The sequence below is a fragment of the Ruminococcus sp. AF20-12LB genome, assembly GCF_003478985.1.
Classification (GTDB): Bacteria; Bacillota; Clostridia; order Lachnospirales; family Lachnospiraceae; genus Blautia_A.
Map to the genome: position 1 here is coordinate 1 of NZ_QUGH01000019.1, position 57,671 is coordinate 57,671.

The window sequence follows — 57,671 nt, forward strand, 5'->3', positions numbered from 1 at the left end:
GGCAGAGCAGCTGATTTGTAATCAGCAGGTTATCGGTTCGAGTCCGATCATCGGCTTTTAACATTTAATAACGCGGGGTGGAGCAGTCTGGAAGCTCGTCGGGCTCATAACCCGAAGGTCATAGGTTCAAATCCTGTCCCCGCTACTTATGCCCAGATAGCTCAGTTGGTAGAGCAGAGGACTGAAAATCCTCGTGTCGCTGGTTCGATTCCGGCTCTGGGCATGTTTTAATGTAAAACATACGAACGGCTGGTTAGAAAAAGCCTGAGCGTGTTTTAATGCAAAACATACGAATGGCTGGTTAGAAAAAGCCTGAGCGTGTTTTAATGTAAAACACACGAATGGTTGGTTAGAAAAAGCCTGAGCGTGTTTTGATGCAAAACATACGAATGGCTAGTTGGAAAAAGCCTGAGCGTGTTTTAGTATAAAATATGGGGTATTAGCTCAGTCGGTAGAGCACTTGACTTTTAATCAAGTTGTCCGGGGTTCGAATCCCCGATGCCTCACTTTTTAATTGGATCAGATAAATTCCCGTTTGTTGCTCAAGGCAGCAGGCGGGAATTTTGTTTTATATCTGTGCGAATGTAGCATAGAGGATAGTGAGAGTACGGAGAAACTGCCGGTGGAAGATATTTATGAGGGATCAGAGGAATTAGGTCTGGCAGGATAAAAATGTACTGTGATCGAGCAGATCTCACTGTTTGTGGCAGTACGCATATTCGGGCCCCATATGCCGGCGCCGGAAGTAACGATGTTGTGCATAGTCCCTTTTTTCAGGTAACCGCAGGAATTTTCCCAGATCAGGCCGGTGATGATGTTCAGAGGGAACAGCTGACCGTCATGAGTATGACCGCAGAGATCAAGATCTGCGCCTGCGGCTGCCACTTCATCCAGCTGACCGGGCTGATGATCCATAAAAATAATCGGGAGTGTTTTGTCAAGGCAGGCTGTAAGCTCGTCAGGATCCTTACGGGTGTCGGACATTTTTCGGCAGCGTGAAGGATCCTTACGGCCTGTCAGAGAAAACCGTTTATCTATGAGGACGGTTTCGTCATCGAGAAGCCGAATGTTGGCAGATTCCAGAAAATTCCGCATTCTGGGATCATCATAATCTTTTTTTGCATTGCGGAAGGTAAAACCGGCCAGAATCGGTTCGCTGAGATCATGGTTGCCCCAGCAGGCATAAACGCCGTATCTGGATTTCAGTGAACGGAGAATGGCCGCTGTTTTTTTGGGGTTTTTGATCCCCTCATATTCGTTATCAAAAATATCGCCGGCAATACAGATCAGATCCGGATCTTCGGCATTGATCTTTTTTACAAGAAGCCCGGCATGTTTTTCTCCGATGCTGTAACCGAAATGAATGTCTGCGAGCAGGACGATCTTTAGAGAGTCCATTCCCTTCACCTGCTTGTCTATTTTCACATCATAAGTTTTTGTCTTAATATTCCACTGGTTAAAAATCCCATAGAGACTGACACCGATGATCAGAAGGGTGCAGACAGCGCCTGTGACTACGAAGGCTTTCCGGGAATACATCCAGGCCGGATGAAGCGTATGCTTCAGGATCAGTCTGCAGAGATCTGTAGTTACGATTACGATCAGGATGTAAAGAAATGTTCCCTGAAAATAATTTGCCGTATTTTTCAGGAAGCGATGGAGCGCAGGGGGCTTCCGGATGAGAAAACAGGTCAGAAGAGAAGTGGACAGAAAAATATAAACACCTGCAAAGCATGCCCGGAACGCAAAGATCTGGAAAAAATGAGTGCAGGCACCCATCCACAAAATCATCCAACGGACGATATAAATATTAATGAGAATATATAATGGTGCGAGAAAGATGGCAAGCATGGTGTGTGATACCTCCATTCGTGGAAAGCAATAAGCTGTGAGCAGGATTGATCACTGCAGATACTTTTTGAATTGATATATAGTATTTCCATAAATTACTGCAGCATGTTCGGAATAACTTTTTTTGATGCATTGATTCATGGAACTGCTATAGTATACAGCAAATAATAATTTTTGGCAAAAGAACATATATTAGGAAAAAGAACGCTTATGGTGTTTTTATGAAAAAATATGCGCTTCTTCGATATTGTCTGGTGTTTCTGGCAATTGTTCTTCCTTATTTTTCGGCGGCAGCCATTAATGGACCTGAGATGGTTCTGGCAGAGAGAGTGCCGGATATGGAAGAATATCTCCCGGTCATTGTTTTTTCGCAGATTTCCCCGGAAATGAAAAAAGAAACCATAAAAGCGCAGACTGTGATCGCACGGTCGAATATTCAAAGGTGGCTGGGCGAGGGGAAAAATCTCGCAGAGATCCTGAGGGAAAACGGAAATACAGAGGAAGTCTGGAGATATTTTTTTGCAGAAAAAAGGCAGATCTATGAGCAGACAGCAAAAGAGACGGGTGGGCAGGTACTTACATATGAAGGAAAAGTGAGACTGACTCCCTGGCATAAGAGAAGTGCCGGGAAAACCCGCAGCGGGGAAGAAGTTTTTCATGATGAGGCGTATACATATCTGAAATCGGCAGATAGCAGTGAGGACAAAAAATCTCCGGATCATATAAAAATCGTGGAAATTCCTGCGGGGCAGCTTTCCGGGGAGCTGAAGATCAAAAAGCGGGACAGTGCCGGTTATGTGACAGAGCTTACGATTGGGGAAACACTTTTGGAGGGAGAAAGCTTTGCAGCGGGAATGGGACTGGAATCAGCGAATTTCAGTTTGAAGAAAAAGGATGATATTTATTATCTGAGAGTGCGTGGCAGCGGTCATGGTGTGGGATTTTCCCAATTTGGTGGAAATGAGATGGCAAAAAACGGAAGCAGTGCAGAGGAGATCCTGAAAAGATATTTTCCGGAGATGGAGTTGAAAGCTGAGGATTAAAGAAGGTCAGGCATCAGAAGCAACGTCTGATAAAAAAAATATTCAGAAAATGAATAGACAGCCATATTCTGGACACTCTATAGATATAGAAATGGTGACCGAAACGGCAGCAGCGGGAAAAAAAGATGTCCGTTTTACTGTTTTTTCTGTTACTGAAAATGAACATATCAGACAGAGGTGGAAAGAATATGAAAAGTAAAATCGTGAGAGGTATTATCAACGGAGGAGTTTTGGCAGCAGTAGCGGCACTTGGAATTACTGTTTATCAGTTTGGAACAAAGCCCATCGCAGAAAATCCCCAGGAGGAAAATTCTGCACAGGCAGAAGAGACCGGGCTGGAGGAGGAGCTTTCGGACGGAGAAAACGCAGAAGATGCTGCAGCTGCGGGAGATGGCTGGCAGGATGCAGTACAGGATGAGATTTCTGATGGAGAAAACGGAGATGAAGCAGGTTTGTCAGGAGCTTCAGAAGCCGGAGCAGATGCAGACGGAGTGACCGGAAGCATCCGTGAGACTGCAGGAAGTGGTACAGCCGAAAATGCAGCGGCATATGCAGATAATGGAAGTGGTACGGAGGATAGGAGCGTGTCTGCGGCAGCAGGTGCAGAAGGTGCTGGAAATACAGCAGATAATGCCGGAAATGCAGCGGCAGAGGGAGCGGTGAATAACGGAGCTGGAGCTTCCACAGATACCGCGGAGACCTCAGCTGTCGGAATTGCGGCACAGGCCTTGGATTTTACGGAGGATTCCATTATGGAATGGCCGGTCAGAGGAACGGTTCTTGTGGATTACAATATGGATGAAACCGTATATTATCCGACTTTGGATCAGTATCGTGTAAGCCCTGCCATTGCTTTGCAGGCAGTGGAGGATGCGCCGGTGTATGCAGCGGCAGATGGTCAGGTGCTTTCTATTGTACAGGATGCCTGTACGGGAACGACTGTGACTATGGAGCTGGGAAATGGTTATCAGGCAGTATATGGGCAGCTGAAGGACCTTACTGTGGCAGAAGGTGATACAGTAAAGGAGGGTGAAGTGATCGGAAATATCAGTGCACCTACAAAATATTATTCTGTAGAAGGCCCGAATCTTTATTTTGCAATGAAAAAGGATGGCGTACCGGTAGATCCGTTTGAATATCTGGAATGACAGGGAAAACCGAAAAACAGATCTATCGGGGAAATTTCTGGAAACAGAGGATACGGGATGGGAGGTATATGCATCCCGTATCCTCTGCCTTGTGAATCATGCTGCCGGTTACTGAGAACGGAGTGAGCAGTAACCAAAAATTTCCATTTATGTAGGAAAAGAATCTTTTTTACCGGAAAGAAACCGTGTATAATCTATATTATAAATATGCATACAAGGACAGATATAACAGGATAAAAGAAGAGGTACATAAGTTATGAACATTAATGAAATAGCCAGGCTTGCCGGAGTTTCCAGAGCTACGGTATCCAGATATCTGAATAATGGATATGTCAGCAGTGAAAAAAAAGAAGTCATCCGCAGGGTGATCCAGGAGACAGGATATCAGCCATCCTCCCAGGCACAGACACTGCGGACTAAAAAAACCAGTCTCATCGGTGTCATCCTTCCAAAGATCAATTCAGATACTATAAGCCGTGAGGTGGAAGGGATCAGTGATATTCTTACACGGAGAGGATATCAGCTTATCCTTGCTAATACCAATAATGATGTGGAAGAAGAACTGAAATACCTTTCTCTGTTTAAAGAACGCCAGGTGGACGGAGTGGTTCTTATTGCTACCATGTTTACTAGAAAGCATAAACAGATGCTGAAGGATTACAAGGTGCCGATCGTGATCCTGGGACAGCATCTGGACGGATATCCTTGTATTTATCAGGACGATCATAAAGCAGCTTTTCAGGTCACGGAGAAGCTGTCAGAGAAGGGAAAAAAGTTTGCCTATATCGGCGTTACAGATAAGGACGAGGCAGTTGGTGCCTGCCGGAAAAAAGGTTTTATGGATGCTATCCATAAAGCTAAGCTGGAGGTCGTGCCGGAGAGGATGAAGATAGGAAATTTCACCATGGATTCCGGTTATGAGATGGCGAAGGAGCTTTTTGAAGAGGAGCCTTCCATAGATTCTCTTGTGTGTGCTACGGATACTATGGCGGTGGGAGCCATGACTTATTTGAAGGAGATCGGGCTTCGCATTCCCGAGGATGTTCAGATCGCAGGGATTGGGGATGGAGTTCCGGGTAAGATCGTGGAACCGAAGCTGACAACGGTACATTTTTATTATAAGACCAGCGGAATGGAGGCAGCAGCCATGCTGGCTGATCTCATTGAGAACGATACCGGGATCAGCAAGGAAATAAAAATGGGATGTGAGCTTGTGGAACGGGAATCTCACAGGTAACAGAGAATATCCTCGCAGACAGGGGGAAGAAATTATAAGTTATTGTGGAACAGGAGCAGATCTTTTGGGAGAAAAAGACCTGCTTCTTTTTGTGTGCTCATGTGTTATGGCTAGGCAAACACAAAAAAATGCCAGATTTTTTCTGTGATGTCCTGACTGGTTTGTCTGTCTTGCATCTGTTCTTATAGAATATTTACAATTTTGAACGAAGAAATTTGTGAGATGTTGCGGATTTACAAATAAGAATGCAGTGGTTATAATACAAGCAAGATATGAGAACGATTCCATATAAGAACGCAAGCAACAACATAAAACAAACCATTGAAAAGTGTTAAAATCATCAAAAAACTTAAAAAAATGGAAAAATCATCGTTCTTTGTATGAATGTGTATATGAAATCAATCTCATAAATAAATGAAAAATAATGGATCAGAGATAATAGATCCCGGGAAGCTGAAGAAAGAACAGACAGATCTGATCCGAAGAAAGAGATGACTGTCCGGGAACAGTAGCAGAAAAGGAGGAAGGACATGGATTACAGAAAGACAGCACAGGAAATCTATGATCATGTAGGAAAGAAAGAAAACATCATTTCCGCGGCGCACTGTGCAACAAGGCTTCGTCTGGTCATTGCGGATAATGACAAGGCGGATAAGGAATATGTGGAGAATATCGACGGTGTGAAGGGTGTGTTTTTCGCACAGGGACAGATGCAGATCATCCTGGGAACAGGAGTTGTAAACAAGGTTTATGATGAATTTATCCAGATCGCCGGAATATCAGAGAGCAGTAAGGATGAACTTAAGAAGGTGGCAGCATCCAAGGCCAATCCGGTACAGAGGCTGATCAAGACACTGGGAGATATTTTTGTCCCGATCATCCCGGCTATCGTAGCCAGCGGATTCCTGATGGGAATCATGGAAGCCCTGAACTTCATGGTAAACAACGGCTTTCTGAATATTAACACAAATGGTTCCATTTATGTATTTGCACAGCTTTTCAGCAACACAGCGTATACATTTCTGCCGATCCTTATCGCTTACAGTGGTGCGAAGGTATTCGGTGCCAACCCTTATCTGGGTGCGGTTATCGGTATGATCATGATCCATCCAAATCTGCAGAATGCCTGGACTGTTGCAACAGAGGGTGTGCAGGCAACGCAGAAGGTATGGTTTGGACTTTATTCCATTGACATGGTGGGATATCAGGGACATGTGATCCCGGTTATCATTGCAGTATGGGTACTGGCACAGATCGAGAAAAGACTTCATAAGGTCGTACCTGCAATGTTCGATCTTTTTGTAACACCACTTGTCAGTGTTTTTGTAACCGGTTATCTTACACTTTCCATTATCGGACCGATTTTCGTAGCTGTTGAGAACGGACTTCTGGATGGGATTCAGTGGCTGATCGCACTGCCATTTGGAATCGGAAGCTTTATCATGGGTGCCTTTTATGCACCGACTGTTGTTGCTGGTGTTCATCACATGTACACCATCATTGACCTTGGACAGCTGGCCAAATTCGGCGTTACCTACTGGCTGCCACTTGCATCTGCAGCTAACGTTGCACAGGGTGGTGCAGCTCTTGCTGTAGGCCTGAAATCCAGAAATCAGAAGATCAAATCCATGGCTGTTCCTTCTGCTTTAAGCGCATGCATGGGAATCACAGAGCCGGCAATCTTCGGTGTAAACCTCCGCTTCGGAAAGCCGTTTATCATGGGCTGCCTGGGTGGTGCATGCGGAGCACTTTTTGCCTCCATCACCAGTCTTGGTGCCACAGGAACAGGTGTTACCGGTATCTTTGGAATACTGCTGTGCCTGAATAATCCAGTTGGTTATATCCTGATGTTTGTCATCGCATTCGGTGTGGCTTTTGTGCTTACCTGGATGTTCGGATATAAGGATGAGGTACAGGAAACAGCTGAAAAAAATATTGAAGCAGAGAAAAAATCAGATGCTCCGGCAGAAATTGCCCGGAAGGAAACTTCAGAGACAGGCGTACAGACCCTCTACAGCCCGCTTGAGGGAATTGCGATCCCGCTTTCAGAAGTAAAGGATGCAACCTTTGCATCCGAAGTCCTTGGAAAGGGTGTGGCAGTGATTCCGTCCAAAGGTGAAGTAAAAGCACCCTGTGATGCTACGGTTTCTACAATTTTTGACACAAAGCATGCCATCGGGCTTGCAACAGAAAGTGGTCTGGAGCTGCTGATCCATATCGGAGTTGACACCGTTGAGCTTGGCGGTAAATTCTACACCGCTCATGTAAAGGACGGTGACGTGGTCAAAAAAGGCCAGACACTGATCACCTTTGATATGGATGCTATTAAGGCAGCCGGCTATGATGTGACCACACCGCTGATCGTAACTAATACCGATGATTATGAAGAAGTAAAAATGCTTGCAGAAGGAACAGTAAATAATGGTTCTGAAGTACTGGAGGTTAAATAAATGAGTTCTTTGACCAAGGTCCTTGCGGAGGAAGTTCGAAAAACCGAGGAAACGGCAGCAGTTGCCAGGACGATGCAGACAAACCGTCTGACACATCATCTGATGCCGCCTGTGGGATGGCTCAATGACCCGAACGGTTTATGCTGGTACAAGGGAAGATATCACGTGTTTTTCCAGTATTCTCCGTTTGAGGCCAACGGTGGACTGAAATTCTGGGGACATTACTCCAGTGAAGATATGATCAGCTGGAGATATGAAGGGGTTCCGCTTCTGCCGGACAGCATTTATGACTGTCATGGTGTTTACTCAGGCTCTGCCATTGCGGAGAAAGATAAGCTTCATCTTTTCTACACAGGAAATATCAAGATGGATGGAGATTATGATTATATTAATAACGGAAGGCAGTCCAGCACTCTTCATGTGGAGAGTGCGGACGGCCTTCATTTCGGAACAAAGGAAGTTGCGGTTTCCTGTGAGGATTATCCGGAGAATTACACCTGCCATATTCGTGACCCGAAGGTCTGGAAGGAAGGTGAAGAGTACCGGATGATCCTTGGCGGCCGTCAGAAAAGCGACCAGGGTGCCGTACTTTTTTACAACTCCGAAGATCTGAAAAACTGGAAATTTGACTGTGAGCTTACTACGGAGAAGGCATTCGGATACATGTGGGAGTGCCCTGATTTTTTTACTCTTGAGGGACAGGAAGTGCTTTCGGTATCTCCCCAGGGACTGACCAGAGAAGAATTCCGTTTTCAGAACATCTATCAGTCGGGATACTTTATCCTGAAAGATGGAAAGCCGGAGGAAAAAGCTTTCCGGGAATGGGATCACGGCTTTGATTTCTATGCACCCCAGACATTCCAGGATGGAAAGGGCAGACGGATCCTGATCGGCTGGATGGGAATGCCGGATGCAGATGAGGAATATGTGAATCCTACAGCAGAGAGCGAAGGCTGGCAGCATTGCCTGACTGTTCCGCGAGAAGTTACGTATAAAAACGGAATGCTTTATCAGTATCCGGTGGAAGAACTGAACGGGCTGAGAAAGGCTGGCGTTTCTATCAGCGGTTCCGACGTGGAGATTCCGGTAAATGGACCGTTTGATCTGGATGTTCAGGTAAGGGGGGATCAGGGCAAGGTAAGCCTTGGGGAAAACCTCTTCTTGGAGTATCAGGACGGAGATGTGAGCTTAACTCTCTCCGAGAAGGCCGGTGCCGGACGAAAAGTACGTAAGGCGCATGTTCCGTCCGGTAGGCTCGAAAGCATCAGAGCTCTTGTTGATACTACAGCTGTGGAAATCTATGTGAATGGCGGAGAGGTTGTTTTCTCTTCCAGATATTATCCGGAAACGCAGGAGCAGGCTGTGAAGGTGGAGACTGCGGAGGCTGATGGAAGGCTTTATGCGTTGAAGAATTATGTGATGGAGTAGGCTGGGCTCATTGATCGGGAAATACAGCAAAATCAGAATACGGATACCTATAGAGCAGCTATTAAGTGAATTCCATATTCACAGAAATAAGAAATAACCGTATAATAAAGCAGGTGGGAAAATCCGCAGCCGGAATCCCGACCTGCTTTATTTTTTGATGTAAGTGAAATACATGAATTGTGCCGGCTGCTTGAGGATAGAAGGACGGCTGCTGAAGAAATGCCGGTGGCTGTCTTTACATAGAAGGAAGGATATCAGTCTTACAGGACGACAACGATCTGTGTGGATACTGCCGGAAATATACTGGTGTACTGGTATTACATTGCCGAAATTTTTTACAGAAGAGGAAACGGACATGAACTATACATACATCGTACAGTGTGCGGACGGCACGCTCTACACCGGCTGGACAAACTGCCTTGCCAGGCGGATGAAAGCCCATAATGAAGGCAAAGCAGGCGCCAAATATACCCGGGCCAAAAGGCCGGTGAAGCTGGTGTATTACGAAGGCTTTGCCACAAAGGAGGAGGCCATGAGCCGGGAGTACCGGATCAAGCAGCTGACCAGGGAGAAGAAGCTGGAGCTGATGAGGTTTTGAATGACGATAAAGGTCATAACCGGAAACTGATGGAAACCTGCAGGATCCTTGAAGACTATGCGGAATACACCTTCCGTGTGAGAGAATATGCAGCAGAGATGCCACTGGATGAAGCGGTAGAGCGGGCGATCACAGAATGCATCAGCGAAGGAATCCTGGCAGATTTTTTGAGAAAAAACCGAGCGGAGGCGAAGAAAGTGAGTATATATGAGTATGATGAAGAACGGCATATGAGACAGACTCGTGAGGAAGGCATGGAAGAGGGGTATGCCAATGGGCTTAGTCAGGGAATTATCCAAACCGCAGTTAATATGCTGAAGCTCAAAGAATTTACGGATACTCAAATTCGAGAAGTTACAGGACTTGCTCAGGAGCAGTTGGATGAACTGAAGAAAAATATAAATAAAAATCAGATCGGCTAAAAGTTTATAGAGTAGTTCAATAAGAGCGAAAAGTTCTGCACGATACCAATACCAGAGCTTTTTGCTCTTTTTTTGTATATAAGGCAGATGAACAGCTGCAACAGAGGCAGAAAATGACGCTTTATGATAATAAAAATCAAATGTTTGGAATTGTGCGAATATTGTGAATATGGTAGAATGAACACAAAAATCAAAGAACTCAGTCAGCTGAGAAGAGGAAAGGAAAGAGGATGAAAAAGACAAAAGATTTTTGTCTCCGGCTTATGTGCTGTTTTTTGTTTTTGGGGTTATTTTGCGGAACAGATGTTTTTGCAGCAGTTCAGGAGGGGAAGCCAGGAGAAACATTTTCCGGGGAATATGCAGTTATCATTAACACAGATACCACAAATCCCGGAAATACGGGAACCTTGCAGTTTGACGAGACATCGGCACAGGCGGCAGACTCTGAAGCAGAAGATTATGCAGTCGTGCAGAGTGGAAGCGATGCATCGGCGCAGGCGGCAGCTGCAGAGGAAACTGCGGGAGAGGCAGCAGATGTGGGACAGGTACAGATCCTGGAGGATGAGCAGCTGCAGGCATACATGCAGGATGACCAGCCAATGCTGACTGCTGTACAGGCTGCGGCGACCACCTATCAGGTAGGTGAAAAAAAGTACATTTATAGAACTAACGGCCATGATACATATGGAAAAACATATGTCTGCATCGGGGTTGGTGAACACTGCTATGTGTGGATGGATGAGAACATGAAGGCAGATTACGATACTGCAAGGAAAACATCTCTGATCGCCGCGGATATGGCAGCTGTCTACGATGGTCAGCCTTACCGTATCCTTAACCAGCTCTGTGCAGGTGATTTTCCGGCACAGGATGGCTCCGGCAAGCTGTCGATCCTGCTGGAGTCTTTAAGCAGTGCCAGCGGTATGTATATGTATGATGAGGGGATCACAGCGATCCATATCAACACACCGTCAGCATCCTCTTATGTTTCGGGGGAAATGTCAAAGAGAAACGGCCTTCTTGTTCATGAGGGACAGCATGCAATCCTCTGGCTGAAAACCGGATTTATGAGTACCGGCAGATATTCGTGGCTGAATGAGGGTCTTGCAGTGGCTGTCATGGACTATCTCTGGGGAGGAACGGACAGCAGCGGCTGGCTGAATGGTATTGGAAGTAATACGACCATCCGCTCAGGAGCTTCGCTGATCTATGAGAATTACCGGGATGACAATGCACAAGACTATGGAATGCCGTATCTTTTTGTAAGATATGTTATCGACCGGATGGCAGGAAGCTATCAGCCTATGAAGGTGCTTCCAAAGTTTTATACGATCAATGCTTCTTCACTCAGCTGTGAGCAATATCTGGAGAAAGTAACCGGAGTTTCGTTTAAGGAGCTTATGGCGGATTTTTATACGGCAGTTGCAGCCGGTGAGAGTTCCGGTAAATACAGCTTTTACGGGGATACCATTGCTGCAGCAAAGGCTGCGACATTCCCGGTTTATGCAGGAGACAGTAATGAAAATCATACATTGCCGGCAGCATCGGCAATCCTGGTGAAGCTGTCGAATGGCAAGTTTACCGTTCCGACGGATGGCTCAGCAGGGATTGTTTATCGTATCATTGGAAGCAGAAGCTCTTCCCTTGCACCGGCAGAGGGAGATGGTACGTCTGCAAATCCATATAAGATATCTTCAGTCGATGATCTTAATCTGATCCAGGCGAACCAGGGAGCATGCTATCGTCTGACAAAAAATATCAGTACAGACGGAAGGACAAATTTTTCGGCATCGTATTTCAGTGGAACGCTGGACGGAGCAGGTTTCACAATAACCGGTCTCCAAAAGCCTCTGATCCAGCAGAATGCAGGAACGATAAAGGATTTGAATATTGTTGCGGATTTTGATTATGACAGTCATGACATCCATGGTGTTGTGGCACAGTATAATACCGGTAAGATCCAGGATTGCAAGGTGACCGGAACAATAACAGGACATATGGGTTCTACCAGTTCCATGAGCCACCCGGCTTTTGGCGGGATTGTCGGAGAGAACGAGGTGGCCGGTACTATCAGCGGCTGTTCGTCCGGAGTAGATATTTCCATATCCATGACAGCTACAGACAGCTATGTTGGTGGTATCGCAGGAGTAAACATTGGTACTATTGAAAAATGTGTTGCAGGAGGAAATCTTTCTGTCACACAGGCCAATGGAAATTCTTATCAGGTTTACCTTGGCGGCATTGCCGGCCGGATCGAACAGTTTGGAAAAATGGGCGGATATGTGAAACAGTGTGCTTTTACAGGTACGCTTCGCGTGACTGGCGGAACAGCAGTTACAGGTCAGATCTGTGCACAGGTAAATGCAAATGTACTCAATTCTGCTAGCGGTCTGAATGGACATGTTTCTAACTGTTATGGTAAAAACGGCCAGGGAGCGCTTATTGGGACAAACACGGAACAGACACTTACAACAGGCGGTGTTCTTACAGCAGAGCAGATGAAGGATCCGAACTCATATAAAGGCTGGAGCTTCGACGGAGACTGGCAGATTTCCCAGGATGGATTGCCGGAACGTGCAGATGCATCGGCGATCAGATCGCTTTCTGTTTCCGGTGTACCGAAAGAATGTTACGTGGGAGAAGTTCCGGCGTACTGGGGAAAGCTTATTGTTAATAATTCTACATCAGTAACGATCACGAAGGATATGATCACCGGATTTGAAAATTCGGAAACGGGGACAAGGGAACTGACGATCAATTATAAGGGAAAACAGACCGGCTGGTCGATGACAGTCAAAGAACCATCTGCCAGTGATATTACAAAGATTGAGCTTTCCGGGCGTCCGAAGACGACATACAGTGAAAATCAGAAGTTTGATCCTTCAGGCGCCAGCTTTTTTGCCACGATAGGTGGACGTTATGTATATATTTACAGTGGTTTCTCCTATGATAAAACAGGTCCGCTGAAGTCTGAGGATACCTCTGTGATATTCAATTATTTTGGAAAAGAAATTCCGGTAAGTATTACGGTAACAGCCAGAAAAGCAACGAGGCTTTCCGTGCTTACAGCACCGGCAAAAACTCAGTTTACAGTTGGGAATACGCTGGATCTGTCCGGTGTGAAACTGCAGATCACATATAATGATGGGACGCAGACTCCGATATTTAAAGCGAATGAGCTGGAGAAATATGGCGTTCATGTTGCTTTTGGAAAGAATGGATCTTTTACAACGGTTGCAGCAGATAAGGTTCTGGAAAGTGATGACAGCGGAAGTATGATCGTATTTTATGCGACGGATAAACTGCCGTCAGAGTATGGCTCGGTAGTTGCGGCATCATCGATGATCACGGTGCGGAGTCCGCTGACTGTACCGGCGTTGGATTTGTATGTCAGTGCAGGAAAAAGTGCGGCGCAGTATCCGTGCACAGATAATGTGACTGGTGGAAGTGGAACGTATGCGACTACAGTGATTGAGGAAAAGCTGCCGGCAGGATTGAAACGCACGAATCTGCCTGGAGAAAAATATAATGCTTTTGGCTACACAGGTGTTGTTACGGCGTCAGCCGGAGATTACAGTTCGCAGTATAAGATCAGCGACACAGAGACACAGGAGAGTATTCAGGTGACTGTGACGATCCATGTGGTTCCTTCTGATCAGGCAGCATTTTACAGCTTTGTGCTTAAGAAGGTGGAAAATCCTGGACTGAAGCAGGATGTTATCGGTGTGATCGGGGAGGATACGATCGTTCTTCGGGTGCCGAATGGGACGAATGTTACGGCGCTGCAGCCTTCGGTCGAGTTTGGCATGGGCATGGGAACTGAACTTCCCCAAGAATTCTGGAATAATACGAAGCATGATTTTACCAACCCGGTTGTATATACGCTTACAGCACCGGATGGGGTTACAAAGAAGTCTTATACGGTAAGTGTGGAATTTTATGATGATACTTCGGAGGAAGTACAGTCTGGTGATGAGATCCTTTCACCGGCTGATAATACGAAGATCAGCTGTAAGGACAGTGATGCGGTTATCCTTAAAGGATGGGCCGGAGACAGTTCAAAAGAGATTTCACTTTTTAAATATGTGGTAAATGGAATCAGTTATACTACATCCGCGAATGCCACTACACAGACTATCCCGAATGCCAGGGCATATGAAGTGAAGATTTCCGGAAGCAGCTTGAAGGAAGGAAATAATACTCTGGAAATATGGGTGATGTATGCTGATAATTCGGGCACCGGAAGCGGTGGTACTTTAAAGAAACTCGGCACAAGAACCGTTGTTAAGGAAGGCCACAAAGCAGTAAAAGATGCGGCGGTAGCAGCAACTTGCGAAACAGCAGGAAAAACCGAAGGAAGCCACTGCAGCGTCTGCAACACAGTAATAAAAGCCCAGACCATAACAGCAGCACTAGGCCACAGCTGGGATAACGGAAAAGTAACAAAAGCAGCGACCTGCACCACAGCCGGAACGAAGACTTACACCTGTACCCGTTGCAAAAAGACACGAACAGAAACGATCGCAGCCACAGGCCATAAAGCAGTGAAAGACGCAGCAGTAGCAGCTACCTGTGAGACCACCGGAAAGACAGAAGGAAGTCACTGCAGCGTCTGCGGAACCGTACTCAAGGCCCAGACCACAGTGGCGGCATTAGGTCACAGCTGGGATGGCGGAAAAGTAACAAAAGTAGCAACCTGCACCACAGCCGGAACGAAGACTTACACCTGCACCCGCTGCAAGAAAACACGCACAGAAACGATCGCAGCCACAGGCCATAAAGCAGTAAAAGACGCAGCGGTAGCAGCCACCTGTGAAACCGCAGGAAAGACCGAAGGAAGCCATTGTAGCGTCTGCGGAACCGTGATCAAAGCCCAGACCACAACAGCAGCGCTTGGACACAGTTGGGATAACGGAAAAGTAACAAAAGCAGCGACCTGCACCACAGCCGGAACGAAGACCTACACCTGTACCCGCTGCAAGAAAACACGCACAGAAACAATCGCAGCCACAGGCCACAAAGCAGTAAAAGACGCAGCGGTAGCAGCCACCTGTGAGACCGCAGGAAAGACAGAAGGAAGCCATTGCAGCGTCTGCGGAACCGTGCTCAAGGCCCAGACCACAACAGCAGCACTTGGACACAGCTGGGATAACGGAAAAGTAACAAAAGCAGCGACCTGCACCACAGCCGGAACGAAGACCTACACCTGTACCCGCTGCAAGAAAACACGTACAGAGACAATCGCAGCCACAGGCCACAAAGCAGTGAAAGACGCGGCGGTAGCAGCCACCTGTGAGACCGCAGGAAAGACCGAAGGAAGTCACTGCAGCGTCTGCGGAACCGTACTCAAAGCTCAGACCACAACAGCAGCGCTTGGTCACAGCTGGGACGGCGGAAAGGTGACAAAAGCAGCAACCTGCACCACAGCCGGAACGAAGACCTACACCTGCACCCACTGCAAGAAAACACGCACAGAAACGATCGCAGCCACAGGCCATAAAGCAGTAAAAGACGCAGCAGTAGCAGCAACCTGTGAAACCACAGGAAAGACCGAAGGAAGCCACTGCAGTGTCTGCAACACGGTAATTAAGGCCCAGACCACAACAGCAGCACTAGGTCACAATTGGGACGGCGGAAAAGTAACAACAGCAGCGACCTGCACCACAGCCGGAACGAAGACCTACACCTGTACTCGCTGCAAAAAGACACGCACAGAGACAATCGCAGCCACAGGTCACAAGGCAGTAAAAGACGCAGCGGTAGCAGCTACCTGTGAGACTGCAGGAAAGACAGAAGGAAGTCATTGCAGCGTCTGCGGAACCGTACTCAAAGCCCAGACCACAGTGGCAGCATTAGGTCACAGCTGGGATGGCGGAAAAGTAACAAAAGCAACAACCTGCACCACAGCCGGAACGAAGACCTACACCTGTACCCGCTGCAAGAAAACACGCACAGAAACAATCGCAGCCACAGGCCATAAAGCAGTAAAAGACGCGGCGGTAGCAGCCACCTGCGAAACAGCGGGAAAGACAGAAGGAAGCCATTGCAGCGTCTGCGGAACCGTACTCAAAGCCCAGACCACAACAGCAGCGTTAGGTCATGATTACGGAGAGTGGAAAACAATAAAGGCTGCAACTTATACAGAACCGGGACAGGCAGAAAGAGTTTGCAGAAGAAATGCATCACACAAAGAATACCGCCAGCTTCCGATATTGGAAAAAGCGAAGATCGCTCTGTCAGCCTGCAGCATTCAGCTGTCAGAACAGACCTATGTATACGATGGAACTGAAAAAGCACCAACAGTAACCATCACTTACAACGAAAAAACATTGACAGAAGGAAAAGACTATCAGGTATATTTTGCAGATAATGTAAATCCGGGAACAGCAAAGATCACCGTGATCGCCAAAACCGACAGCGATTATACAGGAACAGCAACAAAAACCTTTGAGATCCGAAAAGCACTTCAGGAAAATGCAACGGTGATCGAACCGGGCGCATTCAGCAACTGTACAAACCTGGTGAATCTGAATATCAAAGAAAACGTAACAGAAATAGGCGACAACGCATTTGCAGACAGCAAAAATCTGCAGAATATCTATTTCTACGGCAACAGCCCGAAACTCGGAAATAACATCTTCAAAAATGTAACTGCAACCGTATACTATCCATACACAGACAAAACCTGGTCCCTGGATATCCTCCGGGATTACGGTGGAAATATTACCTGGGTACCATGGGATCCAAAAACAGGCAGTCCGGCAAAACGAAGCCTTGCATTGTGTGATATCAGGATCGCAGAGCAGAAATACACCTATGACGGAACCGAAAAAACACCGGAAATGATCATCATGGATGGAAACCATACACTGCGGAAAAACACAGATTACACTGTAAAATGCAGCAATAACATCAATGCGGGAAATGCAGAGCTGGAGATCACAGGAGCCGGAAATTACAGCGGAACCTACAAAGCAGGATTTCTTATCGAACAGACAGAGCCGAGCCTGAAATTTGACAGAAAAACAATAACTGTAAAATACGGCACAAAACCATTCCTCTGTGCACTGTCTGAAAAAACAACAGACGGAACCATAACCTACAGCTCCAGTAACCCCAAAGCTGCCGTTGTAGATCCAGCCACCGGTAAAGTAACCATCAAAGGCGGAGGAACCGCGGCGATCATGGCATACGCTGCAAAGGGAACCAATTATACCTCCGGCTCCACCTTCTGCACCATCAAAGTAACAAAACGCAGCAATACCATCAAAGCCTCCAATATCCGGCGGACCTGGTATGTAAAAGCCCGGAATATCAGCATCAATGCAAAAGTTTATGGGAAAGCTCCGCTGAAATATTCTTCCAGCAGTAAATCTGTAAAGGTAGACAAACAAGGAAGGATCACGATTGCGGCAAAATTCACCGGCAGTGCAAGGATCACGATCCGTTCTTCCGCCACAGCAGGATATAATGCCGCCACAAAGCACATTACAGTCACAGTCAACCCGGCAGGAACTACTCTGACGACGGCAAAGAACCTGTCAGGCAGAAAAGCGCAGATCACATGGAAGAAAAACGGATATGTGACCGGATATGAGATCCAGTATTCCGTAAACAAAAATTTCAGATCCGGAAGCAAAAAAACAGTGTCCGGAGCATCCAAAACGAAATACACGCTGACAAAGCTTCAGAAAAACAAAACGTATTACGTAAGGATCCGCACATACAAAAAATCAGGAACAAAGAAATATTATTCTTCCTGGAGCAAGGTAAAAGCAGTAAGGATCAGAAAGTAGAGGCATGGAAATGAGGATAAATAAAAAAATACTCGCAGGGCTTACAGCTGTCAGTATGCTGACCTGCGGGATATGGATGGAAAGTGTTTTTGCAGCGGATACATTCAGTGCGGAGGAGACAGAAGAAGCTGTATCGGATACTGTGACGGATCTGTCGGCAGAATCCATTACAGGGACTGAAACGGAAGATGTCCCGGTAATGGACACAGCAGAACCGGAAAATAAATCTGAGATTTCAGAAACTCCAGAGATGTCAGATGAGCCGGCAGAACCGGATAATCCAGAGACACAAGATACATCAGAAACACCGGAAGAAACAGAGCTTCCGGAAAATGAAGAAGCGGATATTCCGCAGGAAATGCTCCCGGATGATCAGGGAGATCAGCCGGAAGCAGCATTTGAGGAGAACGCAGCATCGGAAGATATGGAAACAGAAACCGATCAGGCAGAAGAAAAGAGCGGTTTTTGCGGAGCGGAGGAGAATACCATATCCTGGAGCCTTGATGAAAGCGGAGTTCTCGAGATCGCAGGACAGGGAGCCATGAATGAATGGCAAAATGAGGAAGAAGTTCCCTGGAACGGATACCGTGACCAGATAACAGAGGTCCGGATCAAGGAGGGCATTACCAGCATCGGAGCCTATGCATTTGCAGACTGCGAAAAGCTTGTAAAGCTTGACATTGCGGACAGTGTTCAGACTATAGGAGCATTTGCATATTTTAACTGCAGTGGTCTTTCCACACTGACCATCGGCTGAGATCATCGGGATTACAGGCTGGATCAGACATAATAAGAAGCCCCGGAACATGAGGAAGCTTCAGAGAAGTCATAACTTCGACTTCCTGAGGTCTGTCCGTGTTCTGGGGCTTTAAGTTTTTTTGGTATCCAAAAGGTGAGATTGTTATCTATCTGATTACAGAGCAACTCAGTGGATCGCCATACCGGCTACAAAGAAATACATTACAACAAAATGGCACACACTTCCCAGCATCACAAAAACATGAAATACTTCGTGGGAGCCGAAATTCTTATGCTTCGCATTGAAGATCGGAAGTTTCAGGGCATAGATCACACCGCCGATGGTATAGATGATGCCGCCGGCAAGGAGCCATCCGAAGCCTGCGCGGGGCAGACTATGGAAGATCGGAACAAAAGCAAGTACACACAGCCAGCCCATTCCAATGTAGATCACAGAGGAAAGCCATTTCGGGCAGTTGATCCAGCAGCCCTTGAGGATCATTCCGATGATGGCAACAGTCCATACGAGGGCACAGAGGATATAGCCGGTGCGTCCGTGGAGAACGATCAGGCATACAGGAGTGTAGCTGCCGGCAATCATCACGAAGATCATCATGTGATCCATTTTTTTCAGACGGCGGTTCACCTTGGCTGTGGAGTTTACGGAATGGTAAAGTGTGCTTGCCAGGTAAAGAAGAATCATGGTAAGGATAAAAACACTTACCGCAAAAACATGAAGAACATCTGCGCTTCTGGCCGCCTTCACGATCAGCGGAGTGGCTCCGGCCACGGCAAGAAGCATGCCGATTCCGTGGGTTATGGCGCTTCCCGGATCTTTTAATTTAAATTTCATATAAAAACACCTCCTGCAAAAAATCTGCTGTTTATATCATATGGACAACTTCATGATCGGTTCATCAATGATGGATCATTGTGACAGTTTATGACACAACAATGTAGAAATTGATAAAATAACATGTAGTATTCAAAACTACATATCAAGTATACGAATACTATACCACTATTATTCAAAAATGCAACCCCTATTTTCAAAAAAACTTTATCGGGATTTATTTCTGCAGCAGGCATACGACAATGCGGCTCCTGCGACGGATAAATAAGAGATTTTTATGCATATTTCTCCCAGTTTTTCGCATAATAACCATATGAAAAACAAATAGTTGACATAACATTGACGTACGATAAACAGAAAATACAGGAGGAATTCAGGAAGATGAAAGCAACGGGAATTGTTCGCAGGATTGATGATCTGGGCAGGGTTGTGATTCCAAAAGAGATACGAAAGACACTGCGGATCAAAGAAGGAACGCCACTGGAGATTTTTACAGACAGGGAAGGACAGATCATTCTGAAAAAATATTCGCCCATTGGAGAGCTGAATACGTTTGCTGCGGAATATGCGGAAGCATTGGTACAGACCACCGGACTGACTGCCTGTATTACAGATCGTGATCAGGTCGTGGCGGCATGTGGCAGCGGAAGCCGGGAACTGGAAGGCAAAGAGATCAGTTCTGATCTGGATGCAGTCATTGCCGGCAGAGAATGCAGACTGGTCAGTCGGAGCAGCAGGGAAAATATTCCGATCATTGTTGATGACAGTGATTCTTTTGAACGAAAAATGATACAGCCTGTCCTGTGTGCCAGCGATGCGATCGGGGCTGTGATCCTTCTGGCCAGAAGTGAAAAAGCGGAAATGGGTGACACGGAGCGTGCACTTGTCCGCACAGCAGCCGGTTTTCTTGGCAGACAGATGGAGCAGTAGGGCGTGCATAGAAAGTAGGAAAAATATCCGCAGAGCTGTATATAAATATCAGATACCGGAAGCAGCAGATCAGGGAGGGTGCGGACACCGTGAAGGAAAGCAGTGGTATTCTTCCAGAGTCAGATTTGTGATAGTGAGCCAGGAAGCCAGAGGTTTGGTCACATAGCGGATGTGCCATGGCTCGTAAGGGATGCCGGTGATCTCCTCTTTGTTTTTGGGGTACCGGAGGATAAAACCATAGAGCGGAGCGTTCTTTTTCAGCCAGCGGCCTTCACCTGTTGCGGAAAACCTTTCGGAGAGCTCCATATGGATGGAAGGGCAGGAGACATCCAGAGCAAGTCCGCTCTGGTGCTCACTTGTTCCAGGCTCTGCAACGAAAGGACTTCCCGTAAAAAGCTCCTTCTGTCGCTGGTAGGAACGATATCCGGAAACTGCCCACAGGTTCAGACCGCATCTGTGACAGGCATGGAAAAGCTGGGAAGCGGCTTTTGCAGCCTGATACTCCAGAAGCCGCTTCGGATCTCCCGGCGCTGCTTCAAATGGAAGTCCGATATCGATGAGATGTTCCGGCACAAAGGCTTCCGGCAGAGGATGCTCCCTGCTGATCAGCCGGGTATAAAATTCTCTGTGCAATAAAAACCCCCCTTTCCTTATCCATAAGCTTATGATAAGAAAGGAGGGTTTATGAATGCTTATTTCTGTTTATCAGAGCTCTTTTTCACTCATTTCTTCCAGGAGAGCCTTCTTCATGTCATAGAGTGACTGGGAGAGATCTACATAAACCTTCTGCGGATTTACAAAACGTCTGGATTCATCCCACAGTGTGTTTTGCTCCTGTTTGCAGTAGTCGCGGAGTTCCATGACAGATGGAGACTGGTAAACGCTCTTACCACCTTTAATTACCGGAACAAGGAGCTCACGGAGTTCGTAGGTTCCGCCAAGAACCTTGGTCTTTTTCCAGGTGTCAACCGGGTCGAAGATCACCATAGTTTCTTCCAGATCGAATTTCTCATCTGCAAGGCAGATCAGATCGGCCTTGATCTTGCCGGTCTTTTTGCTGTAGATACGGTATACAGTCTTGTTGCCCGGGTTGGTAACCTTTTCTGTGTTTTCGGAAAGCTTGATCTTCGGCTGGAAGGTATCGCTGTCAGCGTCCTTTACAGCGGCAAGTTTGTATACGCCGCCGAATGCCGGATTGTTATCGGCTGTGATCAGTTTGGTTCCGACGCCCCAGGAATTGATCTTGGCATCCTGGGCCTTCAGGCTTTCGATAAGATATTCATCAAGATCGCTGGAGGCAGAGATGGTAGCATCATCGAAACCGGCAGCAGCCAGCATCTTGTAAGCTTTTTTGGAAAGATATGCAAGATCACCGCTGTCGATACGGATTCCATAGTTCTTCAGCTGGATACCTTCCTCACGCATCTCCTCAAATACACGGATCGCATTGGGAACACCGGATTTCAGGACATCGTAGGTGTCAACCAGAAGAGTACAGGAATTCGGGTAAAGTCTCGCATAGGTCTTAAAGGCAGTGTACTCATCCGGGAAACTCATGATCCAGGAATGAGCATGTGTTCCGAGAACCGGAACGTTAAACATCTGGCCGGTCAGTACGTTGGAAGTACCTGCACATCCGCCGATCACTGCCGCTCTGGCACCAAAGATTCCGGCGTCCGGACCCTGGGCACGGCGAAGACCGAATTCCATGATTGGATCGCCCTTGGCTGCGTGGCATACACGTGCTGCCTTAGTGGCAATAAGACTCTGATGGTTCATAATGTTCAGGATGGCGGTCTCTACAAGCTGAGCTTCCATGATCGGTGCGATAACCTTGACCATCGGCTCTCGTGGGAAGATCACGGTCCCCTCCGGAATTGCGTAGATATCACCGGTGAATCTGAAGTTGCTCAAATACTCAAGGAAATCATCCTCAAAGATGCCAAGACTTCTCAGATAGGTAATGTCTTCTTCTGAGAAACGGAGATTTTCGATGTATTCGATCATCTGCTCCAGTCCTGCGCAGATGGCAAAACCGCCATCGCATGGATTGTTGCGGTAGAACATATCAAAGACAACGGTCTGGTTGGTAGGATTTTTGAAATATCCCTGCATCATGGTAAGCTCATAGAGGTCCGTGAGCAGAGTAAGGTTATTTGCTCGCATAGCGTTCTCCTTTAGATGCCTCCGGATATTGTGACCGGAGGGAAATACACGGTTGTTTCCGCTCTTTTTATTATACGGCTTATTATAACACAAAGGAGTGGATTGTAAAATTTTTTTTACTGCGTAAACCCGCATATAATAGGGAGTTTTAACAGCAGTTTAAGAAATTTTGAAAAAAAATAAAAAAAATTAAAAAAAGGGGTTGCAATTTCAAAAAAGCTGTTATATAATAACATCCGTCGCAAGCGATAAGGCAAGCGAAAAACAAAACACATAGGGCTATCGCCAAACGGTAAGGCAACGGACTCTGACTCCGTCAGTTCAAGGTTCGAATCCTTGTAGCCCTGCTTCTTAAGTACCTCGGTTGAGAGGTACTTTTTTTGTGCTCAAAAATAAGAAGATATTTGCAAGTTGCTGTTCACTGATAATATTCGCAATCCGCTGCGCCAAAAAAACAAGTGCGTTTCTTTCTGCCAAGTGTTACAATAAAGTATAGACAGTATGACAGGAGGCATGAATGAGTTACAGTTTTGAGAGTCGAGTAAGATTCAGTGAGATCGGAGAAGATGGCTGCCTGACGTTGCCGGGAGTTCTGGATTATTTTCAGGATTGCTGTACCTTTGAATCCGAGCAGACAGGAGTCGGTATGGAAGTATTAAAGGAACAGAAAAGAGCCTGGGTACTTTCTGCATGGCAGGTGATCGTGAAGCGGTATCCAAAGCTTGGTGAAAATATAAAAGTAACAACAATTCCTTATGGATTCCGTGGATTTATCGGAATGCGTAATTTTATTCTTGAGACAATGGATGGTGAGAAGCTGGCATGGGCCAATTCCTACTGGTCCTTTATCAATACAGAAACCGGTCTTCCGGAAAAGCTGACACCGGCAGATACAGATCCCTATGATCTGGGCGAAAAAATAGAGATGGATTATGCACCAAGAAAGATCGCGCTTCCGAAGGAACGGGAAATGCAGAATGCTTTTTCCGTACAGAAGCATCATCTGGACACCAATCATCATGTGAATAACTGTCAGTATATCCGGATGGCAGCGGATCATCTGCCTGAGGATTTTAAAGTTGGTCAGCTTCGTGCTGAATATAAACGTCAGGCAGTACTGGATAATGTTATCATTCCGGAAGTATATATGACAGAAAATAAAGAAGCTGTAGTTCTCAACGCGGAGGATAAAGAACCTTACGCAGTAGTTGAGTTTACAAAATAAATATAGGCGGTAGAGATTAGTACATCGTTTTTGAAACAACTATACCGTAAAAGGAGGGCGCGCTATGCTTGAAAAATTAAAAGAAGAAGTTTACAGAGCAAATATGGATCTGCCAAAATATGGTCTTGTTACCTTTACATGGGGAAATGTCAGCGGGATCGACAGGGAGCAGGGACTTTTTGTGATCAAGCCAAGTGGTGTGGATTATGACAAGCTGACACCGGAAGACATGGTAGTGGTAGATATTGATGGAAATAAAGTAGAAGGAAGATACAATCCATCCTCTGATACACCGACACATGCAGTTCTTTACAGAGCATTTCCGAATATCGGCGGTATCGTACATACCCACTCATCCTGGGCAACAAGCTGGGCACAGGCAGGCAGATCGATCCCGTGTTATGGAACCACACATGCAGATTACATTTACGGAGAAGTACCATGTGTGCGTAATCTGACCAAAAGAGAGATCGAAGAGGCATATGAGAAGAACACAGGAGTTCTTATTGCTGATTATTTTAAAAACAAAGATTATGAAGCAGTGCCGGCCGTGCTGTGCAAGAACCACGGACCTTTTACCTGGGGTAAGGATGCTCATGAGGCAGTTCATAACGCAGTTGTTCTTGAGGAGGTTGCCAAGATGGCATCTCGCTGCGAGCTGATCAATCCGGATGTAAAACCGGCGCCGCAGGAGCTTCAGGATAAGCATTACTACAGAAAACATGGTGCAAATGCGTATTATGGTCAGGTAGACCTGGAAGACTGATCAGAAGAAAAAACAGTTTGACCCGATGGTGGGTCGTCAATATCCGCCTGAGTGGAAATGCCGCGGAACAGTACCGCGGCATTTTTTGTCGAAAAATGCAGAAAATGTCAGATTTGCTGACCTTTAACACAGATGCCGCCGAAATATGTGCTAATGTCAAGAAAAATGCAGAACATTAACACATTTATTAAAATAGGTGGCAGGATGAAAATATACGCTTATCAAGGAAAAAAGAATGTTTCCGGAGAAAAAATACGCCAGATGAGGAATATGAAACGGATGTCGCAATCTGCGTTGGCCGCAAAAATGCAGGTGGAAGGAGTGATGCTGGAGCGTGACAGTATCAGCCGGATCGAAGGAGGAGAACGTTTTGTAGCAGATTATGAACTGCGGGTGTTTGCCAAGGTACTGGGAGTGGATGTGAAGTGGCTTCTGAACGAGCAGTAAATAAGGCAATATTGGATTATAGTTCACTGGTAATATTCCGCTGAGAACGGAGTGAAAAGTAGCACAATATTGGTCTGACTGGCAGGAATCTGTGTAAACTACTTGATATTTATGTCGGAAACTGCTACAGTATAAAGAAAAAAAGACGGCCGGGAAGCCCTGTGGAGGGCAAACGGTCACGGATAAGAAGATAGAGGCGCGGATTTTATCAGTATTTATGGATGCAAGGCCCTGGCAGGCTGTTCATAAAGAAAGGAAAATCTGCCGAAGTGCTCTGGAAGGCCAGATGACAGGGTGCTGGGATAACGTAGAATATGCGTTGTACTGTCACGGATGTGGAGCGCTATCGGTAGCACTTCGGGAAATCTGCATTTAATATGCTGAATGGAGATTTTCTGACAGGCTATAAGTTAAATAAGGATTATTTAACCGGAGGTGTTCTTAAGAAGAGACAGCCTCCGTTTTTTTGTCCCCGAAAAAGGGAGGAGAAAAATGAGTAAAAAAGCAGGAACAGCATTGTCTGTTATGGCAATGATATTCATGGGCGCACTGGCAAGTCCTTTGACTGTGCTGGCTGCGGATGCGGAGGAGACTTACCAGCCTGCTCTGTATGCAACGATCTGGGCACTGCTTCCACCTCTTGTAGCGATCATCCTTGCGCTGATCACGAAAGAAGTATACAGTTCTCTGTTTGTGGGAATTGTAGTAGGAGCACTGATCTATTCCGGATTTAAATTTGAAGGAACGGTAACACAGATTTTTGAGGGAGGAATCATCAAGGTTCTTTCTGACAGCTATAACGTAGGAATCCTGATCTTCCTTGTTATCCTGGGATCTGTGGTATGTATGATGAACAAGGCCGGCGGCTCTGCCGCATTCGGACGATGGGCCAGCAAAAAGATCCATACACGTGTGGGTGCAGAGCTTGCATCGATCATCCTTGGAATTCTGATCTTCATTGACGATTATTTTAACTGTCTGACAGTAGGAAGTGTTATGCGTCCGGTAACAGACAGACATCATGTATCCAGAGCAAAATTTGCATACCTGATCGATGCGACAGCCGCTCCGGTATGTATCATCGCACCAATCTCATCCTGGGCTGCCGCAGTCAGCGGATTTGTAGAGGGACAGGATGGACTTGCGATTTTTGTAAGAACCATCCCGTATAACTTTTACGCGATCCTTACTATTGTAATGATGGTTGGCATGGTACTGATGAAAACCGAGTTTGGTGCCATGAAAACACATGAGATCAATGCTCTGAACGGAGATCTTTATACAACATCTGCAAGACCGTATGAGAATGCAACGGATGATGCGACACCGAATCCGAGAGGAAAGGTGATCGATCTTGTGATCCCGATCGTTGTGCTTGTTATCTGCTGTGTCATCAGTATGATCTACACAGGAGGATTTTTCAGCGGAACAGATTTTGTTACCGCATTTTCACAGAGTGATGCCTCTACAGGCCTTGCAATGGGAAGTGCTTTTGGTCTGGTATTTGCCATTATTTTCTATATGATCCGCCGTGTGGTCAATTTCAGAGACTGTATGGGATGCATCCCGGAAGGCTTCAAGGCTATGGTACCGGCGATCATGATCCTGACCTTTGCATGGACACTGAAGGCTATGACAGACTCACTTGGTGCAGCGGTATTCGTAGAAGAAGCAATGCGTTCTGTTGCCGGTGGTATTGAAGTTATCCTTCCAGCCATTATTTTCCTGGTTGGATGTGGACTTGCATTTGCTACAGGTACTTCCTGGGGAACCTTTGGTATCCTGATCCCGATCGTTGTTGCGGTATTTGAGAAATCCAGTCCTGAGATGATGATCATTTCCATGTCTGCCTGCATGGCAGGTGCAGTTTGCGGAGACCACTGCTCACCGATCTCCGATACAACGATCATGGCTTCCGCAGGAGCACAGTGTGATCATGTGACTCACGTTTCCACACAGCTTCCGTATGCGATCCTGGCTGCGGCAGTATCCTTTGTAACTTATATTGTTGCAGGTTTTGTAAAAACAGCATGGATCGCTCTTCCGGTGGGAATCGTGCTGATGCTGATCGTACTTTTTGTCATTAAAAAGATGAACCCGATGCCGATTGAGAAACCAACAGAATAACAGACTAACCCAATGTGGGGGCAGATTTCCCCATGAATGGCAAATAAAAGGCAGTGACGGAAAGAAATTTCCGAAGCTGCCTTTTTTGTGCTTTCTATAATAATTCTCTTATGTTATAATGCAGGACAGACAGCAAATAGTAAATGATCATATATAGTTTTAAGGAACAGGAGTAAGAATGATAGAATTAGGTAAAAAACAGAAATTACTGGTTGTAAAAACCGTGGATTTCGGAATATATCTTGGAGAGGACCGAAACGCACCTCAGAATGAGAGGGTGCTTCTTCCGTCCAAACAGGTACCGGAAGGAACCAAAGCAGGTGATGAGATCGAAGTATTCATCTATAAGGATTCCCAGGACAGACTGATCGCAACGACCCGTGAGCCGATGCTTCAGGTGGGACAGACAGCAGTCCTTAAGGTAAAACAGGTCACCAGGATCGGTGCTTTTCTTGACTGGGGACTGGAGAAGGATCTTCTTCTTCCGTATCATGAGCAGACCAACCGGGTCCGTGAAGGCGAGGAGTGTCTGGTAGCTCTTTATGTAGATAAGAGCAGCAGACTCTGTGCAACCATGAAGGTGTATCATTATCTTTCCACCAGAACTCCTTATGTACCGGGAGATTCGGTAAAGGGGCGTGTCTATGAGATCAGCGGGAATTTCGGCGTTTTTGTTGCGGTAGATGATAAATATTCCGCTCTGATCCCGGCACGGGAGGCAACAGGCAAGTACAGACCGGGAGCTATTCTTGATCTTCGTGTCACAGAGGTGAAAGAGGATGGCAAGATGAATGTCAGTGACCGCCAGAAGGCTTACATCCAGATCAATGAGGATGCAGAGAGCGTATTCAGCGTGATCGAGGAATTTGCAGGGGTGCTGCCATTTGATGATCATGCTTCACCGGAAGTCATCAAGAGAGAGTTTGGCCTCAGTAAGAACGCATTCAAGCGTGCAGTCGGTCATCTGATGAAGGAAGGAAAAGTAGAGATCCGTGACAAGAGGATCTACATTAAAAAATAACAAGGTGTTGACCGGCTCCGGATCAGACACGCTCCGGCACGTTCAGAGAAAAGTGCAGAGCGGGGAGGATCCGGAGCCCTGTTTTTTACGATAAGGAGAATAAATTTGGGGTTTACACATTTACATGTCCATACAGAATACAGCCTTCTGGATGGCTCCAATAAGATCAAAGAATATGTAGCCAGAGTAAAAGAGCTGGGTATGGACAGTGCGGCGATCACCGATCATGGCGTTATGTATGGTGTCATTGATTTTTACAGGGCTGCAAGAGAAGCCGGGATCAATCCGATCCTCGGATGTGAGGTTTATGTGGCTCCGGGCTCCCGTTTTGACAGAGAAGTGGGAAGTGGGGATGACCGTTATTATCATCTGGTCCTGCTGGCTGAGAATAATCAGGGATACAGCAACCTGATGAAAATTGTATCCAAGGCATTTGTGGAAGGGTTTTATTACAAGCCACGTGTGGATCTGGAGCTTCTGGAAAAATATCACGAGGGTATCATTGCCTTAAGTGCCTGCCTGGCAGGAGAGGTCGCCAGATATCTTGCACGTGGAATGTATGAGGATGCCAAGATCGTGGCATTACGTTATCAGGATATTTTCGGAAAAGGAAATTTCTTTCTGGAGCTTCAGGATCATGGGATTCCGGAGCAGCAGACAGTAAATCAGCAGCTTCTCCGTATGCACAGAGAGACGGGGATCGATCTGGTTGCCACCAATGATGTGCATTACACTATGGCAGAGGATGCGGAACCACATGATGTTCTTCTTTGTCTGCAGACTCAGAAAAAGCTCAGCGATGAGAACAGAATGCGCTATGAGGGCGGCCAGTATTATGTGAAATCGCCGGAAGAGATGGCGAGGCTTTTTCCATATGCGCTGGAAGCGCTGGAAAACACGCATAAGATCGCGGAGAGATGTCATGTGGAGATTGAATTTGGTGTGACCAAGCTGCCGAAATATGATGTGCCGGACGGACTTACCTCATGGGAATATCTGAACAAGCTTTGCTATGAGGGACTTGAGCAGCGTTATCATCCGGTAACAGAGGAGCTGAAAAAGCGCCTGGATTATGAGCTGTCTACTATCAAAAATATGGGATATGTAGATTACTTTCTCATCGTATGGGATTTTATCAAATATGCCAGGGACAACGATATCATGGTTGGTCCGGGACGAGGTTCTGCCGCAGGAAGCCTGGTCGCCTATACACTTGGGATCACCCAGCTGGACCCGATCCGCTATGATCTGCTCTTTGAACGTTTCCTGAATCCGGAGCGAGTATCCATGCCGGATATCGATGTGGATTTCTGCTTCGAACGGAGACAGGAAGTTATTGATTATGTAAGAAGAAAATATGGTGATGACTGCGTGGTTCAGATCGTTACCTTCGGTACGCTGGCAGCCCGCGGTGTCATCCGTGATGTGGGCCGTGTTCTGGATATGCCTTATGCCCAGGTGGATACCATCGCCAAGATGATCCCACAGGAGCTGAATATCACCATTGACAAGGCACTGGGAATGAATCCGGAGCTTCGCAAGGCCTACGAGGAACAGGACGATATCCATCGTCTGATCGATCTGGCAAAACGTCTGGAGGGGCTTCCGAGGCATACCTCCATGCATGCGGCAGGTGTTGTGATCAGCCAGAAGGATGTATCGGAATACGTACCCCTTTCCAGAGCACAGGATGGTTCCATTGTCACGCAGTTTACCATGACAACACTGGAAGAGCTGGGACTTCTGAAAATGGATTTCCTGGGCCTCCGTACCCTGACGGTTATTCAGAATGCTGTGAAAATGGTGGAAAAAAGTACCGGTATGCTTCTGGATATGCAAAAGATCGACTACAACGATAAAAAGGTACTGGATTCCCTCGGAACAGGACGTACTGACGGCGTGTTCCAGCTGGAGAGCGCCGGAATGAAAAGCTTCATGAAGGAGCTGAAGCCGCAAAGTCTTGAGGACGTGATCGCGGGAATTTCGCTTTACCGTCCGGGCCCCATGGATTTCATTCCGCAGTACATCCGCGGAAAAAACCGTCCGGATACCATCCGTTATGATTGTCCGCAGATGGAGCCGATCCTGAAGCCGACCTATGGCTGTATCGTATACCAGGAGCAGGTTATGCAGATAGTCCGTGAGCTTGCAGGCTATACCCTTGGACGAAGTGACCTGGTACGCCGTGCCATGTCCAAGAAAAAAGCTTCTGTTATGGCAAAAGAACGCCAGAATTTCGTTTACGGAAATGCCGAGGAGGGAGTACCGGGATGTATCGCCAATGGTATTTCCGAGGAGATCGCAAACAAGATCTACGATGAGATGACAGATTTTGCAAAGTATGCCTTCAATAAGTCTCATGCTGCCGCTTATGCGGTGGTCTCCTACCAGACGGCATATCTCAAATATTACTATCCGGTAGAGTTTATGGCTGCACTGATGACATCCGTTGTGGAAATGCCAAACAAGGTTGCCGAGTATATTTCTGTATGCCGCCAGATGGGGATCCGGATCCTTCCGCCGGATATCAATCATGGTTTTTATGGCTTTTCTGTTGACAATGGTGCCATTCGTTATGCACTTTCTGCCATCAAGAGTATCGGCCGTCCGGTAATCGAGGGGATCGTGAGGGAGCGTGAGGAGCACGGAGAATATACCTCCCTGAAAACATTTATTGAGCGAAATATCGACCAGATCAACAAGAGGGTTGTGGAAAATCTGATCAAGGCCGGAGCGCTGGATTGCCTGGAGGGAAACCGGAATCAGAAAATGACGGTTTATACGCAGATCATAGACAGTATCAACCAGGATAAGAAGCATACCATGGCGGGACAGCTGAGCCTTTTTGATATTGCGCCTGAAGAAGATAAAAACGAATTTGAGATCCGTATGCCGCAGGCAGCAGAATATCCGAAGGAGACGATACTGACCTTTGAGAAGGAAGTTCTCGGCATCTATCTCAGCGGTCATCCGCTGGAGCGTTACCGGAATATGATGGAAAAAATGATCTCTGCAAAAACTTCTGATTTTCAGCCGGATGATGAAACAGGGATACCGGAGGTTTACGATAATCAGAAAGTGATCGTGGGCGGAATGATCACGGATAAAACCATAAAATATACAAAGAATAATAAGGTAATGGCGTTTCTTACAGTGGAGGATCTGGTAGGCACCGTGGAGGTTGTGGTATTTCCACGTGATTACGAAAAATGCCAGATGTTCCTGAATGAAGATGCCCGGCTCTTTATTCAGGGAAGAGTATCCGCAGAAGACGACAAAGCCAGTAAGCTGATCCTGGAAAAGGTCCGTCTTTTTGATGATATGCCAAGAGAACTGTGGCTCCAGTTTGAAAGCCGGGAAGAGTACGCAAAAGCCGAAACCGGTCTGGTAGACGATCTGATGGAATCCAGAGGAAACAGCACGGTGGTTATTTATCTCAAAGATGTCAAGGCAATGAAGAAACTTCCCCCTGCTTATCAGGTCCATATCGAGGACTCCTGGCTGGAACGCATGTGTGAAAAATATGGAAGTTCCAATGTTAAAATTGTGGAGAGAGTATTGAAAAACTTATAAAAATGCTATAAACTATACCCGAATATGTGTATTACAATAGGTTGTTTCATAAGATGGAGGATAACAATATGGCAGAGAACAAAATCAAAACGATCGGCGTTTTGACCAGTGGCGGTGACGCACCTGGAATGAATGCTGCAATCCGTGCTGTTGTCAGAAGAGGATTAAGCAGCGGACTGAACGTAAAGGGAATCTATAAAGGATACAGCGGTCTCTTAAATGAAGAGATCAGAGATATGACAGCAAAGGACGTTTCCGATACGATTGAGCGAGGCGGAACAATTCTTTATACTGCCAGATGTGCAGAGATGAGAACAGAGGAAGGACAGCAGCAGGCTGCAGAGATCTGCAGAAAGCATGGGATCGACGGCCTTGTTGTTATCGGTGGAGACGGTTCCTTCGCAGGTGCGCAGAAGCTTGCGAACCTTGGAATCAACACCATTGGCCTGCCGGGAACTATTGACCTTGATATCGCATGTACCGAGTACACCATCGGTTTTGATACTGCTGTAAATACAGCTATGGAAGCTATTGACAAGGTACGTGATACATCCACATCCCATGAGAGATGCAGTATCATCGAGGTTATGGGACGTAACGCCGGATACCTTGCAGTATGGTGCGGTATCGCAAACGGTGCTGAGGACATCCTGATCCCGGAGAAATATGATTATGACGAGCAGAAGCTTATTGACAATATTGTAGAGAGCCGTAAGAAAGGCAAGAAACACCATATCATCGTAAATGCTGAGGGCATCGGCCATTCAGAGGCTATGGCGAAACGTATCGAGGCTGCGACAGGCATCGAGACACGTGCAACTATCCTTGGTCACATGCAGCGTGGTGGAAGCCCTACATGTAAGGACCGTGTATATGCGTCCATGATGGGTGCTCTCGCAGTAGATCTTCTTGTTGCCGGAAAACGCAGCCGTGTGGTTGGATACCGTCATGGTGAGTTTGTTGATTTCGACATCAATGAGGCTCTTGCAATGCAGAAGAATGTAGATTCCTACATGTGGGAGGTCTGCAATTCTCTTTCTCATAATTACAGAAAATAAAAATATTTATGAACTTAAAAAAAGTTTCAGACGGATTGCATAAACTGAATACGTCACAAATAATTGCCCTCGGCTTTGCGGGGGTGATTTTTGTAGGTGGACTTATTTTATGGCTGCCGTTCTGCAGCGCACCCGGGCAGGCTGTTACCTTCCCGGATGCTGTTTTTACAGCGGCGACCAGCGTATGTGTGACAGGACTTTCCACAGTTGTCATGGCAGTCCAGTGGAGCCCCATTGGAAAAGCGGTTATCCTGTGCCTGATACAGATCGGCGGGATCGGACTGATCGCACTGGCAAATATGATATTTATCAGCCTCCGGCGGAAAATCTCCCTGAAAAACCGGCGGATCATCAAGGAATCCTATAACCTGGATGAAATGGGTGGAGTCGTGGCTGTAGTCCGCAGTGTGGTGAAATGCGTGTTTCTTGCAGAAGGAATCGGTGCGGTCCTGTATGCGTTTTGCTTTGTACCGGAATTTGGAATAAAAAAAGGTCTGGTGCATGCCATATTTCTGGCGGTATCTGCATTCTGCAACGCAGGGATCGATCTTTTCGGGGAAACAAGCCTTTCGGTATATGTGAGCAATCCGCTGGTCAATATCACTACGATTGGCCTGATCATTGTGTCAGGTCTTGGATTTATCGTCTGGTGGGATCTGTGGGATAAATTCCGCAAGGTTCTGAGAAAAGATCTTTCTCCATCCAGAGTTTTTCGTGTATTGCGGCTTCAGAGCAAGCTGGTCCTTACGATGACCGGGATCCTGGTATTTTCAGGGGCATTTCTGGTATTTATTTTTGAATCCGGAAACCCTGCCACGCTGAAGGGGGCACCACTGGGAACAAAGATCATGGCATCCTTTTTCCAGTCAGTGACAACACGTACGGCGGGCTTTTATACCATGGATCAGGCGCTTTTGTCCACACCTACAGTGATCATTTCCCTGCTGTGGATGTTTATCGGAGGATCACCCATGGGCACTGCCGGTGGTGTGAAGACTACTACCATTGCGGTTCTGATCCTTTCCATTGCAGCATATCTTCAGGGAAAAAAGGATGTAGAGGTATACGGCCGCAGGATCCGTGAGAGCTATCTCCGTTCGGCCATGGTTGTTGCAGGAACCAGTGTACTGATCCTTTTTACCATGACGGTGCTTCTGTCCGCAGCAATGCCGGGAGTGGATCTGGCAGATGTTTTATATGAGATCACTTCTGCGGGGGCTACAGTAGGACTTTCCAGAGGACTGACACCTCAGCTGAATGTGGCAGGCAAGTGGATCGTGATCCTTACCATGTATCTGGGACGTATCGGACCGCTGACACTTGGAACAGCAGTTGTGATGCGTGTACGCAACAGGCCGGGAAGCACCACGCATCTCGGTGAAGAAGATATCATGATCGGTTAAACAGGAGAATAGAATGAAAAATAAATCTTTTGCCGTGATCGGGCTTGGACAGTTTGGAATGACTCTGGCGGTGACGCTGGCAGAGTCAGACTGTGATGTCCTTGCCATTGATGACAAAGAAGAAAATATCGAAGAGATTTCCGAAAAAGTAACCTATGCGGTAAAAGCAGATGTCCGTGAACCGGGAATCCTGAAGGCTCTGGGAGTTCAGAATGTGGATGTAGCCATTATCGCAGTTGCCGAAAATCTGGAAGCCAGTATTTCCGCAACCATGCAGGCTAAGGATCTGGGAGTGCCCTTTGTAGTTGCAAAAAGTATGAATTCTCTTCATGGACGTATACTCGACAAAATTGGTGCAGATAAGATCATTTATCCGGAACAGTCCATGGGACTGAGAGTTGCCAGAAATCTTATGTCCGGCGGGTATCTGGATGTGTTTGAGCTTTCGGCGGAGTTCAGTATGGCGGAGTTTTCCATGCCGGTATCCTGGATCGGAAAAAATCTGGTAGATCTGAATATACGGGAGCGTTTTCACATTAATATCATTGGCATCAAGCAAGGTGAAAATGTCACGGTAGATCTGGATCCTTCCGAACCGCTTCCGGACAACTGTTCCATAATCGCCATCGGAAAAAACAAAGATCTGAATGCAAGTCGTGAGGAATTACGTTAACCGAATACGGATTGCCGGAAGGAGAGAAATAAAAGTATGATAACCAGTGTATCAAATGCAAAAATAAAAAATGTCATGCAGCTGAACCAGAAGGCAAAAGCCAGAAGAGAGCAGGGACTTTTTGTGGCAGAGGGCCGGAAAATGTTTCTGGAAGCACCGGAAAGCTGGGTTTCCCAGGTGTTTGTCTCCGAGACAGTTTCCCGGGATGGAGAGCTGATGTCTCAGGCAGAAAAATATCCCTGTGAGATCGTGAAGGATTCTGTATTCCGTCAGATGTGTGATACCAAAACTCCCCAGGGAATCCTGACAGTTCTGAAGCTGCCTTCCTGGAGCGAGGAGGAGGTACTGGCAGGAGAAAATCCTCTGGTCATGGTTTTGGAGGATCTTCAGGATCCGGGAAATGCGGGAACCATTCTCAGGACCGGTGAGGGCGCCGGCGTAAGCGGAGTTTTCCTCACAAAAACCTGCGTGGATATCACAAATCCCAAGGTGATCCGTTCTACCATGGGCTCCATTTACAGAATGCCTTTTCTATATGTGGAAGATGTGGTATCATTAGAGAAGAAGCTGAGAGAAAAGGAAATCCGCAGTTTTGCAGCTCATCTGAAGGGCGAGAATTCCTATGATCAGGAATCCTATAAGGGCGGTACCGCATTTTTTATCGGAAACGAGGGAAAGGGCCTGACCGATCAGGCAGCGGAGGCAGCAGACTGTCTGATCCGCATTCCCATGTGCGGAAAGGTAGAATCGCTGAATGCTGCCATGGCATCAGGAATTCTGATGTACGAAGCTGCAAGACAGAGAAGAGAATAAGAGAGGAGGGGTTTTATGACACCTTTGGCCTGGCTTGGAATACTGGCAATTTTACTGGTAATTGAAGCAATCACGGTAGGACTTACCACTGTCTGGTTTGCAGGCGGTGCTTTTGTGGCGTGCATTGCCTCGTGGCTTGGAGGGGGAATTGTTGTACAGCTCCTTTTATTTTTCGGAGTTTCCGTGGTGCTTCTGATCTTTACCAGACCTCTGGCGGTCCGCTACATGAACAAGGGCGTGGAAAAGACCAATGCAGAGAGTCTTCTGGGAAAAAGAGCCGTAGTGATACAGACGGTCAACAACCTGGCCCAGACCGGGCAGGTGAGGATCAATGACATCGAGTGGACTGCACGGACCGCAGATGACGGAGAAGAAATTCCAACAGGTGCAGTGGTTGAGATCGAAGAGATCCGCGGAGTGAAGCTGATCGTAAAAGAACTTAGCAAGGAGGGCTAAATTATGGGTGGAGTTGTTGTTTTGCTTGTAGTCATTGTTCTTGTGCTGTGGGTGCTTGCATCCTGCATCCGCATTGTACCACAGGCCTATGCAGTGGTACTGGAACGTCTTGGTGCTTACAAGGCTACCTGGAGTACAGGAATCCATTTCAAGGTTCCGTTCATTGAGCGTGTTGCAAGAAGAGTAAACCTGAAAGAACAGGTTGTGGATTTTCCACCGCAGCCGGTAATTACCAAAGATAATGTAACCATGCAGATCGATACGGTTGTATTTTTCCAGATCACAGATCCGAAGCTTTACGCATATGGCGTTGAGAATCCGATCATGGCTATCGAGAATCTTTCTGCTACAACACTTCGTAACATCATCGGTGATATGGAGCTGGATGAGACACTGACATCCCGAGAGGTTATCAATACCAAGATGCGTGCGTCCCTTGATGTGGCTACAGATCCATGGGGAATCAAGGTTAACCGTGTGGAGCTTAAGAACATCATTCCTCCGGCAGCCATTCAGGATGCCATGGAGAAACAGATGAAGGCCGAGCGTGAGAGACGAGAAGCTATTCTGAAAGCAGAAGGAGAGAAACGTTCCACAATCCTTGTTGCAGAGGGTAAAAAACAGTCCGCTATCCTGGATGCTGAGGCTGAGAAGCAGGCGGCGATCCTTCATGCTGAGGCTCAGAAGGAGCGTATGATCAAAGAGGCTGAAGGACAGGCACAGGCAGTTCTTAAGGTACAGCAGGCAACTGCAGAAGGACTTCGTATGATCAAGGAAGCAGGAGCAGATGAATCTGTTCTTACGCTGAAGAGCCTGGAGGCTCTTACAAAGGTTGCTGACGGCAAGGCAACGAAGATCATCATTCCGTCCGAGATACAGGGCATCGCAGGGCTGGCAACATCCCTGAAGGAAATCATGACAGATAAAACGGCAGAGCAGAAATAGATCTGCAGCCGTGAGGAGGACATATTATGAATCTTAAAGGAAGAAATTTCCTGACATTGAAAGACTTTACACCGGAAGAGATTACTTACATGATCGACCTTGCAGCAGATCTGAAGGCCAAGAAAAAAGTAGGAGAGCTTCATGAGTACTACAGAGGCAAGAATATTGCTCTGATCTTTGAAAAAACAAGCACAAGAACACGCTGTTCCTTCGAAGTGGCAGCTCATGATCTGGGAATGGGTTCTACCTATCTGGATCCCACAGGCTCCCAGATCGGAAAGAAGGAGAGCATTGCAGATACTGCAAGAGTTCTCGGAAGAATGTATGAGGGAATCGAGTACCGTGGCTTCGGTCAGGATATTGTTGAGGAGCTTGCGAAGCATGCAGGTGTACCGGTATGGAATGGTCTGACAAACGAGTATCATCCGACACAGATGCTTGCAGATATGCTGACAGTACGTGAGCATTTCGGCAGACTGAAAGGTCTGAAGCTTGTATACATGGGTGATGCCCGTTACAACATGGGTAACTCCCTGATGGTTGTATGCTCCAAGCTTGGTCTTGATTTCGTAGCCTGCACCAATAAGAAATATTTCCCGAATGATGAGCTTGTAGCACAGTGTCAGCAGTGGGCAGAAGAGGCAGGTTCCACCATCACTCTCACAGAGGATGTGGAGGCAGGAACAAAAGATGCGGATATCATCTACACAGATGTATGGGTATCCATGGGCGAACCTGACGAAGTATGGACAGAGCGTATCCACGACCTGACACCATACAAGGTTACCAGACATGTAATGGAGAACGCCGGTGAAAAGGCGATCTTCCTTCACTGTCTGCCGGCATTTCATGACCTTAAGACAAAGATCGGAAAAGAGATGGGCGAGCGTTTCAACCTTACAGATATGGAGGTTACAGACGAGGTATTCGAGTCTCCGCAGTCCAAGGTATTCGACGAAGCTGAGAACCGTATGCACACCATTAAGGCTGTGATCGTTGCAACATTAGGAGAGCCGGAGAAATAATGTCAGATTTATTTAATGAAGAAATAATTTCACAGGCAACACATACAAAATGGGCGGGCAAAACCGTCCATTTTGCAAGAGAAACAGATTCCACCAACCTCTGGGGAAAACGTGCCTGGAGGGAAGAAGGCGCAGGACACGGAGAGCTGTTTGTGGCAGAATATCAGTCCGCAGGACGCGGACGTTTTACAAGACGATGGAGTGCGCCGCCGGACAGTGCCATTACTATGAGTATCCTTATCTGCCCGAAATTTTCCCCGCAGAAGGCGCCGATGCTGACACTTGTTATGGGACTTTCAGTTGCACAGGCAGTAGCAGAGATCGGACTCGATGTAGGGATCAAATGGCCTAACGATGTAGTTGTTTCCCGCAAAAAGATCTGCGGTATCTTAACCGAAATGACCATGAAGCAGGATAAGATCGGCTGTGCAGTTATCGGAGTGGGAATTAACGTAAATATGAAAAGCTTTCCGGAAGAAATGGCAGACAAGGCCACCTCTCTGTATCTGGAAAGCGGACATCCCTTTGACAGGGCACAGGTAGTCGGGCTTGTGATGAAGCATTTTGAGGAAAATTATGAGAGATTTGTACAGACAGAGGATCTCAGCGGCCTGAAGCCGGATTATGAGAAAATGCTGGCGAATCTGAACCAGCCGGTACGTGTACTGGATCAGAATGATCCATATGAGGGGATCGCAAGAGGGATCAATGCCGGCGGAGAGCTTCTGGTAGAGCGTGCAGACGGTACAGTCGAGGAAGTAAATTCCGGAGAGGTTTCTGTACGTGGTTTATACAGCTATGTGTAAAACATGCAGCACAGACCGGATAAAATTTCCGGCAGCGGTTTTCCGGTGATGTTTTATTGCAGTAGTGGAAGAAACAAGAATCTCCCTGCTTTAGCTGTGGGGAGTGTCAAGTTATAAATAAAGGAGATTTTATGTATCAGGATAACATTGTGCTCTGCGGAGCAAGCTCTTATGAGCAGAAATATTATTTTAACCAGGATTTTGCGTCTCTTCCTGAGACGGTAAAGCAGGAGCTGCAGATCATGTGTGTGCTTTTCACAGAGGATGTAGGAGGAATCCTGACACTGGAATTTGATGAGGATGGAAGTCTGCAGTTTAAGACTGAGGCCCTGGAGGCAGATGCCCGTTTTGACGAGATCGGAAGTGCACTGAAGATCAAGGAGCTCCAGCGGGACAAAAGAGAGCTTCTGGAATCTCTGGAAATGTATTACAAGGTATTTTTCCTGGGAGATATCCCGGATGAGGAACTGCAGAAAAAAGCAGATGCCGTTGAGGACTGATCCATGAAGATGCAGTGGAAGATCAGAAATGTGGAGATACCGAACCCCTTTGTGCTTGCACCGATGGCAGGTGTTACGGATCTGGCATTTCGAAGACTTTGCAAGGAGCAGGGGGCAGGCCTGATCTGTATGGAGATGGTCAGTGCCAAGGCGATCTCTTTTCATAATAAGAATACTGAGGCATTGATGGAGATCGATCCCGGGGAGCATCCGGTGTCCATGCAGCTTTTCGGCAGCGAGCCGGATCTTATGGCAGAGGTGGCAAAAAGCATCGAGGAGCGTCCTTTTGACATTCTTGATATCAATATGGGATGTCCGGTTCCCAAGGTGGTAAATAACGGCGAGGGCTCCGCGCTTCTGAAAAATCCGAAGCTGATCGAAGAGATCGTACGGAGCGTTTCCGGGGCGGTTTCCAAGCCGGTAACGGTAAAAGTACGCATCGGATTTGATGAAAACACACCGGTGGATGTGGTGGAGATCGCAAAACGGACGGAGGATGCAGGCGCAGCAGCTATTGCTGTGCATGGAAGGACCAGACAGCAGTATTATTCCGGTCAGGCGGACTGGGATGCTATCCGCAGGGTGAAGGAAGCGGTGACTATTCCGGTGATAGGAAACGGAGATATCGTTTCTCCGGAAACTGCAGAAGCCATGTTTAAAGAAACTGGCTGTGACGCTGTGATGATCGGTCGTGCAGTACGTGGGAACCCGTGGATCTTCCGGGAACTGAACCACTATTTCCGCACCGGGGAAAAGCTTCCCAGGCCAACCGCAGAGGAAGTATGCGAGATGATCCTGCGCCATGCCGAAGATCAGATCGCGATCAAGGGTGAGTATACCGGAATCCGTGAAATGCGGAAGCATGTAGCCTGGTATACAGCCGGTATGCGCCACAGTGCGGGAATCCGGAGAGAATCTAATAATATTTCAAGCTATGAAGAGCTGAAAAAGCTTACAAACATGGTACTGGAGCGATAAAAGAGAAAAGTATGTCGGAGAAAACGAAACGTTCTATTGACAAGGAACGGGGCGCGTGCTACAGTCAGTTAGCGGGAATCCGCAGAAAGTTTTTTGTTTTACAGGAGAAAAATAATGGCAGATAAAATAGCAGTTTTAATTCCTTGCTACAACGAAAGCAAGACGGTAGCAAAGGTTATCCGCGATATGAAAAAAGCACTTCCGGAAGCTGTGATCTACGTATATGATAATAACTCTACAGATGGAACAGACGAGATCGCCAGAAAAGAAGGGGCAGTTGTCCGTTATGAGCATCAGCAGGGAAAAGGAAACGTGATCCGCAGTATGTTTCGGGATATCGATGCGCAGTGTTATCTTATGGTAGATGGTGACGATACTTATCCGGCAGAGTTTGCAGCTGAAATGTGCAGCAAGGTTCTGGAGAAAGGCACAGACATGGTAGTTGGTGATCGCCTTTCCTCTACATATTTTACAGAGAACAAGAGACCTTTCCACAACTTTGGAAACAGCATCGTAAGAGGTTCCATTAACCGTCTTTTCAAAAGCAACATCAAGGATATCATGACAGGTTACCGTGCCATGAGTTACCGCTTTGTAAAAACATTCCCGGTACTTTCCAGGAATTTTGAGATCGAGACAGAGATGACGATCCACGCCATCGATAAGAACATGCAGGTTGAGAATGTAGTCATTGAATATCGTGACAGACCGGAGGGAAGTGAGTCCAAGCTGAATACTTATGCAGATGGATTTAAGGTTCTGAAGACTATTGTGAAAATGTTCAAGAATTACAAGCCGCTGGAGTTCTTCTCCCTTATCGCAGCAGTGCTGTTTGTGGTGGGAATGGCCTTCTTTATTCCGGTGCTGGTACATTTTCTGGAGGTTGGGACAGTGGAAAAGATCCCGACACTGATCGTTAGCGGGTTTGTGATCCTGACAGCTATCATCTGCTGGTTTTCCGGGATCATCCTTTCTACACTGGTCAATCAGCATAAGCAGGATTTTGAGTATCAGACACAGATGGTGACTAATCGTTATAAAGACCTTTTTCCGGAGAAGAAATAAGGAATCAGACCGGGCAGGATAATACAGAAAAGCCGTGTTGAAATCTGGGATTTCGCGCGGCTTTTTTTACATATTTCAGGGACCCTTTTTCGACGTGGAATGCTTGACAATACTGGGGCTTTTCGGTATAATACAGGAATTGTGAATATCCTGAGATTTTTACGCCCTTTTTTAGAAAAAAGAGCTCTTGGGAATGGTAGCAACAGAAATATCCGAAGCTGTATTTTTTTCAGAAAAAACAGCGCGGTTTTGAAAGGAAGTAAGGCAAAATGGAAGAAGCAAAGAAGAACTTACTCACATATGCAGGACTTAGAAAACTGGAAGACGAGCTGCACGATCTGAAAGTTGTTAAGAGAAAAGAAGTAGCAGGAAAGATCAAAGAGGCCAGAGAGCAAGGAGACCTTTCCGAGAACGCTGAGTACGATGCAGCAAAGGATGAGCAGAGAGATATCGAGGCACGTATCGAGGAGATCGAGAAGATCCTCAAGAACGCTGAGGTTGTAGTAGAGGACGAAGTCGATCTTGACAGAATCAGCGTAGGCTGCAAGGTTAAGGTTCATGATTATGAGTTTGAGGAAGACATGGAGCTGAAGATCGTAGGTTCCACAGAGGCTAACAGCCTTGAGGGAAAGATCTCCAATGAGTCTCCGGTAGGTAAAGCGCTGATCGGTGCACACACCAACGATATCGTTGAGGTTGAGATGCCGTCCGGAATCATGAAATACAAGGTTCTTGAGATTCAGAGAAACGTATAAAGCAGACAACGGAGCGGATCGCAGAGATCCGCTTGAACGACAGATAGATTAAGGAGGCCAACAAGTGGCAGAGCAGAAGAAGCAGGATGTAAACCAGCTGCTGAAGGTACGTCGTGACAAACTGGCAGACCTTCAGGCAAATGGCAGGGACCCGTTTCAGATCACAAAATTTGATCAGACACATCATTCCCTTGAGGTAAAGAATCTCTATGAAGCACATGAGGCAGAGCTTCTCAAAGATCGCAAGGAGCTTGATGTAACAGGTCTTGATGAAGAGCAGGCAAAAGAGGCTCAGAAGAAGGATTATGAAGAAAGAAGAAGCATCATGGACGCAAGCCCGATCCACGTATCGATCGCAGGACGTATGATGTTCAAGCGTGTAATGGGAAAAGCTTCTTTCTGTAATATCCAGGATTTACAGGGTAACATTCAGGTTTATGTGGCAAGAGATGCCATTGGAACCGATTCCTATGCAGATTTCAAGAAATCTGATATCGGTGATATTTTTGGCCTGGAGGGATTTGCTTTCAGAACAAGAACAGGTGAGATCTCCATTCATGCGGAGAAGATGACTCTTCTTTCCAAGAGCTTACAGATTCTTCCTGAGAAATTCCACGGACTGACAGATACAGATACCCGTTATCGTCAGAGATATGTGGATCTTATCATGAACCAGGACAGCAAGAATGTATTCATCAAACGTTCCCAGATCCTTAAGGAGATCCGTAACTTCCTTGCAGGACGTGACTTCATGGAAGTAGAGACACCAATGCTGGTTTCCAACGCAGGCGGTGCAGCTGCAAGACCATTTGAGACACATTACAACGCACTGAACGAAGACGTTAAGCTTCGTATTTCCCTGGAGCTTTATCTTAAGAGACTGATCGTGGGCGGACTTGAGAGAGTTTACGAGATCGGCCGTGTATTCCGTAATGAGGGTGTTGATACCCGTCACAATCCGGAATTCACTCTGATGGAGCTTTATCAGGCATATACTGATTATGAGGGAATGATGGAGCTGACAGAGTCCATGTTCCGTTACCTCGCAGAGAAGGTCTGCGGTTCCACAAAGATTTCCTATAATGGTATCGAGATCGATCTTGGAAAGCCTTTCGCACGTCTGACCATGAACGATGCCATCAAGAAATATGCAGGAATCGACTTTGATGAAGTAGCAGATGATGAGGCAGCCAAGAAGCTTGCTGACGAGCATCATATCGAGTATGAGGATCGTCATAAGAAGGGTGATATCATCAACCTCTTCTTCGAGGAGTACTGTGAGAAAGAACTGATCCAGCCGACATTTATCATGGATCATCCGATCGAGATCTCTCCGCTGACCAAGAAGAAACCTTCTGATCCGAACAAAGTAGAGCGTTTCGAGCTCTTTATCAATACATGGGAAATGTGTAACGCATATTCCGAGCTCAACGACCCGATCGATCAGAGAGAACGTTTCAAAGCACAGGATGCCCTTGCAGACGCAGGTGATGAGGAAGCCAACCACACAGATGAAGACTTCCTGAATGCACTGGAGATCGGTATGCCGCCAACAGGTGGTATCGGATACGGAATCGACCGTCTCGTTATGCTCCTGACAGACAGCCAGGCTATTCGTGACGTACTTCTGTTCCCGACAATGAAGTCACAGGGAGCTGCTAAGAACGAAGCAAACAATGCAGCACAGGAAACAAAGCCAGTTGAGAAGATTGATTTTTCCAAAGTAAAAGTTGAGCCATTATTCGAAGAAATGGTTGATTTTGATACTTTCAGCAAGTCAGATTTCAGAGCTGTAAAGGTAAAAGCATGTGAAGCAGTTAAGAAATCCAAGAAGCTGTTACAGTTCACTCTGGACGATGGAACAGGCACAGATCGTACCATTTTAAGCGGTATTCACGCTTATTATGAGCCAGAAGAATTGGTTGGAAAAACACTGATCGCTATCACAAACCTGCCACCAAGAGCTATGATGGGAATTGATTCTTGTGGAATGTTACTTAGTGCAATCCATGAGGAAGAGGGCGAAGAAAAACTTCATCTTCTGATGGTTGATGACCATATTCCAGCAGGTGCAAAGTTATACTAAAAATCAAAAAATGTGTTTGTAAAAGTTGCATACTACAACAAAAGTACAACAAATTTTTGTTGTATAATACGTGATAACACTTGATATTACGTTGTTGTGCTTATGAATTGAGCTTTATAAATGTATCGCAAGGACATTTTCCTAAGAGAAATTTTAGGGAAGTGTCCTTTTTTTGTTGTAGTCGAAATCCAAATTAAAGTAAAAAATAACAGTTTAAAGGAGAAGAAGCAATGACAAACACAGCGTTAAGAGCAGGGAATAGCAATTCTCGCACAATTACTTTCAAGAGCAAGGAACACGAAAAATTTTATATGGAATATCTGAAAAAATGCAGATATCAGGATGTCTACCATCAGGCTCTGGTTTATTGCCTGGGTATTGACAGAGATACGAGAAATAATGTGGATAAAATCTATAATTTTAAAACTGGATGTGTAAAAACGGAATGCCTGCAGGAAGGATGGCAGACCAGTGGAAGTTTACGGATCGTCCGCATGGCATTTAATCTTTACTGCAATGGGACACCAAGTGTCGGAGATTATGAAGCAGAGGAAGATCAGTTAAAAGAGTGCCAGTATTATACCGTAGAAGATCTGTTTTGCTGCGGATATGCCCGGTATTTTTGGGAAGCCATTAAAATCCGTTATCCAGAGTATTGTTTTTACAAAGACTGGGAGGATATGTATGCTGAAAATTAGATTACAGGGTACTTTAAAGGATATTCAATGGTTCCGTCGTATTTTGGAAAAGCATAAAGAATTGGATATTCTGGAAGTATCGGATGCTTATGCGAATAAAGGAACAAACAAATATTTTCGTGTTTATGTTGAAGTAGAAGAAAAAGAATAAATCGGAGGAAAGTATATATGTGTAAAGTAATTGCTATTGCAAACCAGAAAGGCGGAGTAGCCAAAACAACGACAACAATCAATCTGGGAGCCGGACTGGTGAAGTCAGGGAAAAAAGTAGTGCTGGTAGATGCTGATCCACAGGGGCATTTGACAATGGGATTGGGTTTCCCTAAAAATCTCAAGGTAACATTAAAGAGCATGATGGAAGATATTATCATGGGACTGGAATTTGATCCGAAAGAAGCAATTCTCCACCATGAAGAAGGTGTTGACCTGATTCCGTCCAACAAATTGCTTGCCGGAATGGATATGTCCTTATTCACAGTAGAAGACAGAGAAAAAGTGCTGAAAGAGTATCTGGAACTGCTGAAGGATGAGTATGATTATATTCTGATTGACTGTATGCCATCTCTGGGAATGCTGACAATCAATGCTCTGAGTGCAGCGGACAGTGTTCTGATTCCGGTGCAGCCACAATATTATGCGGCAGATGGACTCATGGAATTATTGAAAGTGGTTAAGGGAATCCATCAGAGGTTCAATCCGGATTTACAGATAGAAGGCATTTTATTCACAATGGATAATTGCCGTTACAATAATGCAAAGAGAAACAAACAGGCAATCAAAACTACATATGGAAATGACATTAAGATTTTCGAGCAGACAATTCCGAGAACAGAAAGCCTTGCAGAAACAGCATCGGAGGGTGTAAGCATCTTTGCCTATGATGGAAAAAGCAAGGGGGCAGACAGCTATCTGGAACTGGTTCAGGAGGTGTTGAAACATGCGTAGACCGAAAAAAGATATTCAGCTTACCTCTTATGATGAATTACTGGGATTAGAGGAAACACCGGAAAAGAGTATGAACCAGGTTGTGGAAATAGATCTGGCAAAGCTCTATCCCTTTAAAAATCATCCGTTTCATGTAAACGATGACGAAAAAATGGCTGAAACCGTAGAGAGTATTAAAACTTATGGTGTTTTGACTCCTGCACTGGTAAGACCTCGATCCGAGGGTGGATACGAGATGATTTCCGGGCACAGAAGAAAAAGAGGCTGTGAACTATGCGGAAAGACAACCATGCCGGCTCTTGTCCGAAATTATACGGATGATGAAGCAGTCATTATTATGGTTGATTCCAATATTCAGCGTGAAAATCTATTGCCAAGTGAAAAAGCCCATGCCTATAAGATGAAATATGATGCAATGAAGCATCAGGGAAGCAAAGGCGAAAAATATACAGCAGATATGGTTGGGGAAGCTGCCGGGGACAGTGGAAGAACTGTACAGAGATATATCCGTCTGGCAGCATTATCCGATGCTCTGCTGGAATATGTGGACAATAATAAAATTCCTATGATTGTGGGAGAAAAGCTGTCTTATCTGAAACCAGAGGAACAGGAGTGGCTTCTGGAAGTGATTGCCAACAGCAGCATCTTTCCGACAAAGCAACAGGCAGAACAGTTAAAAGAATGCAGTGCAAATGGAAAATTAAACCAGAGTTATATCTATGCTGTTTTATTAAAAAAGGAAAGCAGTAAGATTAATGTGACGATCCCGGCAAAGAAAATCGGCAATTATTTTCCAGAGACATATTCTAAAGAGCAGATAGAAGAAGTCATTTTCATGCTTTTGGATAAATGGAAAGAAAACAAAGAAGGAGTAGCAGATGCAGAAGATACAGTTTGATTATTTTACAGGGATGGAAGCGGAACAATACAGCTTCTATCGTGTCCCTAAAGTACTGTTTACAGAATCCTGCTTTAAAACTCTTTCTTGTGAAGCAAAGGTGTTATACGGTCTGATGTTGGACCGTATGAGCCTGAGCATTAAAAATAGATGGCTGGATTCAGAGGACAGAGTATACATTATCTTCACTGTGGAAGAAATTGCAGAGCTGATGAACTGCGGAACTCAAAAGGCAGTGAAACTGGTAAAAGAGCTGGACAGCAGTAATGGGATTGGATTGATAGAGAAGAAACGTCTGGGACTGGGAAAACCGAATGTTATTTATGTGAAAAATTTTATGATTAGAGAGGTTCCAGATCAAAAGCCGACAGGTAGCTGTGCAGATCTGCAATCTGAGCAGGAAGAGCATAAAAAAATTGCAAATTTGCAACAAGAAGCACAAAACAGGGGAAAAACAGGCGTTTTTCTGAATTGTGAAAATCATCATTCAGGAGTAGTGAAAACCACAATTCAGGATTGTGCGGAATCACAATTCCAGAATAGTGAAAATCACAATTCAAGAATGGTGAAAACCACAAATCCAGAATTTCCAGAATCACAATTCCAAAATAGTGAAAATCATCATTCAAGAATAGTGGAAATCACAAATCCAGAATGCCCGAAATCACAATCTAATAATACTGATATTAACAAGACTGATATTAGTGAAACTGAGATAAATCAATCTTATCCAATCACATCAAATAATTTCCTAAAGAAAAAAGATGTGATGGAGGAGATGAGAGCATATCGTGAAGTGATTCACGAAAACATAGATTATCAATATCATGCCAAGGAAGATGTAGATGAACTGGTGGAGTTGATGATTGAAGTTATGATGATGCCGGAGGACAGTATGATTCGCATTGCGGGAGTAGAAAAGCCAGTTGCTTTGGTGAAAAGCAGATTTATGAAACTGAACTATTCGCATATCGAATACGTGCTGTTTTGTCTGAATCGAAATACAACCAAGGTCGGGAATATTAAAGCCTATGTTCTGACCGCCCTGTATAATGCCCCGGCAACGATAAACAGCTATTATCAGGCAGAGGTTAATCACGATATGTATGGAGGATAAAGGAACATGAAGAAGATGATAAAAAAAGTGATAGCACCAGTGTTGGTGATTGCGGTATTGTTTGCAGTATTAAGACCGTTTTGCATCCAGGATGGGAAGTGCAATTATTTCTTGCTGTTACTTCTGATGGGGATACCGTTTGGAATCGGAAAAATGTGTGTCTGGATGGTTCCAAGAGGTTTTGACCTCGGAGGCACGCTGGCAGTATGGACAATGAATCTTCTGATCGGAGGATTGATAGGAAGCATCGTTCTTCTGGCAATGATTGGACAGGCAATCATTTATCTCTGCGTTTTTCTGATTACAGTTCTTACAGGGATACATAAAATACCGAGAATAAAATGAAATAGATTTTTTGAAAAGCAGCTAAGACAAAAATTAGCTGCTTTTTTTCGGGGAACTTTGCGACACAATGGCGTAAAGTTGGGACAAATTGTAGGAAAGGAGACACCGTATTGAGCAATCGTGCAATTTCCACAGAACTTATTGAATTGGGAGAACGGATCAGAAAACGCAGACAGGAAATGAAGTTGTCACAGGAATCTTTTGCGGAAAAAGCAGGTATTAGTGTCAATACGGTCAGCAGGATTGAAGGCGGGCAAACTGCAATGTCTGTTGAGATTTTCAGGAAGATGATTGAGATATTGGAAATAGATGCCAATATCCTGCTGGGAAAAGAGGGAGGCGGTACAGAGAAGCAGGAATCAATTCAGGAAGTGCTTTGCCGGATTCAGAAGATGGAATGGAAAGAGCAGAAAATTATCATGCAGACCATAGATTCTCTGATAGACAGTTTTAATGAATACAGGTGAAATTTCACCATATATGGGGTGCAAAATAAAAAAACTCCCCATATATGCTAAGGATAATAGAATCCTGTGTTGTTAAAATGGAAAACAGAGAGATAAAGAAGGGAGATAGGATGGATGACCAGAGAAGAAAATTTGCTTTATCGGAGGCAGTGTCCTTATGATGCAATGGGAGACTATTCTGTTTTGATGGAAAATGAAAAGAACATAAAAGCAGAAAGAAATGCCAAGAAGTCTGATCCTGGCATCAGACGGAAAATAAAGTAGAGAATATTGTAACTATTAGAAAGGGCAGTAAGGAAGTTTCAGGCTCTCGTTAAAAAAAACGGGTGTACCGGAAGCTGTTTTTTACTGCCCTTTTTGTCAGTTGATCAGTAAGAATCCTATCCTTTCTGCCGATGGGCACCTGTTGCCAGCAGGCAGAAAGGTGGTAATTATGCTTACATTGCAGGAATTGAAACAGGTTGTAAGTAACAGGGAAGAAAGAAGAAAGGCTCCGTCCGCTAAATATTTAAGAGAAAACGATGTAGCAGTTGCAAAGCAGAGGTTGATGGACTGTGCGGAAATTATCGCATATCAGACCGGATATGTTCTCTATTGTGTGGGGGACTATGCAACGGTTTTTCCGATATTTACCTGTCGAGATTATGTGTATGAAGCAGAAAGAAAAATAGCAGTTGTTGAGGAGAATTTTTTTGATGATCAACCTTGGTATGTAAGGCTGATATTGGAAGGCGAAGACCGGCTGTGGAGAAACAGGGAAACACGAGAGCATAATAATTGTATTTCGTATAGCTGTATTTCCGAAGAATGGTGCGAATTGGCAGATAAACGGCAATGCCTGCTTGAAAGAATGATTGCAGAGGAAACAGTCAGGGAGTTGATGAATCTGTTGACAGAGCGACAGAGACAGATGATCCAGCGTATTTATTTTCAGCAGCAGACACAAAAAGAAGTCTCGCATGAACTGGGTATTACAGTTCCGGCAGTATCAAAGTGCATTTCACAGGCAATGCAGAAAATGCGGAATAATTCGGATGACTCTGCCAGAGTATTGAAAAAAGGAGACTGGAAGTATGCCTGGTAAAAAGCCAAAAGAAAGACAACGCTATATGCTGCGTGTAAATGATACGCTTATGGAAGTTACCAGGGCAGTATATCTGGCTTGGTATCAGGCTGGAAGAAAAGAGCGATACCAGGTTGAAAAAATGCAGAGGCATGGAGTATGTAGTATGGAGGAATTACAGGAAAAAGGCTATGACTGCTCTTTTTCGGTAGTATCACCGGAAGAAATCATTATCAGACTGTCAGAAATACAGGAACTGGAAAAAGCTCTGGGACATTTGACTAAAGAGGATGCGGAACTGATAACGCTATTGTTTTTTGAAGAATTTACAGTAAAAGAAACAGCACAGTATTTTGGGTGCTGCCCAAAGACGATTAGAAACCGGAGGAAGAAAGTATTGGAGAAATTAAAAGAACAACTGGAAAAAACATAAAACAATGTTGGAATAAAAATTTCTAAAAAATTTTTTAAACAGGTTAATTTTTGCCCTTTCACACATGCGGTTAGTGAAGGGGCAAATGTCTATTTTCAATTCGAGATAATAACTCCCCTTAAAAATTGAACCTTGACAATTTCATACCAGCAGCGAGAGGATACCCGGAATTTTTCAGCTACGCATTTTGCGGCGGGAATCCGGTGAAAACGTGAAGGGATACGGATGGGAGGCACCCTTTGCAGGAACGATTACGAATTACCTCTTGCGGCTTAATGCTTGATCCTGAACTTTACCTGAGTGTCATTCCTGTTTTACAGGATGACAGCAGATACCATGTGGCGGTGTTTCAGTAAAAGGCACTGCCATATGAATGTGCTGTTATCAGAGGTATTTCTGTATCAGCAATAAGATGTGGGAGGTGGTTCCAATGATTGAATAATGCAGGTGTGAGCCTGCATGAAAACAGAATAGATAATAGAAGAAAGAGAGGATTCAGTCAAAATGAAAATGAGATTCAAAAGATTCTTGTCCGGATTTATGGCAGTCGCAACACTGGCTTCTGTCATTATTCAGCCAGTAGCAGTTTCGGCTTCTGAATTAGAACCGGAAGAAATACCATTTGAACAGCAGTATGCAGAATTAAAATATGTTCAGGATTCCCTTGATCCGGATGAGATCGTAAAGGCAAATGATATTGAACTTTCTTATGGGCAGGAATTTGATGTAGAAGTTGATCTGTCTGGAATTGAAGGTGTAGATGAAAGTAAGATTAAGGTTTTATTCCATGAAGCAAAGAATGAAACGGGTACAGATTTTGACACACATACACCAGATACTTACAAGGCTGTCTATGCAGTAAAACCAGTCAGCGGTCATCCTGCTTATAGAATCAGCAGAAACATTACAGTGAAAGAACCGGAAACAGAAGTACAGTCAGAGCGTGCTTCAGAAAGTACGGTAAATGTTGAAGATGATACTGGAGATACAGAGCAGAGCGAGGAAGATTCGGAATCGCACCGGGAAACACAAAATTCTGAAAGCACAGCAGATTTGGAATCTGAATTAACTGTTTCAGAAGCACTGGAGCAGGCAGAGAGTAATGGAATTGATCTGTATGCAATGAATGAAGGCGAAACAGTAACCTTTATGGCTGCGGCAGGCAATGCCAGAAGTTCACAGCAGGTTTCTGTGACCAGAGGGGCAGAATACCGATATGCAGATTATGGATATGGAACATATCTTACTTATCAGTACACTGTAAAATTCGGTAATATATCTGCCACAGCATACTGTGTGCAGCCATCCAAACCAGGGCCAGGAAGTGGAACCTATACGATCAATAAAGTTGGTGATGGGAAAGCACTTGCAAAAGTGTGCTATTACGGTACAAAGGCTTCTGGTGATGATGGTTTTTTTACAGAAGAAAACGGATATGGCAATTTAAGTACAGGAGCCAGATTTATCTTGGTACATCTGGCAGCATCTTATGCAAATGGAAGTGGGGATGCTTTTTCAGGTGCAAACAGTACAGCACAGAATCTGGCAATGAAACTCTATAATTACTGTATTTCACAGCCGGAAATTCCAGATGTGGCAATGTCCTTTTCGGATGCAGATGTAAAAGCCTATGTGGATGGCAACAGTCAGAGAACAAAGGATATTACATTTAATGCGGATGCGTTACAGACCATTACCATGAAACTTCCGGCAGGTGTACAGCTTCATAACCTGACAACAGGTAAAACAAGTAAAGCCGGGGAAAGTGTGGAAATTTGTGGTGGTACAAAGTTTTATCTGTCTGCACCATTAACACAGGTGAGTGATGTGGCAGGAAGCTGGTCTGCAACCATGAAAGGAAGCATTACCAAAGATTATTCAGCTTATAAGATTTCAACAGGTTCCGGAAACCAGGATCTGGCTCTGGTATTTGGTGAAGGCGTTGATGATGAGAAATATGTAGATTTTAAAGTATCCTGGGTACAGCAGGCAAGTGTTAAGGTGATCAAGAAAGATGCCAAGTCAGACGCAAAGCTGTCTGGTGCTGTGTTTGGATTATACAGTGATGCAGAATGCACAAAACTGATCACACAGTTACCTGCGACGGATGAAAACGGTGAAGCGTCCGTACAGATCACTAAGACACAGGATACTGTATATCTGAAAGAGATTACAGCTCCAAGCGGATATCGTATCAATGCAACAGCTTACAATGTGAAACTGGAAGTCAGCAAGACCACAACCGTTACCGTTCCAGATGAAGAACAGATGGGACAGCTTACCGTTTATAAAGAAGGTGAGGTTCTAGTTGGTGCAGATGTAACAGAAAATGGAACAACATTTAAGTATGAGAAACGCAGACAGAGTGGTGCTGTTTATGATGTGTATGCTGGAGCAGATATTAAAACTGCTTATGGTACAAAAGTTTACAGCAAGGGTGATCTGGTAAAAGAGAATCTGACAACAGATACAAACGGAGCTACCGTTCTTAAAAATCTGTATCTTGGTACATATATTGTAAAAGAGAAACAGGCTCCGACAGGATTTTATAATGCTGGAGAGGAAAAGACAGTAACATTATCTTATGCAGGACAGAATGTGGATGTTGTTTTCTCCGAGACAACCTTTATCAATGACAGACAGAAAGTAGAAGTAATGGTAACAAAACAGGATGAAGATACAGAAAATCCTCTGGATGGCGGAATTTTTGGACTTTATGCTGCAAGTGATATTACCAATGTGGATGGAACCGTCATTGTAAAGAAAGGGACACTGATCGAGAAAGCGACAACAGGAACGGACGGAACAGCGAAGTTTACAGCAGACCTGCCGCTTGGATTTTCTTATGATGTGAAAGAAGTGCAGGCCCCGGAAGGGTATGTGAGAAACACAGATGATGTTTATACGTTTGCTTTCTCTTATACGAATGATAAAGAAGCAAAACAGACATTTAAGCATACATTCAAAAATGAACGTGTGACAGCTAAGATTTCCCTGCAGAAGCAGGATAAAGAAACCCAAAAGGCAGTTCCACAGGGCGATGCCACTCTGGAAAAAGCAGTTTACGGGCTGTACGCTCGTGAGGATATTGTGCATCCGGATGGTGCTACTGGTGTGATCTATAAAGCAGGAGAACAGGTTGCCACTCTTACGACAGATGAGAATGGACAGGCTTCTGTGGATGGCTTATATCTTGGTAATTACTATGTGAAAGAGATTACTCCGCCAACTGGTTATCTGGCGGATGAAGAAGAACATGATCTGGTCTGCAATTATGAGGGAGATCTTGTAGCAGAGGTAAATCGTGAGTGTCTGTCTCTGGAGCAGGTAATGAAACAGCCATTCCAGATTATCAAAGCAGCAAATAATGGAAAGACCGACGCAGACTTATTGAAAGGGGCAGGATTTACTGCTTATCTGGTATCATCCCTGAAAGTAAAAGAGGATGGAAGCTATGATTTTGATTCTGCAAAACCGGTAGTGATTGGAGAAAATGGTGCAACAGAAATCTTTACAGATGAAAAAGGTTATGCCTGCAGTATTGCGATTCCTTATGGAACTTATATTGTGCGTGAAACCACAACGCCTCATAATTACACTCCGGTAGATGATTTTACAGTGCATATCACTGAGAACAACCCGAACCAGCCACAGACATGGAGAGTGCTTCTGGATGACGAGTTTGAAGCGAAACTGAAAATCATCAAACAGGATGATGAGACGAAAAAGGCAGTGCTTCAGAAGAATACAGAGTTCAAGATTTTCAACATGGACACTGAGAAATATGTGGAGCAGGTAACAACTTATCCGACTACGGTAAAACATAAATCCTATTTTACAGATGAGCAGGGATATTTGATTCTTCCGCAGAATCTTAAAATCGGACATTATCGCATTGAGGAAGTAAATGCACCTTATGGATATACTCTGAATGAAAATTACTATGAGGTAACAGTAGATTCCAATACTGCATACCAGATGGACGGAACTTCCGGGGATGTAATCATTGAAGCAGTTTATGAGAACCATCCAGTTAAGGGAGAACTGACTATCGTGAAAAAGGGCGAAGTTCTGGACGGATTCAAGGATGATTTTACATATCAGACAGAAAATCTGGAAGGGGCAGAGTTTGAGATTTACGCTGCCGAGGACATCTATACTGCAGATTTCCAGAAAGATGATAATGGAAACCGTATTCTGGAATATGCTACTGGAACACTGGTAAAAACGGTTACAACGGATAAAGATGGGAAAGCAGTCCTGAAAAATCTGCCGCTTGGAAGTTATAAGATTGTAGAAAAGACAGCACCAGATGGTTTTGTTTTAAACAGCGAAGCACAGACCGTTACTTTTTCTTACAAAGATCAGGAAACACCAGTCATTGAGCAGACAGCTATCTTTGAAAATGACCGTCAGAAAGTAGAAATTTCTGTAGTAAAACAGGATGCTGATACAGAAAAAGCAGTTGCAGGGGCAGAGTTTGGACTTTATGCAAAGAATGATATGAAAGCTCATGGAGCTGTAATTGTAAAAGCAGACACACTGCTTGGAAAAGCTGTTTCCGGAGAAGATGGAAAGGCTGTATTTACACAGGATCTTCCATTTGGTGAATATTATATCAAAGAACTTGTAGCACCAGATGGTTATGTATCTTCTGATGAAGTTCTGGAAGTAAAAGCAGAATATCAGGGACAGGATGTTAAGGTAGTACAGTTATCTTCTGTATTTAAGAACCAGCCTACAAAGGTTGTAGTTTCCAAGTCTGATTTAACTACTGGCGTGGAATTGTCAGGTGCGACACTTACTGTTCTGGACAAAGATGGAAATGTAGTTGATACATGGAAATCTGTAAAAGGCGAGCAGCATCTGATTGAACGACTTACTGTAGGGGAAAACTATATTCTCAGGGAAGAGATGGCTCCTTATGGATACCTCAAGGCAGAAGAGATTACCTTTACGATTGAGGATACCGGGGAAATCCAGAAAGTTGAAATGAAAGATGATGTGCCGACAGGAACGATTATCATCAATAAAAATGGAGAATTTCTGGATAAAGTAACTGCACTGGATTCCGTTGGAGGCTGGATCAAACATTTATTCCAGTATGTAACAGGCAGTCTGAAAGATGTTACCTTTGAAGTCTATGCTTTAGAGGATGTGAAATCTGCAGACGGAGAAAGTGAAGATTATTATAAAAAAGACGAGCTGGTAGCAACCATTACAACGGACGATACTGGTATTGCAAAGATATCCGGACTTCCGCTTGGCAAATACTATGTAAAAGAAAAAGCTACAGTGGATGGTTTTGTACTGGATAATGAAGCAAGAGAGATTGATCTGACATACCGGGATCAGGATATTGCAGAAGTCACTTACTCTGCTGACTGGCAGAATAACCGTCAGAAAGCGGAAGTGGAGGTTGTGAAAAAAGAGAAAGATTCTGATCGTGTACTGGAAGGTGCGGTATTTGCCCTCTGTGCCAAGGATGACATTACAGGAGCAGACGGAAAAGTAATTCTGAAAGCAGATACTGTGATCGAGGAACTGGCAACAGACAAAGAAGGCAAGCTGACTTTTACAGCAGATTTACCGATTGGTTTTGCGTATTATATCAAAGAAACATCTCCGGCACCTGGATTTGCAACGACAGATGAAACACAGGAGTTTACATTTGAGTACGACGGTGCAGAAAAGGAAAAAGTATCTTATGCCTTTACTTTTGAGGACGAACCAACAGTAATCGAGATTACCAAGACTTCCCTGACAGACGGAAAAGAGCTGGAAGGTGCCAAGTTACAGGTGACTGATGAAAACGGTAAGATTGTAGATTCCTGGACTTCTGGTAAGGAAGCTCATATCATCAAAGAACTGGTAGTTGGACAGAAATATACTCTGACAGAAACAAAACCGGCAGATGGTTATGTGACCGCAGAAAGCATCACGTTTACCGTTGAAGATACTGCAAAGCCACAGAAAATCGAAATGAAAGATGATGTGACCAAGGTAGAAATCTCCAAAACAGATATTTCCGGTAAGGAACTGCCAGGAGCAAAACTGACCATTCTTGATAAAGACGGTAAGACAGTGGAGAGCTGGACTTCAGAGGAAAAACCACATTATATAGAAATGCTTCCGATTGGGGAGCATACGCTTCGTGAAGAGTCAGCTCCTGATGGATATCTGGTAGCGGAAGATGTGAAGTTCACAGTGGAGGATACCGGGGAAATCCAGAAAGTAGTGATGAAAGATGAGGTAAAACCGGAAGAAACACCAACACCGGAAACACCATCTACACAGGTAACAGATACACCGAAAACCGGAGATGATACACATATGCTGATTTGGATTCTGCTTGCGATTGCAGGCATGGCAGGCAGTGTATCAGCATTCTGGGTTGCGAAAAAAAGAAAATAAAAGTTAATGGAGGGGCATTTATGGGAAGCAAAGTCATAGATGCCCTTTTGAATGATGAAAGAGGTATAAAATGAGAACGTTATTGATTATTGCAGGGATTCTTCTGGTGTTAGCAGTCAACTTTGTTCTGTATTGCTGTATCCGGGTAGGAGCAAAGGAAGACCGTCTGTTGGAAGATCATAGAAAGGAACAGATTAATGCAGGAAGAAGTGAATGAAAAAACAGTGTCCCTGTGTATCACTGGTGGAAAAGTGACAGCTCGTTTATTGAAACAGGCAATGATGCGTTTTCTGGCAGCGATGGAGAAAGAAAAAGCAGAGAAAGCAAGAAAACAGCAGGTAAAGGGACCGCCAGACAAAGATTATCATGGAAAGCAGAGTTTAAAGAAGCTGGCACAGCAGAATGTTCAGCTTTCCAACATTGAGATTACGGATAACAACATCAAGGCTTTTGAAAAAGTGGCAAAAAAATATGGCATTGATTTTAGTCTGAAACGTGATAAGTCCGTAGATCCACCTCGATATTTCGTTTTCTTCAAGGCAAGGGATGTGGATGTGATGACAGCAGCATTCCGGGAATTTACTGGAAAGACGCTGAATAAAACAAAGAAACCGTCTGTCCGTAAAAAATTACAGCAGGCAATCGCAGCCCGCAGCCAGGATAAACAGAGAGAACGGGAAAAATCGAAAGAAAAACAGAAGGAGCCGACCTTATGAGTGGGATAAAAAATATAAAGAAAAAACTGAAAGGATTTCAGGTGCGTCCCCCGAATGCAGAAGTGATAAAAAAGGTTCTGTTGCATATTCCGTATGTGGTTGTATTTTATGTGGTAAATAAATGCACCTGGCTGTATCAGTATTGCAGAGGCAGTACGGTGGTGGACAGGCTGATGGTTCTTCTTATGAATTA

General features: G+C 45.3%; 46 protein-coding genes, 4 tRNA genes, 1 pseudogene and 1 riboswitch (1 of these 52 running past the window's edge). Of the genes and pseudogenes, 47 read left to right on the top strand and 4 right to left on the bottom strand.

Annotated elements, in window-relative coordinates:
• Window positions 1–71 precede the first annotated feature (71 nt).
• The 3 genes from DWX61_RS17250 to DWX61_RS17260 all read left to right on the top strand — a co-directional run bounded on the left by DWX61_RS17250 (window position 72) and on the right by DWX61_RS17260 (window position 506).
• Window positions 72–145, top strand: a tRNA-Met gene (locus DWX61_RS17250).
• Between the two features lie 5 nt (window positions 146–150).
• A tRNA-Phe gene (locus tag DWX61_RS17255) sits at window positions 151–223 on the top strand.
• A 210-nt stretch (window positions 224–433) separates the two neighbouring features.
• Window positions 434–506: transfer RNA gene (locus DWX61_RS17260), tRNA-Lys, on the top strand.
• Between the two features lie 127 nt (window positions 507–633).
• On the opposite strand, the gene DWX61_RS17265 is transcribed toward DWX61_RS17260, so the two are convergent.
• The gene (locus tag DWX61_RS17265; RefSeq protein ID WP_330637530.1) at window positions 634–1,779 is read right to left on the bottom strand and encodes a metallophosphoesterase; all 1,146 of its coding nucleotides are present in this window, start codon (window positions 1,777–1,779) and stop codon (window positions 634–636) included.
• A 293-nt stretch (window positions 1,780–2,072) separates the two neighbouring features.
• Here DWX61_RS17265 and DWX61_RS17270 point away from each other — a divergent pair, with 293 nt between their 5' ends.
• The 9 genes from DWX61_RS17270 to DWX61_RS17310 all read left to right on the top strand — a co-directional run bounded on the left by DWX61_RS17270 (window position 2,073) and on the right by DWX61_RS17310 (window position 18,730).
• A complete protein-coding gene (locus DWX61_RS17270) occupies window positions 2,073–2,894 on the top strand; it encodes a SpoIID/LytB domain-containing protein (RefSeq protein WP_118626565.1) in 822 nt (273 codons plus the stop codon).
• A gap of 188 nt (window positions 2,895–3,082) precedes the next feature.
• Window positions 3,083–4,042, top strand: a complete 960-nt coding sequence (locus DWX61_RS17275) for a M23 family metallopeptidase (protein ID WP_118626567.1) — start codon at window positions 3,083–3,085, stop codon at window positions 4,040–4,042.
• Window positions 4,043–4,298: 256 nt separating this feature from the next.
• Window positions 4,299–5,279, top strand: coding sequence for a LacI family DNA-binding transcriptional regulator (locus tag DWX61_RS17280; protein WP_118516213.1), 981 nt, complete (start codon window positions 4,299–4,301; stop codon window positions 5,277–5,279).
• Between the two features lie 530 nt (window positions 5,280–5,809).
• Window positions 5,810–7,729: a PTS sucrose transporter subunit IIABC gene (locus tag DWX61_RS17285; protein ID WP_118626569.1), complete on the top strand. Its 1,920-nt coding sequence runs from the start codon at window positions 5,810–5,812 to the stop codon at window positions 7,727–7,729.
• Entirely contained in the window at window positions 7,730–9,157 is a 1,428-nt protein-coding gene (locus DWX61_RS17290; protein ID WP_118626571.1) for a glycoside hydrolase family 32 protein, read from the top strand. It abuts the gene before it with no gap.
• Between the two features lie 355 nt (window positions 9,158–9,512).
• Window positions 9,513–9,755: a GIY-YIG nuclease family protein gene (locus DWX61_RS17295; RefSeq protein ID WP_118626573.1), complete on the top strand. Its 243-nt coding sequence runs from the start codon at window positions 9,513–9,515 to the stop codon at window positions 9,753–9,755.
• A complete protein-coding gene (locus tag DWX61_RS17300; protein ID WP_118626575.1) occupies window positions 9,752–10,177 on the top strand; it encodes an RpnC/YadD family protein in 426 nt (141 codons plus the stop codon). The genes DWX61_RS17295 and DWX61_RS17300 overlap by 4 nt, the downstream gene beginning before the upstream one ends.
• 230 nt (window positions 10,178–10,407) lie before the next feature.
• Window positions 10,408–17,973, top strand: a complete 7,566-nt coding sequence (locus DWX61_RS17305; RefSeq protein WP_118626577.1) for a leucine-rich repeat protein — start codon at window positions 10,408–10,410, stop codon at window positions 17,971–17,973.
• 10 nt (window positions 17,974–17,983) lie between these two features.
• Window positions 17,984–18,730 (top strand): leucine-rich repeat protein, encoded by a 747-nt coding sequence (locus DWX61_RS17310; RefSeq protein WP_182434043.1) that lies wholly within the window; start codon window positions 17,984–17,986, stop codon window positions 18,728–18,730.
• A 168-nt stretch (window positions 18,731–18,898) separates the two neighbouring features.
• Here the strand turns inward: DWX61_RS17310 and trhA are convergent, their stop codons facing one another.
• Entirely contained in the window at window positions 18,899–19,564 is a 666-nt protein-coding gene (gene trhA / locus DWX61_RS17315; RefSeq protein WP_118626581.1) for a PAQR family membrane homeostasis protein TrhA, read from the bottom strand.
• Between the two features lie 381 nt (window positions 19,565–19,945).
• On the opposite strand from trhA, the gene DWX61_RS17320 reads away from it, so the two are divergent.
• Complete coding sequence (locus tag DWX61_RS17320; RefSeq protein WP_118626583.1) at window positions 19,946–20,494, top strand: stage V sporulation T C-terminal domain-containing protein; 549 nt, start codon at window positions 19,946–19,948, stop codon at window positions 20,492–20,494.
• 69 nt (window positions 20,495–20,563) lie between these two features.
• On the opposite strand, the gene DWX61_RS17325 is transcribed toward DWX61_RS17320, so the two are convergent.
• The gene (locus DWX61_RS17325) at window positions 20,564–21,127 is read right to left on the bottom strand and encodes a M15 family metallopeptidase (protein ID WP_059086458.1); all 564 of its coding nucleotides are present in this window, start codon (window positions 21,125–21,127) and stop codon (window positions 20,564–20,566) included.
• A 72-nt stretch (window positions 21,128–21,199) separates the two neighbouring features.
• Window positions 21,200–22,660 carry a nicotinate phosphoribosyltransferase gene (locus DWX61_RS17330; RefSeq protein ID WP_118626585.1) on the bottom strand — a complete coding sequence of 487 codons (1,461 nt, stop codon included), beginning with the start codon at window positions 22,658–22,660 and terminating at the stop codon, window positions 21,200–21,202.
• A gap of 275 nt (window positions 22,661–22,935) precedes the next feature.
• Between DWX61_RS17330 and DWX61_RS17335 the strand changes: the two genes are divergently transcribed.
• From DWX61_RS17335 to DWX61_RS17485, 34 genes and pseudogenes are all read left to right on the top strand, one after another.
• Window positions 22,936–23,007 (top strand) — tRNA-Gln (locus tag DWX61_RS17335).
• A gap of 170 nt (window positions 23,008–23,177) precedes the next feature.
• On the top strand, window positions 23,178–23,885 hold the full coding sequence (locus DWX61_RS17340; RefSeq protein ID WP_118626587.1) for an acyl-[acyl-carrier-protein] thioesterase: 708 nt from the start codon (window positions 23,178–23,180) through the stop codon (window positions 23,883–23,885).
• Between the two features lie 64 nt (window positions 23,886–23,949).
• On the top strand, window positions 23,950–24,651 hold the full coding sequence (gene araD, locus DWX61_RS17345) for an L-ribulose-5-phosphate 4-epimerase (RefSeq protein WP_118515168.1): 702 nt from the start codon (window positions 23,950–23,952) through the stop codon (window positions 24,649–24,651).
• 204 nt (window positions 24,652–24,855) lie between these two features.
• Window positions 24,856–25,098 carry a helix-turn-helix domain-containing protein gene (locus DWX61_RS17350; protein ID WP_118515166.1) on the top strand — a complete coding sequence of 81 codons (243 nt, stop codon included), beginning with the start codon at window positions 24,856–24,858 and terminating at the stop codon, window positions 25,096–25,098.
• A 183-nt stretch (window positions 25,099–25,281) separates the two neighbouring features.
• Window positions 25,282–25,452, top strand: a riboswitch (Lysine riboswitch).
• A 138-nt stretch (window positions 25,453–25,590) separates the two neighbouring features.
• Window positions 25,591–27,225 carry a Na+/H+ antiporter NhaC family protein gene (locus DWX61_RS17355; RefSeq protein ID WP_118626589.1) on the top strand — a complete coding sequence of 545 codons (1,635 nt, stop codon included), beginning with the start codon at window positions 25,591–25,593 and terminating at the stop codon, window positions 27,223–27,225.
• A 178-nt stretch (window positions 27,226–27,403) separates the two neighbouring features.
• Complete coding sequence (locus DWX61_RS17360; protein ID WP_021652585.1) at window positions 27,404–28,246, top strand: CvfB family protein; 843 nt, start codon at window positions 27,404–27,406, stop codon at window positions 28,244–28,246.
• A 105-nt stretch (window positions 28,247–28,351) separates the two neighbouring features.
• Entirely contained in the window at window positions 28,352–31,819 is a 3,468-nt protein-coding gene (locus DWX61_RS17365; protein ID WP_118626591.1) for a DNA polymerase III subunit alpha, read from the top strand.
• Window positions 31,820–31,887: 68 nt separating this feature from the next.
• Window positions 31,888–32,877 carry a 6-phosphofructokinase gene (gene pfkA / locus DWX61_RS17370; protein WP_059086454.1) on the top strand — a complete coding sequence of 330 codons (990 nt, stop codon included), beginning with the start codon at window positions 31,888–31,890 and terminating at the stop codon, window positions 32,875–32,877.
• An 8-nt stretch (window positions 32,878–32,885) separates the two neighbouring features.
• On the top strand, window positions 32,886–34,280 hold the full coding sequence (locus tag DWX61_RS17375) for a TrkH family potassium uptake protein (protein WP_244791268.1): 1,395 nt from the start codon (window positions 32,886–32,888) through the stop codon (window positions 34,278–34,280).
• Between the two features lie 13 nt (window positions 34,281–34,293).
• Window positions 34,294–34,953: a potassium channel family protein gene (locus tag DWX61_RS17380; protein WP_118515158.1), complete on the top strand. Its 660-nt coding sequence runs from the start codon at window positions 34,294–34,296 to the stop codon at window positions 34,951–34,953.
• 36 nt (window positions 34,954–34,989) lie between these two features.
• Window positions 34,990–35,766, top strand: a complete 777-nt coding sequence (locus DWX61_RS17385) for a TrmH family RNA methyltransferase (protein WP_118626593.1) — start codon at window positions 34,990–34,992, stop codon at window positions 35,764–35,766.
• A 15-nt stretch (window positions 35,767–35,781) separates the two neighbouring features.
• Entirely contained in the window at window positions 35,782–36,222 is a 441-nt protein-coding gene (locus DWX61_RS17390; RefSeq protein WP_118515154.1) for an NfeD family protein, read from the top strand.
• Window positions 36,223–36,225: 3 nt separating this feature from the next.
• Entirely contained in the window at window positions 36,226–37,167 is a 942-nt protein-coding gene (locus DWX61_RS17395; protein WP_118515152.1) for an SPFH domain-containing protein, read from the top strand.
• A 26-nt stretch (window positions 37,168–37,193) separates the two neighbouring features.
• The gene (argF, locus tag DWX61_RS17400) at window positions 37,194–38,192 is read left to right on the top strand and encodes an ornithine carbamoyltransferase (RefSeq protein WP_118626595.1); all 999 of its coding nucleotides are present in this window, start codon (window positions 37,194–37,196) and stop codon (window positions 38,190–38,192) included.
• Entirely contained in the window at window positions 38,192–38,998 is an 807-nt protein-coding gene (locus DWX61_RS17405) for a biotin--[acetyl-CoA-carboxylase] ligase (RefSeq protein WP_118626597.1), read from the top strand. Before argF ends, DWX61_RS17405 begins: the two co-directional genes overlap by 1 nt.
• Window positions 38,999–39,129: 131 nt before the next feature.
• Window positions 39,130–39,498, top strand: coding sequence for a DUF6145 family protein (locus tag DWX61_RS17410; protein ID WP_118515146.1), 369 nt, complete (start codon window positions 39,130–39,132; stop codon window positions 39,496–39,498).
• A 3-nt stretch (window positions 39,499–39,501) separates the two neighbouring features.
• Window positions 39,502–40,476 (top strand): tRNA dihydrouridine synthase DusB, encoded by a 975-nt coding sequence (gene dusB / locus DWX61_RS17415; RefSeq protein ID WP_182434044.1) that lies wholly within the window; start codon window positions 39,502–39,504, stop codon window positions 40,474–40,476.
• Window positions 40,477–40,590: 114 nt separating this feature from the next.
• Complete coding sequence (locus DWX61_RS17420) at window positions 40,591–41,541, top strand: glycosyltransferase family 2 protein (RefSeq protein WP_118515144.1); 951 nt, start codon at window positions 40,591–40,593, stop codon at window positions 41,539–41,541.
• Between the two features lie 269 nt (window positions 41,542–41,810).
• Complete coding sequence (gene greA, locus DWX61_RS17425) at window positions 41,811–42,296, top strand: transcription elongation factor GreA (RefSeq protein WP_015526720.1); 486 nt, start codon at window positions 41,811–41,813, stop codon at window positions 42,294–42,296.
• Window positions 42,297–42,360: 64 nt separating this feature from the next.
• Window positions 42,361–44,382 carry a lysine--tRNA ligase gene (gene lysS / locus DWX61_RS17430; protein ID WP_118626599.1) on the top strand — a complete coding sequence of 674 codons (2,022 nt, stop codon included), beginning with the start codon at window positions 42,361–42,363 and terminating at the stop codon, window positions 44,380–44,382.
• Between the two features lie 230 nt (window positions 44,383–44,612).
• Window positions 44,613–45,080, top strand: a complete 468-nt coding sequence (locus DWX61_RS17435; RefSeq protein ID WP_118401274.1) for a DUF6075 family protein — start codon at window positions 44,613–44,615, stop codon at window positions 45,078–45,080.
• The gene (locus tag DWX61_RS19045) at window positions 45,067–45,231 is read left to right on the top strand and encodes a hypothetical protein (protein WP_182432180.1); all 165 of its coding nucleotides are present in this window, start codon (window positions 45,067–45,069) and stop codon (window positions 45,229–45,231) included. Before DWX61_RS17435 ends, DWX61_RS19045 begins: the two co-directional genes overlap by 14 nt.
• Window positions 45,232–45,248: 17 nt before the next feature.
• A complete protein-coding gene (locus DWX61_RS17440; RefSeq protein WP_118401273.1) occupies window positions 45,249–46,025 on the top strand; it encodes a ParA family protein in 777 nt (258 codons plus the stop codon).
• On the top strand, window positions 46,018–46,923 hold the full coding sequence (locus DWX61_RS17445; RefSeq protein ID WP_118401272.1) for a ParB/RepB/Spo0J family partition protein: 906 nt from the start codon (window positions 46,018–46,020) through the stop codon (window positions 46,921–46,923). Before DWX61_RS17440 ends, DWX61_RS17445 begins: the two co-directional genes overlap by 8 nt.
• Window positions 46,904–48,040 carry a replication initiator protein A gene (locus DWX61_RS17450; RefSeq protein WP_118401271.1) on the top strand — a complete coding sequence of 379 codons (1,137 nt, stop codon included), beginning with the start codon at window positions 46,904–46,906 and terminating at the stop codon, window positions 48,038–48,040. Before DWX61_RS17445 ends, DWX61_RS17450 begins: the two co-directional genes overlap by 20 nt.
• 6 nt (window positions 48,041–48,046) lie before the next feature.
• Window positions 48,047–48,385 (top strand): DUF6050 family protein, encoded by a 339-nt coding sequence (locus DWX61_RS17455; RefSeq protein ID WP_118401270.1) that lies wholly within the window; start codon window positions 48,047–48,049, stop codon window positions 48,383–48,385.
• A 110-nt stretch (window positions 48,386–48,495) separates the two neighbouring features.
• On the top strand, window positions 48,496–48,852 hold the full coding sequence (locus tag DWX61_RS17460; protein WP_118401269.1) for a helix-turn-helix domain-containing protein: 357 nt from the start codon (window positions 48,496–48,498) through the stop codon (window positions 48,850–48,852).
• Between the two features lie 114 nt (window positions 48,853–48,966).
• Window positions 48,967–49,116: a hypothetical protein gene (locus tag DWX61_RS19050; protein ID WP_015543441.1), complete on the top strand. Its 150-nt coding sequence runs from the start codon at window positions 48,967–48,969 to the stop codon at window positions 49,114–49,116.
• Between the two features lie 169 nt (window positions 49,117–49,285).
• The gene (locus DWX61_RS17465; RefSeq protein WP_118401268.1) at window positions 49,286–49,936 is read left to right on the top strand and encodes a sigma factor-like helix-turn-helix DNA-binding protein; all 651 of its coding nucleotides are present in this window, start codon (window positions 49,286–49,288) and stop codon (window positions 49,934–49,936) included.
• Window positions 49,926–50,348: an RNA polymerase sigma factor gene (locus DWX61_RS17470; RefSeq protein WP_118401267.1), complete on the top strand. Its 423-nt coding sequence runs from the start codon at window positions 49,926–49,928 to the stop codon at window positions 50,346–50,348. The genes DWX61_RS17465 and DWX61_RS17470 overlap by 11 nt, the downstream gene beginning before the upstream one ends.
• A 504-nt stretch (window positions 50,349–50,852) precedes the next feature.
• Complete coding sequence (locus tag DWX61_RS17475) at window positions 50,853–56,762, top strand: SpaA isopeptide-forming pilin-related protein (RefSeq protein ID WP_118401266.1); 5,910 nt, start codon at window positions 50,853–50,855, stop codon at window positions 56,760–56,762.
• Between the two features lie 70 nt (window positions 56,763–56,832).
• Window positions 56,833–56,979: a hypothetical protein gene (locus tag DWX61_RS19055; protein ID WP_182432181.1), complete on the top strand. Its 147-nt coding sequence runs from the start codon at window positions 56,833–56,835 to the stop codon at window positions 56,977–56,979.
• Window positions 56,972–57,478, top strand: coding sequence for a PcfB family protein (locus DWX61_RS17480; protein WP_502696310.1), 507 nt, complete (start codon window positions 56,972–56,974; stop codon window positions 57,476–57,478). The genes DWX61_RS19055 and DWX61_RS17480 overlap by 8 nt, the downstream gene beginning before the upstream one ends.
• Window positions 57,475–57,671: pseudogene (locus DWX61_RS17485) on the top strand (type IV secretory system conjugative DNA transfer family protein) (its annotated part continues 880 nt past the right edge of the window); the annotation flags it as partial. The gene DWX61_RS17480 and the pseudogene DWX61_RS17485, both read left to right, overlap by 4 nt.

Excerpts from the sequence above, each read along its gene's own strand:
- DWX61_RS17265 (WP_330637530.1), bottom strand. The coding sequence starts at position 1,779 with ATGGGTGCCTGCACTCATTTTTTCCAGATCTTTGCGTTCCGGGCATGC.
- DWX61_RS17270 (WP_118626565.1), top strand. The coding sequence starts at position 2,073 with ATGAAAAAATATGCGCTTCTTCGATATTGTCTGGTGTTTCTGGCAATT.
- DWX61_RS17275 (WP_118626567.1), top strand. The coding sequence starts at position 3,083 with ATGAAAAGTAAAATCGTGAGAGGTATTATCAACGGAGGAGTTTTGGCA.
- DWX61_RS17280 (WP_118516213.1), top strand. The coding sequence starts at position 4,299 with ATGAACATTAATGAAATAGCCAGGCTTGCCGGAGTTTCCAGAGCTACG.
- DWX61_RS17285 (WP_118626569.1), top strand. The coding sequence starts at position 5,810 with ATGGATTACAGAAAGACAGCACAGGAAATCTATGATCATGTAGGAAAG.
- DWX61_RS17290 (WP_118626571.1), top strand. The coding sequence starts at position 7,730 with ATGAGTTCTTTGACCAAGGTCCTTGCGGAGGAAGTTCGAAAAACCGAG.
- DWX61_RS17295 (WP_118626573.1), top strand. The coding sequence starts at position 9,513 with ATGAACTATACATACATCGTACAGTGTGCGGACGGCACGCTCTACACC.
- DWX61_RS17305 (WP_118626577.1), top strand. The coding sequence starts at position 10,408 with ATGAAAAAGACAAAAGATTTTTGTCTCCGGCTTATGTGCTGTTTTTTG.
- DWX61_RS17310 (WP_182434043.1), top strand. The coding sequence starts at position 17,984 with ATGAGGATAAATAAAAAAATACTCGCAGGGCTTACAGCTGTCAGTATG.
- trhA (WP_118626581.1), bottom strand. The coding sequence starts at position 19,564 with ATGAAATTTAAATTAAAAGATCCGGGAAGCGCCATAACCCACGGAATC.
- DWX61_RS17320 (WP_118626583.1), top strand. The coding sequence starts at position 19,946 with ATGAAAGCAACGGGAATTGTTCGCAGGATTGATGATCTGGGCAGGGTT.
- DWX61_RS17330 (WP_118626585.1), bottom strand. The coding sequence starts at position 22,660 with ATGCGAGCAAATAACCTTACTCTGCTCACGGACCTCTATGAGCTTACC.
- DWX61_RS17340 (WP_118626587.1), top strand. The coding sequence starts at position 23,178 with ATGAGTTACAGTTTTGAGAGTCGAGTAAGATTCAGTGAGATCGGAGAA.
- araD (WP_118515168.1), top strand. The coding sequence starts at position 23,950 with ATGCTTGAAAAATTAAAAGAAGAAGTTTACAGAGCAAATATGGATCTG.
- DWX61_RS17350 (WP_118515166.1), top strand. The coding sequence starts at position 24,856 with ATGAAAATATACGCTTATCAAGGAAAAAAGAATGTTTCCGGAGAAAAA.
- DWX61_RS17355 (WP_118626589.1), top strand. The coding sequence starts at position 25,591 with ATGAGTAAAAAAGCAGGAACAGCATTGTCTGTTATGGCAATGATATTC.
- DWX61_RS17360 (WP_021652585.1), top strand. The coding sequence starts at position 27,404 with ATGATAGAATTAGGTAAAAAACAGAAATTACTGGTTGTAAAAACCGTG.
- pfkA (WP_059086454.1), top strand. The coding sequence starts at position 31,888 with ATGGCAGAGAACAAAATCAAAACGATCGGCGTTTTGACCAGTGGCGGT.
- DWX61_RS17375 (WP_244791268.1), top strand. The coding sequence starts at position 32,886 with ATGAACTTAAAAAAAGTTTCAGACGGATTGCATAAACTGAATACGTCA.
- DWX61_RS17380 (WP_118515158.1), top strand. The coding sequence starts at position 34,294 with ATGAAAAATAAATCTTTTGCCGTGATCGGGCTTGGACAGTTTGGAATG.
- DWX61_RS17385 (WP_118626593.1), top strand. The coding sequence starts at position 34,990 with ATGATAACCAGTGTATCAAATGCAAAAATAAAAAATGTCATGCAGCTG.
- DWX61_RS17390 (WP_118515154.1), top strand. The coding sequence starts at position 35,782 with ATGACACCTTTGGCCTGGCTTGGAATACTGGCAATTTTACTGGTAATT.
- DWX61_RS17395 (WP_118515152.1), top strand. The coding sequence starts at position 36,226 with ATGGGTGGAGTTGTTGTTTTGCTTGTAGTCATTGTTCTTGTGCTGTGG.
- argF (WP_118626595.1), top strand. The coding sequence starts at position 37,194 with ATGAATCTTAAAGGAAGAAATTTCCTGACATTGAAAGACTTTACACCG.
- DWX61_RS17405 (WP_118626597.1), top strand. The coding sequence starts at position 38,192 with ATGTCAGATTTATTTAATGAAGAAATAATTTCACAGGCAACACATACA.
- DWX61_RS17410 (WP_118515146.1), top strand. The coding sequence starts at position 39,130 with ATGTATCAGGATAACATTGTGCTCTGCGGAGCAAGCTCTTATGAGCAG.
- dusB (WP_182434044.1), top strand. The coding sequence starts at position 39,502 with ATGAAGATGCAGTGGAAGATCAGAAATGTGGAGATACCGAACCCCTTT.
- DWX61_RS17420 (WP_118515144.1), top strand. The coding sequence starts at position 40,591 with ATGGCAGATAAAATAGCAGTTTTAATTCCTTGCTACAACGAAAGCAAG.
- greA (WP_015526720.1), top strand. The coding sequence starts at position 41,811 with ATGGAAGAAGCAAAGAAGAACTTACTCACATATGCAGGACTTAGAAAA.
- DWX61_RS17435 (WP_118401274.1), top strand. The coding sequence starts at position 44,613 with ATGACAAACACAGCGTTAAGAGCAGGGAATAGCAATTCTCGCACAATT.
- DWX61_RS19045 (WP_182432180.1), top strand. The coding sequence starts at position 45,067 with ATGCTGAAAATTAGATTACAGGGTACTTTAAAGGATATTCAATGGTTC.
- DWX61_RS17440 (WP_118401273.1), top strand. The coding sequence starts at position 45,249 with ATGTGTAAAGTAATTGCTATTGCAAACCAGAAAGGCGGAGTAGCCAAA.
- DWX61_RS17445 (WP_118401272.1), top strand. The coding sequence starts at position 46,018 with ATGCGTAGACCGAAAAAAGATATTCAGCTTACCTCTTATGATGAATTA.
- DWX61_RS17450 (WP_118401271.1), top strand. The coding sequence starts at position 46,904 with ATGCAGAAGATACAGTTTGATTATTTTACAGGGATGGAAGCGGAACAA.
- DWX61_RS17455 (WP_118401270.1), top strand. The coding sequence starts at position 48,047 with ATGAAGAAGATGATAAAAAAAGTGATAGCACCAGTGTTGGTGATTGCG.
- DWX61_RS19050 (WP_015543441.1), top strand. The coding sequence starts at position 48,967 with ATGACCAGAGAAGAAAATTTGCTTTATCGGAGGCAGTGTCCTTATGAT.
- DWX61_RS17465 (WP_118401268.1), top strand. The coding sequence starts at position 49,286 with ATGCTTACATTGCAGGAATTGAAACAGGTTGTAAGTAACAGGGAAGAA.
- DWX61_RS17470 (WP_118401267.1), top strand. The coding sequence starts at position 49,926 with ATGCCTGGTAAAAAGCCAAAAGAAAGACAACGCTATATGCTGCGTGTA.
- DWX61_RS17475 (WP_118401266.1), top strand. The coding sequence starts at position 50,853 with ATGAAAATGAGATTCAAAAGATTCTTGTCCGGATTTATGGCAGTCGCA.
- DWX61_RS19055 (WP_182432181.1), top strand. The coding sequence starts at position 56,833 with ATGAGAACGTTATTGATTATTGCAGGGATTCTTCTGGTGTTAGCAGTC.